This window comes from Streptomyces sp. NPDC004539 (genome assembly GCF_040610055.1).
Lineage (GTDB): Bacteria > Actinomycetota > Actinomycetes > Streptomycetales > Streptomycetaceae > Streptomyces.
The window spans coordinates 339,266-394,524 of record NZ_JBEXLS010000008.1; the positions used below are offsets into that span (position 1 = coordinate 339,266).

Sequence of the window (55,259 nt, forward strand, 5' to 3'; positions counted from 1 at the left end):
GGGTCGTCGGCTCGGCATGTGAGCGTGGGGGAGGGGCCGTTGGTGCAGGACGTGGAGCTTCGGGAGGGGGAAGTGGTCGGCTAGCGGCCCGCTTCGAGGACGGCGGAGACGTCCACGGTGACGTCGGCGCCGAGCACGGCGGTCTCGCCGGGGGCGTGTACGTGATGGCTCGCGTACGTGTCCCCGGCGGGCTCCGTGAAGACGTGCAGCCTCTCGTGCTCCCGGTCGACGACCACGTAGACCGGCACACCGGCGGCGGCATACGCGCCGACCTTGGTGTGGAGGTCGGTCCGCCAGTTGTCGGAGGTGACCTCCAGGACGAGGCGGAAGCACGCGGGGGCGTAGCAGTTGTTCTCGACGAGGTGACTGTCGATGTCGGCGCTCACCAGGGAGAGGTCCGGAACGGCGTAGTCCTCGGGGCCGGTGGGGAGCCAGATCCCGACTCCCAGGAGCACCTTCTCGTCGTGCCCTGCGGCGAAGAACGCGCGCATGAGGTCGGTCAGGACCTCGGAGTGAGGGGCGTCGCCGCGCAGCGGTGAGACGAGCATCCTCGTGAACATCACCGGCACCTGACACCCCGTTCGGGAGCCTTCAACCGAAAGTGATCACTCCTCCTTCCCCTTTCCCTTGCCCCCCGCCCCCGGGTCCGGCATCAGCCGTGTCATCCCCGGCAGGAAGTCCGTGAAGAGTTCGTGGACCTCGCGGACCAGGGGGCGTAGGACGCGGAAGCGGGAGAGGGCTACGCCTCGGGCGGTGAGGCGGGCGCCTCGTTCGGCGAGGCGGTAGCTGCGTTCGCGGTCTTCTGTGCGGTCGAAGATCCAGTAGAGGACGAGGCCCATCTGGGAGAGCCACATCAGTTCCGGGAGGACGTCCTTCAGGTCGTCGGCGACCTTCGTCTTCGTCGCGCCCGACAGGATTTCGCGGTGGACCGAGATCGCCTCCTCGCGCGCGTGCTCCGACTCGGGGGAGAAGGGGCTCAGGGGGCTGTCGGGATCGGCGGCGTTCTTGAAGAACTGGACGGCGAACTCGTGGTACGGCGTCGCGAGGTCGAGCCAGAGGCGCAGCACCCCGGCGAGCCGCGCCTCGAAGTCGGTCTCCCGGGCGAGCAGCGGGCGGACGGCCGCCCGGTGCTCGGCGGCGAGCCGGTCGTAGAACCCCTGGATGAGGTGTTCCTTCCCGGCGAAGTAGTAGTACGCGTTGCCCACGGAGACCCCCGCCTCCTGGGCGATGGCCCGCATCGTCGTCTTGTCGTACCCCCGCTCCTGGAACAGCCGCATCGCGGTCTCCAGGATCAGCGCACGGGTCTGCTCGGACTTGCTCGGGGCTGCGGCGGGGCCGTCGTTGTTCGCGGACACGGTCGCGAGCCTAACCAGTGGCGCAGGAGCCGCCGTCACAGGCGTACGCCCAGCCGTCGTAGGGGTCGTACCTCCACCCGTCCCCCCGCTCGTACGCTCCACCGCCCCACCCGCCACCCCACCGGCTCTCCCGCAGCCGCGCCGCCGCCAGCACCGCCCCGCGCGCGAGCCGTTGCCCCGACGGCGTGCTCAGCCGGTGCGCGAGCGGCCGGTGCTCCCGCAGCGCCCACAGGACGACGATCCAGGCGGCGGTGTCCCGGTAGACCTGCCCGCCGTCCCCGACGACGGTGATCTCGTCGAGGGTCGAGGTGTGGTCGAGGTCCGGGAAGAGCTCCCGGGCCGCGTCGGAGCCGGCCGGCACGAGATCGAGGGGGACGAGCTGCGGCTGGCGTGCGAGCCACCCGCCGAGGGTGCGGCAGAGCCCGCACCCCGCGTCGTACAGGACAGTCAGCCGGCGGACCGGGACGCCCTCGGCGTCCCGGTCGGCGGCCGTCGCGTGCTGATCGGCGGCCGTCGCGTGCTGATCGGTCGCCATGGCGCCCCGGTCCGCTGTCACGGCCTCGCCGCTCACGCCTGGGCCGGCTTCGTCGGCGCGACCCACCCGCGCGGCGCCACCGGCGGCACCTGCCCCCGCTCCAGGACCCCCCGGCGCCGGATGCGGCTCAGGACGTACACGTTGCCCAGGTGCATCGCGCCGAGGACCAGCAGGACGACGCCGAGCTTCGTCGAGAGGGCCTCGAAGATCTCCCGGGTGTTCGCCAGGGCGTCGTCGCCGCTCAGGTAGAGGGCGACGAAGCCGAGGTTGACGAGGTAGAAGCCGACCACCAGGAGGTGGTTCACCGCGTCGGCCAGCTTCTCGTCGCCGTGCAGCACGTCCGCGAGGAACAGCCGGCCGTTGCGGCTGAGGGTGCGGGCGACCCAGACGGTCAGCGCGATGCTGACGGCCAGGTAGACGACGTACGAGATGACGGTGCGATCCATGTCCCCACCACTTTCTTGAACGCGTTCAAAACGCTGTCAGGACTGACTGTAGACCTGTTTTTGAACGTGTTCAAGTCAAGGGATGGGGGCATGGGGAGGGGGCTCACGGGAGGGGCTCGCGGCGGAGCCTCAGGTGCGGGCCAGCTCCGGCCGCTTCGTGTAGTCCGTGAACCCGAGGACGTTCCCCCAGGGGTCCGCGATCTCCACCGTCCAGCCCGTCGACACGGACGCCGGTTCGTCGAGCGGCGCGACCCCCGCCGCCGTCAGCCGCCGCGCGACCGCCCGCGCGTCCGGCACCTCCAGCCACACGCGCGTGCACCCCCACGGCGGTGGACGGTGGCCGAGGGCCTCCTCCTGCCGCAGCAGAATCCCCGGCGTCTCGCGCCCCACCTTCAGCAGCGCGATCCCGCCCTCGTCGAACCGGAACCCCACCGCGAACCCGGCGCGCTCGTAGAACCGCACCGCCTCGGCGAGATCCCCGACCGGCAGCAGCACGTTGTCGAACCCGAGCAGCTCGTACGACTCGTCATCAGACATACCGTCACAATAGGTGCGCGACGCTTCGGAACCGGTGATTGCCGGTCCCCGGCGGCCGGTGTCCGGACCGGGTGCTGCGGCGCGGTGATGTCGGGCAAGATGGCGTGCATCAGATTGTCGGACCTTGGGGGAGCACCACCGTGTCGGAACAGCCGCAGCAGCCCTACCAGCCGCCGGGGTACGGCTACCCGGGCAGCAACCCCTACGGGCAGCCCTCGAAGGAGAACCCCTACGGGGGGCAGCCCCAGCAGGACAACCCCTACGGGCAGCCCCAGCAGGGGTACGGGTATCAGCAGCAGCCCCCGCAAGGGCCCCCGCCGGGTCAGGGTCCGGGGTACCCGCCGCCGCCCCCTCCGGGCTACGGGTATCCCGGAGGCGCCGTCCCGCCCGGCCCCGGCCAGCCCGGCGGCTACGCCCCGCCGCCCGGCACGTACACCGGTGACCCGTACGCCCCCTACGGGTACGACGCCTACGGGCGCCCCTACTCGGACAAGTCGAAGATCGTCGCGGGCATCCTCCAGCTCTTCCTGGGCACCTTCGGCGTCGGCCGCTTCTACGTCGGGCACGTCGGGCTCGGGCTCGCCCAGCTCTTCACCTGCGGCGGCCTCGGCATCTGGGCGCTGATCGACGGCATCATCCTGCTGACCAGCGACAGCACGACGGACGGGCAGGGCCGGGTGCTCCGTGGCTGAGACGGCGCCCGCGCCGCCGTCCACCCCCACCCGGCCGTTCCTGCGGCACCCGGCGACCGCCCCCCTCGCGGTGCTCGTCGCCGGGGCCGCGGGGTCGGTGTACCTCTACGGCACCGACCCCCACCAGCCGGGGCACCTGCTGCCCCAGTGCCCCTTCCGGCTCGTCACCGGCCTCCTGTGCCCCGCCTGCGGCGGCACGCGCATGGTGTACGACCTCATGCACGGCCGCTGGGACGCGGCCTGGCTCGACAACCGCGCCCTCCTGCTCGCGGCACCGTTCGCACTCGCGCTGCTCGGCCGCTGGATGTGGGAGGGGCTGGTCCGCCGACGGCACTGGCGGCCCCGGCTCAGCGGCCGTGCGCAGCTGGCGGTCCTCGGGCTCGCCGTGCTGTGGACCGTCGTCCGCAACCTTCGCTGACGCGACCCTTTTCGGCGTTTCCTGGTTGATCGCGGCTTCCGAACTGGCCTGAAGCATTCGGAAGTTGGCGCAAGATTTGTCACGGAACGGGAACGATAGTTCGACAGAGGTGTCGATCGGTGACGTCGGCTGCCTACGCTCAGCGCTCACACACGGGGGGCGACCGAGTCATGTGCTGACAGGCGCGCGCTCCCCGGTTCTCGCATCCGAGCAGTCCCGTCAGGAGAGCAGTCCCTATGACCGTCCCCGTCCCCAACCCCGAGGCCCCCTACGGCTACGACCCGCAGGGCCGCCCGTACTCCGACAAGTCGAAGATCGTCGCCGGCATCCTCCAGATCTTCCTGGGCGGCCTCGGCATCGGCCGGTTCTACGTCGGCAGCGTCGGCGTGGGCATCGCCCAGCTCCTGACCTGCGGCGGCCTCGGCATCTGGGCGCTGATCGACGGCATCATCTTCCTCGTCAGCAACGACCGCACGGACAAGCAGGGCCGCGTCCTGCGCGGCTGATCCCCCCGCGGGGTCCCGGGTCCGCCCCTGATCTTCTCCCAGGGGCGGACCCGCCACGGACCTACGGGCTCAGCAGCCGGACCGCCGGGGGCCCACCGCGATGTCGGCCATCCGCACGTCGTACGACGACGGGTTCGGGTTCGCCTGATACAGCTGCCACCCGAGCTTCAGCTTGTCGAACGTGGGGAACACGAAGTCGTCCGCCGTCCCCCCATGACTCTTCGTCGACACGGTCAGGTCGGGATTCTCGACCCCGTCGAAGTACACGGTGACCTTGTTGTCGGACGCGTCCAGGTGGAACTCCAGGCACTGCCACACGCCGCCGACGGCCGGCGCCGAGGTGCGCCAGTTCGTCCAGTCGCCGGTCACGCCCTTGTCCGAGCCCACGCCGTAGAAGTTCCCCTTGTCCGTCGGCGCGTACTGCCCGCCCAACGGCCGTACCAGCGTGGGCGAATCACTCCCCGACGCCTCCGCCATCGTCCAGTGCGCCCAGTCCGGCGAGATCGGATAGTCGCCCACCTTCACCCGCGCCCGAGCCCAAAGACTGTTGTTCTTGAGGGACTTGAGCGGCAGCACGACGAACGCCTTGCCGTTGCCCTCGGTATGAAACAGCAGCTCTTTACCGGGACGCCCACTCGTACTGGGCACCACGCTGATCGTGCTACCGGCGGACGTCTCCGTCGTCCACGCGGGGCTTGCCGAGGCAGTGGGGGGAATCGAGAAGAGTACGGCGGTCGCAGCCAGGAGAGCCGTCGCCGACTTGTTCAGGAGTGCCATGGCGACGAGTCTGACTTGAACTCTCAAGCAGATCAACGGAATCTTTGAGCCAGTGGATCAGCCTCCCCTCCCTGAAGGCTCCTTGACACCGCATTCCATACTGAACAGCGCTCAGGGGGCGTATGGGGAAGGCGGGCTTCGTGCGACGGGTGCTGGCGGTGCACTTCGCGCCGTGTGCGCTGTTCGTCGCCGGGGTGTGCGCGCTGCTGCGGGCGGGGAGCTTCGTGGGACGGAGCCAGTGGCATGCCGTCCCCCCACAGGGACTGTCCGATGCACTCCGGCTGACGGTGGCGGTCGCGGTCGGCTCCTCACTGCTCGGGCTGCTGCTCCAGCCGTTCCAGGTCCGCGCGGTGCGTGTCCTGGAGGGTTACTGGGACCGTTGGCCGTTCACGGCCAGGCTGGCGGAGGTACTGGCCCGTGTCCAGCGCAGGCGTTGGCGGGTGTTGCGGAAACGGGCACTTGGAACCGCCGGCGGAGACATGGCCGACGGGGTACGGGCGGACGCCCACCGTCGCCTCGCCGTCCAGCCTCCGGGGGATCGTCTGCTGCCCACCGCACTCGGGAACGCCCTGCGCGCCGGTGAGTTGAGTGCCGGGGAGCGCTACGGCCTAACCACGCTGACCTCATGGCCGAGGATCTACCTCCAGGTGTCCGACCGTATGGCCGAGGCACTCCGCTCCGCGCGTGACGCCCTTGATACCGCCGTCAACCTCTGCTGGTCCTTCCTCGCCCTCACCGTCACGAGCGCCGCCGCCCTGTACGACGAACCGTCCGCCTGGTGGCTGTGCGGCGCTGGTCTGCTGTTGGCCTGGGTGGCGTACAAGGGCGCGGTGACGGTGGCGCAGGCGTACTCGGGCCTGATGCACCTCGTCTACGACCTGCATCGCTTCGACCTGCTGCACGCACTGCACCTGCCACTGCCCCCGGACCGGGAGGGTGAGGAGGAGGCGTTCGGCGAGGTGTCGGACATGTTCGAGGGGGTCAGGCGTGGGTACGGTACCTACGACCACGGACCTACGGATTCATAGGCCCCTGGGAGAGCGGAGCCGCCACCGGGAGGACTGAGGGAGCGGCTGGTCACCCCGAGCGCGAGCGGCGTCTAGGTCAGCCAGATGACTTCGCAGTTGCTCCCGAGGGTCCCTGTTCTGGTCGTCGATACCCTGACACGAGGCGTGGACAGCTGGCGGCAGTTCCCTGACAGGACAGCTGAGCTCGTGCCTGGACCGGACCTCGGCGATGTGCTCGTCGTTCAGGTAGGCGTCGATCGCTGTCGGCCCTGCCTTGAGCGCCTTCTCCCACTCCTTCAGATGGTGTCCGATCCTGGACACGGGTCCCAGGTCCGCATGGCAGTCAGAGTGCCTGCACCGTATCGTCTGGGGCTGGTAACCCGGGAGAACCACCGCGTGCATGGACATCAAGTGCCTCCTTGTCCGGCGTGAGAGCCGGTATGCCTGGCTTGCCTGGCGACCCCGAGCCGGAGCCTGCGCTGCCAGTAGATCTCGTAGAACGTGCAGCCCAGGACGATGACGGCAGCGCCCCAGCGCCAGATTTTCTGACCGCTGTCCTTGCCCGGGGCCAGTGCGGCTGCGACGCCGAACCCGAGCAGCACGGTTCCCACGTTGAACAGAGCCATGGCCTTGTTGTTGTAGAAAACCCAGGTGGCGTAGTCGTCGCCCTGTTGGGCGCGCAACCGCGCGAACAGTTCGGGCCGCTTGGTGAGGTCGTGCCCGTACCAGTCGAGGACGTCTTCCTTGGAGTACAGGAACTTCCGCGCGTGGTAGGCCAGTTGGATGCTGTAGATCAGAGACATGGTCGACAGTACGAGGACGAGGAGCGTCGGCCCCGAGAAGAGGAACATCTCATCCTTGGCCCCCGCCACCACTCCGGCGAGGCCGAGTGAGGCTGCCGCCAGCAGTGGCGCCGCCACGAACTGGGCCTCCTTGGCGCCGTGTCCGTATCCCAGCGGAGTCGGCTGTTCCCAGCCGGGCGTCACTTCGCCCCTCTGTGTCGACACACGGCCCCCGTCTTCTTGTACACCCCTGGAAGTCGATCCGTTCGACAGGAGTGTGACGGCGAGAAGCAGCCGGCGGCAGGAGCGCGAACCCGCCAAAAACCCCTGAGGGCCCTGTTCCCGGTGGTGCGGAACAGGGCCCTCAGAAGTGACGCGGAGTGATCAGAAGCGGCGCGTGATCAGCGCTCGCTTCACCTCCTGGATCGCCTTCGTGACCTCGATGCCACGGGGGCAGGCGTCCGTGCAGTTGAAGGTGGTGCGGCAGCGCCAGACGCCGTCGCGGTCGTTGAGGATTTCGAGGCGTTGTTCGCCGGCTTCGTCACGCGAGTCGAAGATGAAGCGGTGCGCGTTGACGATGGCGGCCGGGCCGAAGTACTGGCCGTCGTTCCAGAAGACCGGGCACGAGGACGTGCAGGCGGCGCAGAGGATGCACTTGGTCGTGTCGTCGAAGCGCTCGCGGTCCTCCGCCGTCTGGAGACGCTCGCGGGTCGGTTCGTTCGTGTCCTTCGTGATGAGGAAGGGCATGACGTCGCGGTACGCCTGGAAGAACGGCTCCATGTCGACGACGAGGTCCTTGAGGACCGTCAGGCCCTTGATGGGCTCGATCGTGATCGGCTTGGCCGGGTTGATGTCCTTGATCAGGGTCTTGCAGGCCAGGCGGTTCTTGCCGTTGATGCGCATGGCGTCCGAGCCGCAGATGCCGTGCGCGCAGGACCGGCGGAACGTCAGCGTGCCGTCGAGGTCCCACTTGATCTTGTGGAGGCCGTCGAGGACGCGCTCCTTGGGGTCGATCTCCAGCAGGAAGTCTTCCCAGACCGCCTCCGCCGAGACCTCCGGGTTGAACCGGCGGACGCGGAACGTGACGGTGATGAGGTGGTCCGAGGCCGCGGCCTCCGCCTCCACCTTGTCCAGAACGGGGGTTGCCATCAGTACTTACGCTCCATCGGCTGGTAGCGGGTCTGCACGACCGGCTTGTAGTCGAGACGAATCGAGTCCGTGCCGTCGTCGCCGACCTCGCGGTACGCCATGGTGTGGCGCATGAAGTTGACGTCGTCGCGGTTGGGGTAGTCCTCGCGGTAGTGACCGCCGCGCGACTCCTTGCGGGCCAGCGCGGAGACGGCCATGACCTCGGCCAGGTCGAGCAGGTTCCCCAGCTCGATGGCCTCCAGGAGGTCCGTGTTGAACCGCCGGCCCTTGTCCTGCACCGACACGTTCTTGTACCGCTCGCGCAGCTCGGCGATCTTCTCGACGGCCGTCTTGATCGTCTGCTCCGTACGGAACACCATGACGTTCGCGTCCATGGTCTCCTGAAGCTCCTTGCGCAGCACCGCCACCCGCTCGGTACCGGTCGACGCGCGCAGGTTCTCCACCTGGTCGACGACCAGCTGCGCCGGGTCCTCCGGGAGCTCGACGAAGTCGGCCGTCTGCGAGTACTCGGCCGCCGCGATGCCGGCGCGCCGCCCGAACACGTTGATGTCCAGCAGCGAGTTGGTGCCGAGGCGGTTCGCGCCGTGCACGGAGACGCAGGCGACCTCGCCGGCGGCGTACAGACCCGGAACGACGGTCGTGTTGTCCGACAGGACCTCACCCTCGACGTTCGTCGGGATGCCGCCCATCGCGTAGTGCGCGGTGGGCTGGATCGGGATCGGGTCCGTGTACGGCTCGATACCGAGGTAGGTGCGCGCGAACTCGGTGATGTCCGGGAGCTTCGCGTCGAGCTGCTCCGGCGGGAGGTGCGTGAGGTCGAGGTAGACGTGGTCGCCCTCGGGACCGCAGCCGCGGCCCTCACGGATCTCCGTGTAGATGGAGCGCGAGACGACGTCACGCGACGCGAGGTCCTTCATGACCGGCGCGTACTTCTCCATGAAGCGCTCGCCGTCCTTGTTGCGCAGGATGCCGCCCTCACCGCGGGCGCCCTCCGTCAGCAGGATGCCCATGCGCCAGATGCCGGTCGGGTGGAACTGGAAGAACTCCATGTCCTCCAGCGGCAGCCCGCGCCGGTAGCAGGCGGCCTGCCCGTCACCGGTGAGGGTGTGCGCGTTGGACGTCACCTTGAAGAACTTTCCGGTGCCGCCGGACGCGTAGATCACGGCCTTCGCCTGGAAGACGTGGATCTCGCCGGTCGCCAGCTCGTACGCCACGACGCCGGCCGACTTCTTGACGCCGTCGACCTCGGTGATCAGCTGGTCGAGGACGTAGAACTCGTTGAAGAACTCCACGCCCTCCTTCACGCAGTTCTGGTACAGCGTCTGGAGGATCATGTGACCGGTGCGGTCGGCCGCGTAGCAGGAGCGGCGCACCGGCGCCTCGCCGTGGTTGCGGCTGTGCCCGCCGAAGCGGCGCTGGTCGATCGTCCCGTCGGGCGTCCGGTTGAACGGCAGGCCCATCTTCTCCAGGTCGAGGACGGCGTCGATGGCCTCCTTCGCCAGGATCTCCGCGGCGTCCTGGTCGACCAGGTAGTCACCGCCCTTGACCGTGTCGAAGGTGTGCCACTCCCAGTTGTCCTCCTCCACGTTCGCCAGCGCGGCGGCCATGCCGCCCTGCGCGGCACCCGTGTGGGAGCGGGTCGGGTACAGCTTCGTCAGGACGGCGGTGCGGCTGCGCTTCGTGGACTCGATGGCCGCGCGCATGCCCGCGCCACCGGCGCCGACGATGACGGTGTCGTACTTGTGGATCTTCATGTTTCTCGCAGCCCCGTGCCTAGCGGATGTTCGGGTCGAAGGTGAAGATCACCAGCGTGCCCAGCAGGATGGTGAACACCGTGGCGGTGTAGAGCAGGCCCTTGAGCCACAGCCGGGTGTTCGCGCGCTCCGCGTAGTCGTTGATGACCGTACGCAGGCCGTTCGCGCCGTGCAGCATCGCGAGCCACAGCATCAGCAGGTCCCAGACCTGCCAGAACGGGGACGCCCAGCGGCCCGCGACGAACGCGAAGCCGATCTTGGAGACGCCGCCGTCCAGCACGAGCTGGATCAGCAGGTGGCCGATGACCAGGACGACCAGGACGACGCCGGACAGCCGCATGAACAGCCACGCGACCAGCTCGAAGTTGCCCCGCGTCGACTTCGGGGTCTTCTTCGTGCGCTTGCGCGGGGCCTCGATGTACGGGGCCGGGTTGTCGACGTCGTACAGCGAGCCGCCCTCGACGGGGCCGATGCCGGACGCGGTGGTTTCGGTGGTGGCCATCGGTGTCAGCTCCCGAAGATTTCGCGGGCCGCGTGGCCGAGGACGGGGTAGATCGCGCCGATCATCAGCACGACCCACAGGCCGACGACGCTCCAGAGCATCTGCTTCTGGTAGCGCGGACCCTTCGACCAGAAGTCGACGGCGATGACGCGCAGGCCGTTGAGCGCGTGGAAGAGGATGGCGGCGACGAGGCCGTACTCCAGGCACGCGACGATGGGGGTCTTGTACGTGGCTACGACCTTGTCGTAGTCCTCGGGGGAGACACGGACGAGAGCGGTGTCCAGCACGTGAACGAACAGGAAGAAGAAGATGAGGACGCCGGTGACTCGGTGAGCCACCCAGGACCACATTCCTTCCCGGCCGCGGTACAGCGTTCCAGCCGGCACGGAAGTCCCTCCGGGAGCGGGGTGTCGGGGCCTGCCGGCTTGTGCTGTCGGTCGGCCCGGCCGGGTACGGTCCACCGGCCCCCAGCATGTTAGCTACGCGGTGGGGGCGGGTTTACGGCGGGCCTACCGGTGTGATCAAAGTGGCACGCGGATGGGTGAAGCCGTGCGGCATCCGGGGTGGTGGGTCCTGTTATGTGCCGGGTGCGGCGCCGTTGTGGCTGGTCGCGCTCACGCGGCGGTAGCCGCACATCGATACAGCCCCGCGCCCCTAAAGGGCGTGCAGCAACCGTTGCTTTGCCAGCTTGCGGAGTTCGTCTGCCGCCAGTACCCGTTCGTCTTCAGGATCGTTCGGCAATCGTGACCGGATGGCTTCCAGGATGGCGTCCAGGGAGTCCTCGCAGACCACGAACGCGTGGCCGAACTTCGACTCGTATGCCGCGTGCGCCGCTCCCAGGGCCATGTGGGCTGCCGCGTAGGTCCCAGGCGGAAGCTGCGGCATCTTCTCCGCCGCGAGCGCCTCCGTCAGGTCCCCCCTCGTCAGGTCGTACGCCGCCTCGTCCGCCGCTGCCAGGAGCGCGTCGATCGTCGGGTACGGGCGGTGGGTCGCCACTCTTGCTGCCCAGGTCTCGCTGTGGAGGCAGGTGAGGAGGGTGGTGTACGCCTCGGCCGGGGGAGCGGTGTTGAACGCTTCGAGGCGGAGATGCGTAGGAGTTGATTGTTCGGGTAGGGCCGGTATGGCCACGCGGTGGGCGGGCAGCGGTGATCCTCGGGTCACGGGGGGCTGGTGTGGCGCCACGTTATCGAGAGTGGTCGTGGTGTGTCCGACAGTTGCCCGAATTTCACTCGATCGGGAGAGTTTCGGAACGTGTGGTGGACGACGGGTGGTAGGCAGTGAGTCGTAGGTTGACGGCGTGAGCAGGCACAGGCGGGGCAGGCGGAAGAGCGGCGGACGGCGACGGGGCGCGATCGTCGCCGGCGCCTTCGTGGCGACGGTGGGGCTCGGCGTGGGGGTCGGGGTGTGGGCGTCGACCTCGGGATCGTCGTCCGGAACGGGTACGGAGGCGGCGGCGTCCACCGGCGCCTCGGCGGGCACCCGTAGTACCCCTAGTACCCCCGCCACGTCCCCCAGCACCCGCCCCGCGTCCTCCTACCCCCTCTCCACCGCCCCCCGCACGATCCCCGCCGTCACCTCCCACACCCCGGCCCGCGGCCCCGGCTGGCGGCCCGCCAAGAACTACCGCGTCGTGATCGACGACTCCCGGCTCGCCGACGAAGGACGGCTGATCGCCGGGGAGTTGGGGATCGCGTACGGCGGTGAGGCGGCCGATGCCCGGGACGGTGACGTCCGGCTGGAGCTGGGGGAGGCGGGGCCCTCGGAGTCGTACAGCATGACGGTGAGCGGGGGGAAGGTCACCGTCAGCGGGGCGTCCGAGGCGGCGGTGTTCTACGGGACGCGGACGCTGAAGCAGGAGGTGCGCGGGAGCGGGGCGGCGCCGGAGGGGGTCGTACGGGACGCGCCCGCCAAGCCCGTACGCGGGTTCATGCTCGACATCGCGCGCAAGAACTTCAGTGCCGCCTGGATCGAGGACCGGGTGCGGGAGCTGGGCGATCTGAAATTCAATCAGCTCGGTCTGCATTTCTCCGACGACCAGGGTTTCCGGATCGCCTCCGATTCACATCCGGAGGTCGTCTCCAAGGTTCATCTCACCAAGGCCGAGGTGCGGTCGATCGTCGCGCTCGCGGCGTCCCGGCACATCGAGATCGTGCCCGAGATCGATTCACCTGGGCATCTCGGCGCCGTCATCGCCGCGCATCCGGAATTGCAGCTTCGGAATGTGAACGGCGTGCCCACGAAAGGCGCCGTCGACATCTCCAAGACCGCCTCCGCGAAACTTGTCGACGATCTCCTGAAGGAGTACACGGCTCTCTTCCCCGGTTCCTCCTGGCATCTCGGCGGCGACGAGTACCAGGCGCTGACCGTCCCCAACCCGGCCGCGCTCTACCCCCAGCTCGCCACCGCCGCACGGAATGCGTACGGCTCCGGCGCGGGCGTCTCCGATCTCGCGACCGGGTGGCTCAACGACCGGGCGAAGGCCGTCGCGGGGCGGACCGTGCGGGCCTGGAACGACGGGTTCTACCGGGGGACGTCCGTGCAGGCGGACAAGGGGATTCAGGTCGCGTACTGGACGGGCAAGGAACTCGGGGCGCGTAAACCGTCCGAATATCTCGCCGCCGGGCGGAAAGTCGTCAATTACAACGACGAGTTCCTCTACTACGTCCTCGGCGAGCCGAACACCTTCGTCTATCCGACGGGACAGCGGATCTACGAGCAGTGGAATCCCCGGGTGCTGCGGGGGACCACCGCCGTCGACTCCTCCTACGACGCGCAGATTCTCGGCGGGGTGTTCGCCGTGTGGTGCGATCTCTCGAACTCGCAGACGCAGGCGCAGGTCGCGGTGGGGATTCGGATGCCGCTGCGGGCGACCGCGCAGAAACTGTGGGACGTGCGGAAGCCGGCCCTTTCCTGGACGCAGTTCCGGGAGCTGGCGGGGAAGGTGAGCTGAGCGGGGCGGCGCCGGGCGGGCGTGCGAGAATAAGCGTTCCGGGTCTGGGGAGGCCCGGAATTCGTTTGTTTCTTTTGGTTCGTTTCGGGGGGATTCATGTCTGTTGCCTGGTTGCGTTCTCCGGTGGCCCTCGGGAGGGCGACCGCGGTGCTGCTCGGGGTGTCCGTGGCCGCGCAACTGTTCGCCCTCGCGGCGGACTTCGTGCTCTACGGGATCTACGACGACGCCGTGGGCGGGGCGTCGGGGGCGGACTTCGACCGGCGCGTCGACGACTCGGACCGGCTGTCGCTCGTCTCGTCGTCCGTCCAGATCGTGTCGCTGCTCGCCACCGCCGTCGTCTACCTCTGCTGGTTCTGGCGGGTCAGGGTGAACGCGGAGGTCTTCGCGCCGGACGGGCACGCGATGAAGCGGGGGTGGGTGATCGGCGGGTGGCTCGTCCCCTTCGCCAACCTGTGGTTCCCGCGCCGGGTGATGGCCGACGTGTGGCGGGCGAGCGTGCCCGCCGGGCGGGGGGTGTCCGCCGCGCCGGTCAACCTGTGGTGGGCGGCCTGCGTGCTCTGGTTCCTCTCGGACCGGGTGGTGTCGGTGCGGGACCGTTCCGTCGAGACGCTCAGCGACCACCGGGGGTTGGCGGGGGCGTTCATGGCCATGGACGCGGTGGGGGCGGTCGCCGGGGTGCTGGCGATCGTCGTGGTGGTGCGGCTCACGCGGATGCAGGACGAGAAGGCGCATGTGGGGGCGGTGCAGGGGGCGTTGATACCGCCGGTCCAGGGCTGACGTACTCCGTGGTCGAACCGGAACGCGTCCTGGCCCCCATCCCGTGTTCCCCGTCCACTCCACGCCAACTCGGCCGTTATTGGCTGGAAATCTCCGTTCCGCTTGCCCTGGCGTGTTGGGCGGGGGCCCTGTGAGACTGGGGTGCTACAGGGAAGTACGGGCTTCGTACGGGGGATCGGGGCCCAGGGGAGGGAGAGTCGATGAACCTGGTCGAACTGTTGGCGGGGGCCGACGAACTGGGGCTGGCCGCGAGCGGGTTGGCTTGTTTGGATCGGTGTGTGTCCCTGCTGGGGGGTGACGACGAGGTCCTGCGCCCCCTGTGGGGCAACCTCGCCCCCGGCGGCGACCCCGACGACTGGGCGGGCCTCCTCCAGCAGATCCGCTCGAAGCTGGACGGCACCCCGGGTGACGACGCCGCCGTCCTCCTCGTCCGCGAGATGCTCGACGGCGCCCCCGCCGAACGCACCGGCGAGGCCGTCCGCGTCTGGGCCGACACCTGCTCCCTCGCCGCCCTCCGCGTCCACCTCCTCCTCGACCCCACCAGCTCCACGTCCACCGTCCCCCGCGACGGCCGCACCGAAGGACTCCCCCCGCTCGCCACCGCCGAACTCCGCCGCCAGGCCACGGTCCTGGAGGTCGTCGCGACGCACGGCGGCGCGGGCCTGCGGCGGGCGGTGGACGTGTCCACCGAGGGGCGGAGGGTGTTGCGGGCGGTGGTTTCTCGGCGGGGGAGGGTGGTGCGGGCGTCTTGAGGCGGGGGGTGCGGCGGGCGTCGAGGTGGCGGGCGGTAGGTGACCTTCCCGTCCGGTTCCCCGCCCTCAGCTGTCCCTCCGCTTACCCATCCACCCCCGACGCCCCGTACCTCGCCGCCGAACGTTCGGGGAGGCGCGGGAGCAGTCCGGGGTGTGGGTCGGGCAGCGGGGGTTCGTCGGGGGTGCGCAGGACGACGGCACGGGGCTGACGAATCTGGGGGCGCGGGAGTACGACCCGTCGATAGGGCGGTTCCTCAGCCCTGATCCGCTGCTGGACACGACGGCTCCGCAGACCCGGAACGTGTACGACTCCCCGGTGACCCTTTCCGACCCTTCGGGCTGTGCCCCGCCGACCTGTGTGGCATCGGGTACCCCATCGGGGGTACGGGTACGGGGCCCGGCAACCCTGTCCGCTACATCACCGACGGCTCGGTCGAACCGATCAGCAAGGTGAGGGCCGGCGACAAGGTTCTCTCGACAGACCCCCAGACGGGCGTGACCTCCCCCGAACCGGTCCAGAAAGTCATCGTCACCCACAACGACCGTGACTTCACGATCCTGACCCTGTCCGTGACACCGGTCCGGGGACCGCCCTCTTCCGGCGACGACTCGGGTAAGTCCCAGACGCTGACGACGACTTGGCATCATCCGTTCTGGGATGCGGGGCGGCAGCGGTGGGTCGACGCCCACGACCTGACCCCGGGTACGAATGACCTGACGGTCGGGAAACTGCATACGTGCTATGTGGGGGCCGGGGCGATTTTGTTCCTCGTAACGCAGGGGCACGACGTTTCACCCAGACCGGCCTTGTGCTGTACGGCCGGTATGCGCGAAGGGCGGGTATCGCGGGATATCTCGATCCGTCGCGATTCGTCATCAAGGTGGTACATCAGGACGTGTGACGGCGTGGAGCGGTGTTCCAGAGGGGAGCTTGGGTGAAGAAGGCGGAGGTGTTCGCGGCGGTCGCTCGCAAGATGAAGGACCTGGGATTCAAGAGGCGCAGGTCGAACTACGAGTACGTACGCGAGCGAACCGCCCTTTGGGTCGGGACCTTCGTAGGTGTCCGATGCGCCGAGATCGAGGACCGAATCCTGGAGTGGTGCGGAGACGTCGTGCCGGGTTGGGACGGCCGGTCCTATGTCGCCACTGTCTCGATGAACGTCGGTTACCTCACGCCTCGAGCGAAAATGCTGGAGCACAGGATCGACCTTTCAGCGGATTCGGTCGCCGAGGCCATTGCGCCCAATATCTCTGACGTGACTGAAATCGGGGAGACCTTGAGGGCGCTTATCGGGAACTTGCGCGCTTGAAAGTGAGAGTGGACGAGGGGGCGTTCCTCTCTCCCCGGTACCTGCGTTACATCTCGGGCTTCGAGAAGGAGTTTCCGCAAGGATAGGTTCGGTGGCGGGGCGGGTCGGCGCAGATGCGACGGCAGCGGTGTGTGGTGGGCCGGTTCCCGCCGTGTGACCCGTTCCACACCCCAACACAGTGATGGATTCCGGCCGTTCGTCGCTGGACACAGTGAGGGCCGCGTTGCGGACCGGTGGCCGGGGCGGTTCCACGGGGGTGGGCCGCGCGGTCGTCGACCTTGGTGGGCGGGCGGATTACGGGGATACAAGTGGGGCAGGGTGGGGAACCCGGGCGCCCTCAGGGGGCGTTCGACGGGGAGCTCGGGGTGGCCGTCGCCCGTGCCCAGGAGGGCGACGAGGTGGCGTTCGGCGTGGTCTATCGGATGGTGCAGCCCGGGTTGCTCGGGTATCTCAAGGGGATCGTGGGCGATGAGGCCGAGGACGTGGCGTCCGAGGCGTGGCTGGAGATCGCCCGGGATCTGGGGCGGTTCCGGGGAGACGGGGCCGGGTTCCGGGGGTGGTCGGCGACCATCGCGCGGCACCGCGCGCTCGATCACCTGCGGAGGGCCAAGGTGCGGCCCCAGCGGGGCGGTTCCCTTGAGGAAGTCGAGCCCGTCGCACCTCATGACACCTACGACCAGGTCGCCGAGGCGCTCTCCACCGAGCGGGCCCTCGCGCTCGTACGGATGCTGCCGCCGGACCAGGCCGAGGCCGTCCTGCTGAGGGTCGTCGTAGGGCTCGACGGACCCGCCGCCGCGCGCGTGCTCGGCAAGCGCCCCGGCGCCGTACGGACCGCCGCGCACCGTGGACTCAGGCGGCTCGCCCGGGAGTTGGGGATCGAATGACCGACCTGCCCCGGCTCCTCGCCGACGCCCTCACCCCACCCGGACCCGACGCCGCGGCGGAGGCCGAGGCGCTCGCCGCGTTCCGGGACGCCCGCGACTCCGGCGCACTCGACGCGCCCACGAGGCGGTGCGACGACTGGCGGCGGGAGGGCGAGGGACTTCGCGACGGGGTGTCGTAGATGGGGTGCCGCAGACGGAGTGCCGCAGCCGCCGTGTCGTGGCGAGGCCCCCGGAAACAGGCGACGACCAGGGCCGCCACCCCCCACAGGAGAGGCCCCGGTCGTCGCTGTACGGGTCGCGCGGCGGCCCGTGTTCTGTACAGCGCCGGAGGGGCCGTTTCTGTCACACCTGTCGTGGACCGGCGTGGACGGGGCGCGGTTTCAGGTCGTAACGTGCCTTTCGCGCCGGACGGCAAGCGCGGACAGCAGGGCGGCTGGACCACCGCTGCGTGCTGTGGGGACCATCGGCGGGACATGCAGTGATCGGCTGAGCTAGGGACCAGGGTGCTGGGGTGCTGGGGGACGACGCGGAGTTGACGGCCGCGGTGCTCGCTGCACAGGACGGGGACGAGAACGCGTTCCGTGCTGTGTACCGCGCCGTGCATCCTCGACTGCTCGGATATGTCCGGACATTGGTGGGGGAGGCGGATGCCGAGGACGTGACGTCCGAGGCGTGGCTCCAGATCGCCCGTGACCTGGAGCGGTTCGGCGGCGACGCCGACCGGTTCCGGGGCTGGGCGGCGCGGATCGCCCGTAACCGTGCTCTCGATCACATCCGGATGCGGGGCCGGCGGCCCGCCATCGGCGGGGACGAGACCGAGCTGACCGGGCGGGCGGCCGAGTCCGACACCGCGGGGGAGGCCATCGAGGCGCTCGCCACCGGCCGTACGCTCTCCCTGATCGCGAAGCTTCCGCAGGACCAGGCCGAGGCGGTCGTGCTGCGGGTCGTCATGGGACTCGACGCGAAGACCGCCGCCGAGACGCTCGGCAAACGGCCCGGTGCCGTACGGACCGCCGCGCACCGCGGTCTGAAGAAGCTCGCCGAGCTGATCGGAGACGACCCCGAGGCTCCAGGGGTGCTCGACGCGCTGCCGCAGCAGTCGGGCACCCTGCCGTCGTCGGGTGTGACGCATGCGTGCGCGCGGACGCAGAAGGACATGTGATGGCCGACGAGCAGTACAGGTGGCTGGACCCCGAGACGGCGGAACGTCTGCTGAGCGGGGAGTCGCCCGACGCCGTCGAGCCCGCGGACCGCGAGCGGGCGGCGCGCCTCGCGCGCGCCCTGGACTCCCTGACGCCCGACCTGCCGGACGACGGCGGCGAGCTGCGCGGCGAGGCCGCCGCGCTGGCCGCGTTCCGCAAGGTGCGGGCCGATCGGGCGGGCGCCGAGGGACCGGTCGGCGGGGCGCCGGTCGGGGACTCCGTCGAGGTCGGCGAAGTCGTACGGCTCGGTGTGCCGGCCGTCGGCCGGGAGGTCTCCCGGCGGCAGCGGGCCGCCCGGTTCGGGCTCGCGGCCGTTCTCGTGCTCGGCGTCGCCGGTGGCGCCGCCGTGGTCGCCGGGCTCGGGTCGGGCGGCGGGAACACGCCCGATCCGGGGGCGACCGTCTCCGCCGCCGCGCCCACGCCGGAGGAGTCCGGGGAGGACGGGACGCCCGAGCCGGGGGTCAGCGCGGAAGGGGTCGTGCCCGACGGGGGCGGCGCCGGAGGTACTACGGGTACGGGTGGGGGGACCGGCTCCGGGGGTGGCTCCCAGGGTGGGGGTGCTTCCGGGGGTACTACGGGTACGGGGGGCAGCCGGCAGGACGAGGCCCTCGGTGCCGTGTGCCGGGATCTCGCCCTCGGGCGGAGTGTCGACGGGCAGCGGCGGAAGTCGCTGGAGGAGGCCGCCGGCGGGGCGGCCCGGGTGCCCGCGTACTGCGTCGGGATGCTCAAGGGGGACCAGGACAAGGGGGGCGCGAACGGGGGCGGGTCGTCCTTCGGCGGGAGCAAAGGGGGCTCCGGCTCGGGCTCCGGTTCCGGCTCGGGGTCGGGGTCGGGTTCGGGCTCCGGAGGCGCTCAGGGCGGCAACGGGGGTGCGGGCCCGGGTGGTGGCGGGTCGAAGTCCGGGGGTGGCTCTCAGGGGGGATGGGGTGGTGGTAGCTCCGGAGTCACGTCCGGAGACAAGTCAGGCGGGGCCTCAGGGGCGACCAAGGGTTCCTGGGGCCACGGCGGCGGGTACGGCGGCGGGCAGTCGAACGGCGGGCAGTCCGGTGGCGGGTACGGCGGTGGCGGGCACGGCGGTGGTGGCGGCGCCGGTGCCGGTGGCGCCGGTGGTGGGGGCGCGCGTCCGCACGGCGGCGCCGAAGCCGTACTCTCCTGACCTGCCCTTTCTCGCCGTCCCGAAGTTTTTTCCCTGAGGGTGTGACGTTTTCCGGGGGCCCGGCGCAGTAACAAGTGAGCCGACTGGTCATCGGCCCTCGCACAGAGCCGGGGTTCCCCCCGTACCTACGGCTCCGTGCACATGGCGCGGGCGGGACACGTTCCCCCGGTCCCGCTCGCGCCCTCTCTCCCTCCCCGGGCCTCCCGGGCCGTGCCACACTCGGACCCATGTTCGGTGTGATCGACCTCCCCACGTACCTCCTCGGCCTGACGCTGATCATCCTGCTGCCCGGCCCCAACTCCCTGTACGTCCTCTCCGTCGCCGCCCGCCGAGGGATACGCGCCGGATACACCGCCGCGGCCGGCGTCTGGTGCGGGGACACCGTGCTGATGACCCTCTCCGCGGCCGGCGTCGCCTCGCTGCTCCAGGGCAACGCGCTGCTGTTCGGGATCGTGAAGTACGTCGGCGCCGGCTACCTCAGCTGGCTCGCGATCGGGATGCTGCGCGCCGCGTGGGGGATGTGGCGGACGCGCCGGGAGGCCGGGGCGGAGACCGCCGACGACGCCGGGAGCGAGGAGCGGCCGTTCCGGCGGGCGTTCGTGGTGAGCCTGCTCAACCCCAAGGCGATCCTGTTCTTCATCGCCTTCTTCGTGCAGTTCGTCGACCCCGGATACGCCTACCCCGCGCTGTCGTTCGTCGTGCTCGGCGCGTTCGCGCAGGTCGCCAGCGTGCTGTACCTGAGCGCGCTGATCTTCGGCGGGACGAAGCTGGCCGCCGCCTTCCGCAGCCGCAAGAGGCTTGCCGCCGGGGCGACTTCGGCGGCCGGGGCGCTCTTCCTCGGGTTCGCCGTGAAGCTGTCGCTGGCGAGCGCGTGAGGAGTCGCTTGAGGAGTCGCGGGAGAGGCCGAGGGGGAGACCGCGCGCGAACTCGGGGGGCTGCTGCGTGAGTTCAGGCGCCGACCTCTGCCGCGTATTCGGCCAGGCCCTCGCGAGAGTCCCCCGCCCAGCCGACGTACCCGTCCGGCCGGACCAGGAACACGCCCTCGGGGAGGGTGAGTTCGCTCCAGTGCGGGCCCTGGATACGGGCGTGCAGGTCGATCCCGTGCAGGGTGTCGGGGACGCGGTCCCCGGCGCGTAGCCCGGACGGCGCCGGGCGGGTCTCCCGGGACAGCGACGACTCCCGGTAGTTCAGGTCGAGTTGACGGGTGGACCGGCCCCGCCGCACCTCCTCGCGCTGGACGGCCGACGCGAGGGCGACCATGCCCGTGGCGATCGCCCGGCGCTCCTCCTCGTACGTGCCGAGGATCGTGGAGGCGGGGTCCTTGAGGGCCGCGCCCAGTTTCCAGCCGAGGTTGTAGGCGTCCTGGACACTGGTGTTGAGCCCCTGCCCGCCGGACGGCGGATGGACGTGCGCGGCGTCCCCGGCGAGGAGGACCCGGCCGGCCCGGAAGCGGTCGGCGAGGGCGGTGCGGGGGCGGAAGACCGAGTGCCAGGTGAGGTCGGTCGCCTGGATGCCGAGGCCGGCGCGGTCCCGCAGGGCGGCGTTGACCGTCGCCAATGAAGGCTCCCCGGAGGGGAGTTGGACGAAGAGCTGGAACTGGTCGGTGCCGGTGAGCGGGCACAGGCCCAGGAAGCCCGCCTCGGCCTGGAACATGTGCCAGTGGTCGCGCGAGAGGCCCGGGACGCGGACGTCCCCGACGAGGAACGGGTCCGCCTCGGGCGCCCCGTCGCCGGTCATGCCGATGCCGAGGGCCCGGCGCAGGGTGGAGCGTCCGCCGTCCGCCGCGACGACGTACCGGGCGCGGATCGTCGTACCGCCGGTGAGGGTGACGGTCACGCCGTCGTCGTCCTGCGTGTGGGTCAACGCCTCGTGGGCGAAGCGGACTTGGCCGCCGAGGGCGCGCAGTCGGGCGTACAGGATCTCCTGGGTGCGCCACTGGGGGATCATCCACGGGACCGTGAAGCGGGAGCCCTCCTCGCCGGCCTTCGCGGGGTCGAACATCTGGTGCTCGCCGAGCCGGACGCCGTTCTTCCACAGGAGGGTGGTGGGGTAGGGGCCGCCCGCCGCGAGGATCTCGTCGAGGACGCCGAGGTCCTGGAGTACCTCAAGGGTGCGGGGCTGGAGGCCCTTGCCGCGGGAGCCGGGGGAGAGGGCGGCGCCTTTTTCCACGATGACGGCGTCGACGCCTCGGCGGGCGAGGTCGATGCCGAGGGTGAGGCCGGTGGGGCCGGCGCCGATGACGAGGACGTCGGTGTGCTGCACGGTCGTCTCCTTAACGCTGTTAAGTGGCTACGTCCATGAGGGTGCCCTTAACGTCGTTAAGGTGTCAAGCTGTTTCCCGTGACCACCGAACGCCGGGCCCCCGAACGCCGCGCCCCCCTCGACCGCACCCGCGTGGCCGAGACCGCCCTCGCACTGCTCAACGACGTCGGTCTCGACGGGCTCACCCTGCGGGCCATCGCCAAGGAGCTGGACGTCAAGGCGCCCGCGCTGTACTGGCACTTCAAGGACAAGCAGGCGCTGCTGGACGAGATGGCGACCGTGATGTTCCGGCGGATGGAGGCGGGGATCGTCCTCGACGCGGGGGACACCTGGCAGGACCGGCTCAGGGGCGCGTGCGTCGCGCTGCGGGCCGCGCTGCTGTCGTACCGGGACGGTGCGAAGGTGTTCAGCGGGTCACGGTTCACCGGGACCGAGCATGCCGTGCGGATGGAGGAGAACCTGCGGTTCTTTCTCGACGCGGGGTTCTCTCTGGCCGACGGGGTGCGGGCGTACACGACCGCGACGAGCTACACCGTCGGGTTCGTGATCGAGGAGCAAGGGGTCGTACCCCTGCCGGGGGAGCGGCGGGAGGGGTACGACGTGGCGGAGCGGGCCCTGAGGATGGCGGAGTTTCCGTTGGCCGCGGCGGCTGGGGCTGAGATTTTCGCCGACTATGAACGGCACTTCAGGGAAGGGCTGGAGATCATCGTCGACGGCGTCGCGGCTAGGTATCAGCGGTAGTTGCTTCGGGTGCGGCGCCGTCGTGGCTGGTCGCGCCCGCGCGGCGGTAGCCGCACATCGATACAGCCCCGCGCCCCTAAAGACTAAAAGAACCAGGACTTACCGCGCCTTGAGAAGTGCCGAACGCAGCCTCGGCGTCAGCGGCTTCTCGATGCATCGGTAGATCAGATACGCCAGCACCAGCATCCCCCCCACCGTCAAAAAGAACGTCGGGATCGCCGGGATGTCCAGCTTGCGGTGCAGGCCCCAGATGATCACCCAGCCGAGGTGTTCGTGCAGGAGGTAGAAGGGGTAGGTCAGGGCGCCCGCGACCGTCAGCCACTTCCAGTTCGCCCAGTTCAGCCAGCCGAGGGCGATCGCGGCGACCGCGACGAAGCCGAAGGCGACGATCGCGACGATGCCGAAGGTGGTGCGGTGGGCGAAGGCGTTGGGGTCGGCGGCGTTCCAGAGGTCCTTGACGGCGTAGTGCTGGCCGATGAGGAACCCGGCGGCGGCGAGACCCCAGGCGTAGATGTCACGCCGGTCGCGGTGGACGAGGTAGAGGCCCATCCCGCCGATGAAGTAGGGGGCGTACTCGGGCATGACGACCAGGTCGAGGAACGGCAGTTTCGACGCCTGCGCGATCGGGATGGCGAAGAGCCAGCCGATGGAGAACATGAGGACGCGGCGGCGGTTGGCGCCGGGGATGACGACGAGCAGGGCGAAGAGGGCGTAGAAGCGGATCTCGACCCAGAGGGTCCAGCACACCCCGAGCACCCGCTCCGCGCCGATCGGCTGTTGCAGCAGCGTGAAGTTGATCAGCGCGTCGCTCGGCGAGACCCCCTTGAAGGGGATGCCGGGCAGCGCCATCACGACGACGAGCAGGGCGACCGCGAACCAGTACGCCGGCATCAGCCGCGACACCCGGGACGCGAAGAACGACTGAAGGGACCGCCCCCAGCCGCTCATGCAGATCACGAACCCGCTGATGACGAAGAAGACCTGGACCCCGAGACAGCCGTATGTCGCGAACTGGTGCAGCGTCGGGAACTCCGTCTTCGGGGAGGCGCCCCAGGAGGTCGACACCTGGGCGCCGCGCCCCGCGTAGTGGTACACCGCGACCATCAGCGCGGCCACCAGCCGCAGCCCGTCCAGGGCCCGCAGCCGGTTCTCCCGGGGAGGCTTGGGCGCGGGTATCCGCTCCGCCGGGGGCTCCGTGGTTCTTACGGCCGTCTCGGTCACGCTGGTATCCCTCGTACGGGAGAGGTGGTCAGGGGGGATCGTAGGGCGCCGGGCGGGCCCGTCCGGGCGGGGAGCGGGCCGGGCGCCCACTCGTCGCCGAATGTTCATCCCGGCGCCCCGCCGGGTTACCTCTTCACCGACTTCCTGAGCGCGCGGGCCCGCCGGACGACCCTGCGGGCCGTGGCGTTGCGGGGCAGGAAGGCGAGGCGGGCCGGGATGCCGCCGGGCAGGCCGAGCGCGGTCAGCCGGCGGCGGCGGAAGAAGCGCTGGGTGCGCGGGGTGAGCCGGGTGCTCAGATACCGCTCCGCCGTGGACCGCAGCTGCGGGTAGATCTGGGACTGCATGACGAAGCCCATGGTCTCGATCAGGTCGTCGACCGGGACGGGCTCGTCCTTGTCCTCCAGGTCCGGCAGGAGGGCGTCCGCGAGGATCACCGGCACCCGGTTGCTGTTCTGGAACGGGACGAGCCGGTCCAGGAGCAGTTCCGTGCCGACCCGGGCCACCGGGATGTCGTAGAACTCCCGCGCCGTGAACAGGGCGGTGGAGAAGCAGCCGGCGACGAGCGCCGGGCGGGCCGTCGCGAACAGCACCTCCGCGAGGACCGGGGTGTCCAGGACCAGGAGATCCGCGCCGAGCCGTTCGGCTTCGGCCTCAAGTGCCTTGCTGTACCCGGCCGGTGAGCTGGGGTGCGGTTTGAAGGCGACCGAGGTGTGCCCCCGGGCGACGGCCCCGCGCAACATCCGCACGTGCAGCTGCTCCTCCTCCTCGACCGTGAGGATGTCGAGGGCGGCGAGGTACTGGCCCAGCAGGAGCGCCGAGTTGTCGGGGAGGGACGGCAACTCCTCGACGGTGTCGGTGATTTCGCCGAGCACCTTGAGGAAGGCGGCCGTCGGGACGGTCTCCGCCGGGACCTCGAACTCGGTGAGCAGCAGCGGGAGTTGGCCGGGGACCAGGTCGAGGTGCAGGACGCGGCGGACCCGGGTGCCGATCAGCGGGTCGATCTTGTTGCGGGACGGGCCGTAGCTCATCAGGCCGTCCGCGTAGACGTCGACCGGGGCGCCGAAGAAGCAGGAGGCGATCGCCTGGGCGGGGTTGACCTGGAGGGACTCCAGGACGATCTCCACCTGGTCGTCGGCCAGGTCCCACAGCAGCCGCAGGTACCGCTCGAAGAGCAGGGTGTCGTCGGGGCGCGGCGCCCAGGTGCTCGGGTGGAACGGGCTGATCGTGTCGTTCCAGGACAGGACGCCGTCGAAGCGGCCCCGCAGCGGCGCGAAGCCCGGCATCTCGTCCAACGAGGCGGCCGTCTCGGGGGCGTTCGCGTTGTTGCAGACCAGCAGCAGCCGACGGTCCGCGGGCGCGAACGCGTCCGAGTCCATCGCCGCGGCGATCGTCGCGACGCCGTACAGCGTGGAGGCGACGAAGATCTGGGTCGTGCGGGGCATCAGACGGCCGCCTTCGCAGTCGTGACCTTGCGGCGCAGCCGCCGCAGCACGGCGGAGCGCTCGATGTCCATGGTGTCGAGCACGTCCTTCAGCAGCTCCTGCGGCATCCGCTGGAGGGCCGCGGCGCTGCGGACCTTCAGCAGCCTGGCGACCGAGGGCTCGAACTTCTCGATCTCCGACAGGTGGTGGGCGATGATCGCGCAGTACGTGCGCAGCGCCTTCGGCAGCAGCTTGTCCGCGTCCGGGTCGCGCGAGGTCTCTTCGAGGACCTGGTCGAAGGCGCGGACGAAGTCGAGCTGGCGGACGTCGCCGATCTGGGTCAGCGAGGTCGCGACCCCCCGGCGGTAGAAGATGCCGTGCAGGTCGGCCACCGCGAACGACTCCGCCTCGCGGTGCAGCTTCCAGATCCAGGGCCGGTCCTCTGCGGTGCGCAGCCCGTCCGTGAAGTGCAGCAGCCCCCGGTCGACGAGCCTGCGGTGGTAGACGCCGGCCCACGCGTACGGGTAGTCCACCGAGGTCGAGCGGTCCGCGGGGAGGATCGAGTCACGGGGGTTCAGGACGACGTTCCGGCGGCCCTCGGGGTGCCGGAAGACGGCACGGGCACGGGCGGTCGTCTGCACGTGATCGACACGTACGAAATCACAGCCGAGTTTCTCGATGGAATCCACCAATGCGGACAGAAAGCCGCGAGCATACCAATCGTCACCATCGAGAAATGTCAGGTACTCACCGCGCGCCACATTCAGTCCGTTATTACGCGCGGTGGCCAGTCCGCCATTCTTCTCGGGGTGGACCACCTGGACCTGCGAGATCTTCGAGAGGGACTCGGCGGCGCGTTCCAGAACGGCCGCGGTGTCGTCCTTCGACTTGTCGTCCACGAGGACGAACTCGAAATCCTCGCGCGCGTTCGCCTGGAGGCTTCTGAGGGTGTCCAGTACGAGGTGCTGCACGTTGTAACAGGGCACGATCACGGAGAGCTTGGGCACTTGCGTGAGCGTAGGAGGTGTCCCGGCGGGGGTAGTGTCCGAAAGCTGTACGGACGGTGAACTCGATGCGACGGAATCGTGCACCCTGTCTGCTTTCCTTGAACCGGCGGGCCGGTTAGCCACTTGGTGGTGTCCTGTTCACTTTTTGTTGAGTCTTGGTTCTCGTGAGGCGGGATTTTGCTTTACTAGCCTCTCCTGTTGTGCCAGCCAGTACTTCGCCACCCCTCAGGATCGCCGTCCTCGCGGACTCCGACACCCGCTGGAAATGGGGCGCCCGCACCGCGCGGCGCATCGTTCCCGACAGCGGCCCGGAACCCATTCTGGACGGTTATCTGCTGCGCGGACGCGCCACCCCCACACCCCGGCAACTCGCCGAGGTGGGGATCGCCGCGGACTCGCTGCGCGAGGTCACGGCCGTCGAGTTCCTGCGCGCGATGGGGGAGGAGCCGTACGACGTCCTCGTCCTGTCGCTCGTCGGCGGCGGCGTGCAGGCCATGCTCCACGGCCTGAAGCGCGTCTGGGAGGACCGGGCGGACCAGGCCGGCAAACTCCGTCCCGTCGTCGTCACCGGCTACGTCGGTGTCGTCTACGAGAAGCTCGCCGACGGCCTCCTCCTGCGCCACGGCGCGGACCTCGTCCTCGCCAACTCCCGCCAGGACGCGGACCGCTTCAAGGCGGTGTACGACGGTGTCGGCGCCGACTCCTCCTCGGTGACCGAAGTCGCCCTGCCCTTCCTGGGAGGCGAGCCCTACACCGGCGAACACCAGCCGTACACCGTGGTGTTCGCGGCGCAGCCCTCCGTGCCGGAGAGCCGCAAGGACCGTACGTACCTGCTGGACCGCATGATTCGGCACGCCCGCCTGCACCCGAACCGCGAGGTGCTGCTGAAGCTGCGCTCCAAGCCGGGTGAACACACCACCCACATCGAGGAGTTGCCCTACCAGAAGCTGGCCCAGAGCAAGGACCTGCCGGCCAACTTCCGCCTGGTGTACGGGAACATGGGCGAAGTCCTCGACCGCACCGACCTGCTGGTCACCATCAGCTCGACGGCCGCGCTCGAATCCCTGCACCGGCGCATCCCGACCGTCGTCCTCACCGACCTCGGCATCCGCGAGTCCCTCGGCAACCACCACTTCGTCGGCTCCGGCTGCCTCGCCTCCTGGGAGCAACTCGACGCCGGGCACCGGCCGGTGGCGGACGAGGAGTGGGTGTCACGGCAGGGCGTGTGTGCCGACGGCGAGTACGAGAACGCCTTCGACGCGGCCCGGGAGCGGATCGCGAAGCTGCTCGACCTGCCCCAACTCCCGCCGCTGCGGCCGTACTACACGCCGGCCACCGCCCCCGGCTACCTCCCCGGCATCCTCGCCCGCCACCACCTCGGCCCCGACGGCACCCCGCTGCCGGGCGCGCCCGCCGCCGACAAGACCCCGGGACCCGTCCGCCAGATCGTCCGCCGCGCCGCCCGAGGCGCCTACCGGCACGGGGTCCAGCGCGTGGCACCGGTCATCCGGCGGATGGGCGAGCTGTGAGCCCCGTGGTGCCCCCAGATTCCGTACAAGGAGTTCACCCCATGTCCAACTCGCAAGCCACACAAGGCGGTTCGTCGCGCCGGGTGCTTGCCGTGATCCCCGCGCGGGGCGGCTCCAAGGGTGTTCCCGCGAAGAACCTCGCGCCGGTCGGGGGCGTGCCGCTGGTGGCGAGAGCCGTACGGGAGTGCCTGTCCGCGCGGCTCGTCACCCACGTCGTCGTCTCCACCGACGACCACGGCATCGCCGCCGCCGCGCGGGAGGCCGGGGCCGAGGTCGTCCTGCGGCCCGCCGTCATCGCCGGGGACACCGCGACCTCGGAGGCGGCCGTCCTGCACGCGATGGACGCCCACGAGGCGGCCCACGGTTCGCCCGTCGACGTCGTCCTGCTCGTCCAGTGCACCAGCCCGTTCCTCGTCCGCGAGGACGTCGAGGGCGTCGCCGCCGCCGTCGTCGAGAAGGGCGCCGACACCGCCGTCACCGTCGCCTCCTTCCACGGGTTCGTGTGGCGGGAGGAGACCGAGGGCGGGCAGGGCGTCAACCACGACAAGGCGTACCGGCCGCGCCGGCAGGACCGGCCGCAGGACTTCCTGGAGACCGGCGCCGCCTACGCGATGGACGCGGCCGGGTTCCGCAGCCACAACCACCGCTTCTTCGGCCGCACCGAACTCGTCCGCACCGACCCCGCACGGGCGTTGGAGATCGACGACCCCCACGACCTCGCCCGCGCACGGGCGTTGGCCCCGCTCTTCGACGCCGAACGCGCGGGCGGGCTGCCGACCGGCGCCGAAGTCGACGCCGTCGTCATCGACTTCGACGGGACGCAGACCGACGACCGGGTCATGATCGACCAGGACGGCCGCGAGTTCGTCTCCGTCCACCGGGGCGACGGGCTCGGCATCGCCGCGCTGCGCCGCAGCGGCAAGAAGCTGCTCATCCTCTCCACCGAGCAGAACCCGGTCGTCGCCGCCCGCGCCCGCAAGCTCAAGATCCCCGTCCTGCACGGCATCGACCGCAAGGACCTCGCGCTCAAGCAGTGGTGCGAGGAACAGGGCATCGCGCCCGAGCGCGTCCTCTACGCCGGCAACGACGTCAACGACCTTCCCTGCTTCGCCCTCGTCGGCTGGCCGGTGGCAGTGGCCAGCGCCCACGACGTCGTCCGGGGCGCCGCCCGTGCGGTCACCACCACAGCCGGTGGTGACGGAGCGATCCGCGAGATCGCCGGCTGGCTCCTCGGACCCTCGCTCGACACCCTCACCCAGTAAGGAAACACCCGCCATGAGCACCAACTCCCGTATCCGCAGCTTCGGTTCGCGCGAGGCCGGCCCCGGCCGCCCCGTCTACATCTGCGGCGAGATCGGCATCAACCACAACGGCGACCTCGACAACGCGTTCAAGCTGATCGACGTGGCCGCCGAAGCCGGCTGCGACGCCGTCAAGTTCCAGAAGCGCACGCCCGAGATCTGCACGCCGCGCGACCAGTGGGACATCGAGCGGGACACCCCCTGGGGCCGCATGACCTACATCGACTACCGCCACCGCGTCGAGTTCGGCGAGGACGAGTACCGCAAGATCGACGCGCACTGCAAGGAGAAGGGGATCGCCTGGTTCGCGTCCCCGTGGGACACCGAGGCCGTCTCCTTCCTGGAGAAGTTCGACGTCCCCGCGCACAAGGTCGCGTCCGCGTCCCTCACGGACGACGAGCTGCTGCGCTCCCTGCGCGCCACCGGCCGCACCGTCATCCTCTCCACCGGCATGTCGACGCCGAAGCAGATCCGGCACGCCGTCGAGGTCCTCGGCTCCGACAACATCCTGCTCTGCCACGCCACTTCGACCTACCCGGCGAAGGCGGACGAGCTGAACCTGCGCGTCATCAACACCCTCCAGGCCGAGTACCCCAACGTCCCGATCGGCTACTCCGGTCACGAGACGGGCCTCCAGACCACGCTGGCCGCCGTCGCCCTCGGCGCGACCTTCGTCGAGCGGCACATCACCCTCGACCGCGCGATGTGGGGCTCCGACCAGGCCGCGTCCGTCGAGCCGCAGGGCCTCGCGCGGCTCGTCCGCGACATCCGGACCATCGAGGCGTCCCTCGGCGACGGCGTCAAGAAGGTCTACGACTCCGAGCTCGGCCCGATGAAGAAGCTCCGCCGCGTCGCCGGTGTCGTCGCCGAGGCCGAGATCGCCGACGCCGCGGGCGAGCCGCTCACCGTCTGACCCTGATGCCCCGCTACGCCTTACGACGGGATGGCCGTACGAGGATGCCCCCTCACGCCGACACACCCACGACCCTCGCCTTCGTCGAGAGCCCGGTCCAACTCCTCAACGTCCTGGAGTGGGCCCACAACCACGGCTTCGGCCGGGGGAGTTCGGGGAGGCCGGGGGGTGTGCTCCGGCCGGGGGCGGGGGGCGGGTGGGATGCTGCGCCGGGTCCGGGAGAGGGGGCCGGCACGGGGCCGGGTCCGGAGGCCGGGGGCGATGTCGTGCCGGGTCGGGAGGCCGGGGTTGACGCCGCGCTGGGTCCGGAGGCTGGGGTCGATGCCGTGCTGGGTCCGGAGGCCGGAGCTGATGTCGCGCCGGGTCGGAAGGCCGGTGTCGACGCCGTGCTGGGGCCGGAGGCCGGGGTTGACGCCGCGCTGGGTCCGGAGGCCGGAGCCGATGTCGCGCCGGGGCCGGATCTGGGCGATGCCCCGAACTCCCGTCCTGGCCCCGGCACTTCCCGGGTGCCGGGGGCGCGGGCCGGGGGGTCGGCGGCGGGCGGTGGCGGGATCGTGCTGGTCGTGCTGGCTCCCAACGACCCCATGACGCGCGGGCAGTTGAGGCGGATGGCCGAACTCGCCCGGGAAGAGGGGCATGTGGTGCGGTGGGAGGAGGCGCGTGGGGGTACGGCGGCGCCGTTCCGGACCGTCGGAGGGCTGTCGCGGATGCTGCGGCGGGCCCGGCGGGTGGTGATGGGCGATCCGTTCTCCCGGTACGTGCAGCTCCTGCTGACCATCACGCGGGCCCCCGAACTCGTCGTCGTCGACGACGGGACCGCGACCATGGAGTTCGTCGGCCAACTCGCCCGCGGTGAACGCCTCGTGCGCTGGCACCGCAAGGGCGGTCGCCCCGGACCGCGTGACCTCATCTTCGCGCCGGTGTCCTCCTCGGCCCGGCGCCGGCTCACCCCGAGCGGGCGCCGCCGGGTCGAGGTGTTCTCGGCGATGCCGATCGAGGACGCGCCGAAGGACGTGCACCTCACGGAGAACACGTTCGCGTGGACCCGGGAGCGGTTTGGTCCGCCGAGCGTCACCAAGGGGGCGGACATGGTCGGAACCTCCCTGGTGGAGACGGGAGTTGTCGACGAGGAGCGGTATCTGGAGGCGGTCCGGCAGCTGGCCAGGACCCATGGCGTGACCCGTTACTTCGCCCACCGCCGCGAGTCCACCGACAAACTCCACCGCCTCCAGACGGAGTCGGGCCTGGAGATCGTCCGCCCCGAACTCCCCCTCGAACTCATCGCCCGCCGCGGCCCCATCGGCGGTACGGTCCTCAGCTTCCCCTCCACCGTCGTCCACACCCTCCCCATCGCCCTCGCCGGCACCGGCGTCCGCGTCACCGTCTGCGACATCGACCCCGACTGGCTGACGACCCACGCCTCCCCCCGCGCCCAGGGCTTCCTCTCGGGCGTGACGGGAACGGCCCGGGACGTGCACCGGCTGGCGTCGGTGAGCGGGGTCGGCTGAGCGAGGCGGGTCCTCCAGGCGGGGGGCGTCGACCTGGAGGCGGAGACAGGGCGAGATCCTTCGGGTTCTCCCCTGTGGGCGGGGCGGGTTGCCCGGCGACGTGGCTGACGGGGTCGTACTCCGGCGGCCGGCGGCCGGCGTCGTCGGGGTGATCCACCGCCCGGCCTTCCCTCGCACGTCACCCCGGAGGGAGCCGCGAGCGGCGGTGGAGGTCGGGTCCCGTCGGGCCGACCCTCCGTGGAACGGGGGGTTGTGCGGTGACCGCCCCGGTGTGGATGCTGCCCCAGGGCCGAATCGTCGGAAGATCGGGGCGGGAGTGCGTATGGAGGGGAACTCGCCGGTGCGGGGGGCGGTGGGGGTGGCGGACGCGGAGGCCGACGACGTCGTGTCCGTGGTGATGGCGGCGTCGCGGCTGGTGATGGGGATGTCGGCGCGGGCGCTCGCGGAGGTCGACGAGTCGCTGTCGCTCGCCCAACTCCGCACGCTCGTCGCGCTGGAGGGCTGCGGGCCCGTCAAACTGGCCGTGCTGGCCGAGGTGTTGGGGGTGAACTCGTCCACCGCGCTGCGGTCCGTCATGCGGCTGGAGCAGGTCGGTCTCGTCGACCGGCGGGCCAGTGAGGTCAGTCGCCGCGAGGTGGTCCTGAGCCTGACCGGTCGCGGCGCGGAACTCGTCCGCCAGGTCCTGGAACACCGCCGCCGCGAGGTCGAGAAACTCGTCGACGGCGTCCCCCCGAGAGTCCGCGCGGGCCTCGTCACGGGCCTGCGCGCCCTGCTGGAGACCGCGGGCGACCGCTCGATCGTCATCCCGGGTACGACGGAGGAGTTCAGGGGCGGGATGGGGTGAGGGGCGGGGAGCGCGGGGGCTGAGGTAGGGCGGGGGTGGTGGGAGGGGCCGGGAGATCCGGGCTCGTCTCCGCAGCCCCGCCGTTACAGCCCCGCCCCCGCCCCTTCCACCCGCTCCGCCTTCCGGGCCAGCAGGAACGCCCGTGCGCGGTTGGCGCCCTCCGGGGGCTGGAGGACGCAGAGGGCCTCGACGGGGAGGCCGTACTCCGTGAGGAGGGTGGCGAAGCGGGTGGGGTCGTGCCAGTGGTAGTCGAGGTTGATGTCGTGGCCGAAGCGTTCCGTGATGCGGAGGCGGGTCGTGGTGTTGTCGATCTGGAAGCAGAGGAGGACATAGCCGCCGGGCACCAGGACGCGGCTGAACTCCTTGCAGAGGGCGGGGAGTTCGGACTCCGGTACGTGGATCACCGAGAACAGCGAGAAGATGCCGCCCAGCGTCTCGTCGGGGAGGTCCAGCGCGGTCATCGTCCCGACGTGGAACCGCAGTTCGGGATGCGCCTGCCGGGCCAGCGCCACCATCCTCGGCGACAGGTCCACCCCGAACACCCGCACGCCCAACTCCTGGAGATGAGCCGTCACATGCCCCGGCCCACTCCCCAGATCCGCCACCGGCTCCGACCCCCTAGCCTTCACCAACTCCGCGAAGGCGCCCACGAGTCCACGATCCACAGGCCGATCCCCGAGCCCACTCGGAAACTGCTCCGAGTACTCCTCGGCGATCTTGTCGTACGAGTCCCGGGTGTTGTGTATGAAGTCCGCGTCGGTCACGGGGGGACCCTATCCGCCGAACGTGACGAGGCTTCGCCGGGCGAGCCTCCCCCGGGTCGGCCACCTGTCACCTCCCTCCGACCTCAAGGCCAAAATCAATGAACCCCGACCTCCGGCGCCGCTACGTCGTCAACACCGCCCTCTTCTGGTTACCCATCGGCCTGGGAGTCGCCCCCGCGGTGCTTCTGTTCGCCGAGCGTGGGCTCGGCACGGCGGCGGTGGCGGTGGTTGTCGCTGTGCACTCGTTCACCGCGGCCGGGCTGGAGCTTCCGACCGGGGGGCTTTCCGATGTGCTTGGCAGGAGGTGGGTGCTCGCGGCGGCGGGTGTGTTGATGTGTGCCGCGTTTCTGCTGGTGGGGTTGGGGGGTACGGCGGTGTTGCTGGGGGTCGGGATGGGGTTGAAGGGTGCGGCGCGGGCGCTCTCCAGTGGGCCTGCCGAGGCTTGGTACGTGGATGCGGTCAGGGCGAAGGAGGGGGAGGGGGCGGAGTTGCGGAGCGGCCTCGCGCGGGGCGCGACCGCGTCGTCCGTGGCGCTGGCCGTGGGGACGGTGGCCGGCGGGGTGCTGCCGTGGGCGTTCGGGAGAGGGGGGTACGGGGAACAACTGGGCGAGGCGACCGGGGGAGCGGTGCTGCCGTTGTCGCTGCCGATGCTGCTCGGGGCCGTTCTGGCGCTCGGGTTCAGCTGTCACTCCCTCCTCGCCCTGCGTGAGCCGCCCCGGCCCAGGGCGACCCTCGGGGGAGTGCTGCGCGGGGTGCCCGTCACCGTCGTGGACGGGGTGCGGCTCGCCGCGCGGGACGGCGTCGTCCGCAGGGTGGTGCTGACCTCGGCCGCGGCGGGCAGCGCGTTCGCGGTGATCGAACTGCTGACGCCGGGGCGGGTGGCCGCGCTGACCGGCGGCGCGGAGTCGGGAGCCGTCGGGTACGGCGGCCTCGCGACCGCCGGCTTTCTCTGCTCGGCCTGCGGAAGCCTGCTCGCGCCCCTCCTGCGGGGCGGCCGGCGGGCCGTCCTGCTGGGGACGGCCGCCGCGACCCTCGCGCTGCTCCTCCTCGGGGCCGGCGCAGCCGCCGTGGCCGTCGCCGGATACGCCGTGTTCTACGTCACTCTCGGTGTCGTCAACCCGAACCTGAACGAGCTGCTGCACCACCGCGTCCCGGACGACCGCCGCGCCACCGCGCTCTCCGTCCAGTCGCTCGCACTCCAACTCACCGCCGCCACAACGGGGTTGATCATCGGCCCGCTGGCCGGTGACGGACTCCTGCCCTGGCTGTTTCCCCTCGGCGCCTTCCTCGCGACAGCCCTGCTCTGGACCAGGCCGCTACGCGAAGTAACCGCCCAGCAACCGGTTTCAGCAGATGGACAGGACCGGCGGGTCACCGATCTCTCGTGATAAGGGTGGTGGTCCGGGAAAACCCGGACGGGTTTGTGGATCGCCGCCTGCGGTACCCCTCGCACGAGCGGGCGAGTTTACCCAGCCGCCCTGCCAGCCATGCGCCGCGCGGCCACTTTTCTTCGCCTGACGGGCTGAAGTTTTGTGGTTCACGGGTCAGTTGACCACCTCGGCGTCCTACCCTTCAGAGGGTGAAGCAACTGATGTCCCGAGAGCCCGAAGCCGGTCCGGCCGGAGAAACGCCGCTCCCCGGCGTCCTTCCGGAGGCGCTGTTCGCCGAACTGGTCGCCTTCCGCCGCGACGTGCACATGCACCCCGAGCTCGGCAACCAGGAGTTCCGCACGACGGCCGCGATCAAGGCCCGCCTGGAGAAGGCCGGCCTCAGGCCGCGCGTCCTCTCCGGCGGCACCGGACTCGTCTGCGACATCGGCATCGACGACGCCCCCGCCCCCGGCGGCAGACCCACCGCGCGGCGGCCCGACGGCGCCAAGCCCAACACCCTGGCCGCAGCCGAGCCCAACACCCTCGCCGCCGCCAAGCCGAGCGCTCTCGCCGCCGCCGAGCCCGGTGCCCTCCCCGCCGCCCCCCTCGCCGACGGCCCCTCCACCCCCGGCATCTTCGCCCTCCGCGCCGACATCGACGCCCTCCCCATCCCCGACACCAAGACGGCCTGCGCCTACCGGTCGACCGTCCCCGACCGCGCCCACGCCTGCGGCCACGACGTGCACACCACCGTCGTCCTCGGCGCCGGCCTCGTCCTCGCGGAGCTGCACCGCCAGGGCCGCCTTCCGCGCCCGGTCCGGCTGATCTTCCAGCCCGCCGAGGAGATCCTCCCCGGCGGCGCGTCGGACGCGATCGAGGACGGCGCCCTGGAGGGCGTCGGCCGGATCATCGCCGTGCACTGCGACCCCCGGGTCGACGCCGGGAAGATCGGGCTCAGGGAAGGCGCCATCACCTCCGCCTGCGACCGGCTGGAGATCTCCCTCGACGGCCCCGGCGGCCACACCGCCCGCCCCCACCTCACGACCGACCTCGTGACCGCCGCCGCGCGCGTCGTCGTCGACGTCCCCGCCCTGGTCGGACGGCGTGTCGACACCCGCGCGGGGCTCGCCGTCACCTGGGGCCGGATCGAGTGCGGGCACGCCCCGAACGTGATCCCGCAGCACGCCGAGCTCTCCGGCACCGTCCGCTGCCTCGACATCGAGGCGTGGCGCCAGGCCCCGGACATCGTCGTCGCCGCCATCGACGAGGTCGCGAACATGCACCACGCCAAGTCGGAGATCAACTACGTCCGCGGCGTCCCCCCGGTCGTCAACGACCCCGAGGTCACCGGCCTGCTCCGGGACGCGATGACGGCCCGGCGCGGCGCGGACTCCGTCGAGGGCACCGAGCAGAGCCTCGGCGGCGAGGACTTCTCCTGGTACCTGGAGCAGGTCCCCGGCGCGATGGCCCGCCTCGGCGTCCGCACCCCGGGCGAGCGGACCGTGCGCGACCTCCACCAGGGGAACTTCGACGCGGACGAGCACGCCATCACCGTCGGCGTCGAGCTGTTCACCGCCGCCGCGCTGCTGGACGCGGCGACGAGAACGGCGTAACCGGTTTCTGAGAAGGGGCGCGTGCCGGGATTCCGGTAAGCGCCCCTTTGTCGTACCCCGTCACCTTGGCGTAACCCCGTGTGCCCGGTCGTAACGCGGACTCGGCACGAATCGATAACGGCACGGAGAAACCCCGTTCCCCTCCTCTTCTACGCGCGTTACGGTGCCCGAAATCGCCACCGAGAACGGCTTGTTGGGGGAGCCTTCGCGGAGGGCTCCACCATGGGGAAAACGGGCCGCGCGCGGTGCCGTGGGGAAGTAAGGGGACTCGTCATGCGTCATCGGATATCCAGAGGGACCCAGGTCGCGGCGGTCGTCGCCGCCCTCGCGTTCGCCGCCACCGCCTGTGGCGAGTCCAGCACCAGCAGCAGCACGAAGACGCCGGAGGCGAGCGGTTCCTCGGCGGGCGGCTACTCCGGCAAGGGCATCGGCCTCGCGTACGACATCGGCGGCAAGGGCGACCAGTCCTTCAACGACGCCGCCTACGCGGGCATGGAGAAGGCCATGGCCGACTTCAAGGTCCCCGGCCGGGACGTCGAGCCGCAGGACGGCGAGTCCGACGCGGACAAGATCCAGCGGCTGACCCAGCTCGCGCAGGCCGGCTACAACCCGGTGATCGGCGTCGGCTTCGTCTACGGGCCGGCCGTCAAGGAGGTCGCCGCGAAGTTCCCGAACACCACCTTCGGGATCATCGACGACGAGACCGTCCAGGCGAAGAACGTCGCCGACATGGTCTTCCACGAGGAGCAGGGCTCCTACCTCGCGGGCGTCGCCGCGGCCAAGGCCACCAAGAAGAAGCACGTCGGCTTCATCGGCGGCGTCAACATCCCGCTGATCCAGAAGTTCGAGGCGGGCTTCGTCCAGGGCGTGCAGTCGGTCGACAAGAGCATCAAGATCGAGTCGCAGTACCTGACCGAGACCCCCGCCGAGGGCGGCTTCTCCAGCCCCGACAAGGGCAAGGCGGGCGCGAGCGGCCAGATCGACGCCGGCGCGGACGTCGTCTACGGCGCGGCCGGCCTCTCCAACCAGGGCATCATCAGCGAGGCCGCCGCCAAGAAGGTCTGGGCGATCGGCGTCGACTCCGACCAGTACAGCCAGTCCGCGCTGGCCGCGTACAAGGACTACATCCTCGGCTCCGCCACGAAGAACGTCGGCGGCGCGGTGTACGACCTGGTGAAGTCCGTCGTGGACGGCAAGCCGCTGAGCGGGACCGTGCGCGGCTCGCTCTCCAACGACGGGGTCGGCTTCTCCGACACGAACCCGAAGTACAAGGCGATGACGGATGTCGTGGCGGCCGTGAACCAGGCCAAGAAGGACATCATCGACGGCAAGGTGACGGTCAAGACCACGAAGTGATCTTTCCCGTTTCACCCGTACGCCCCTCGCTTCGCGCGAGGGGCGTATTGCTGTCCGTAATCTGAGACCAGAATGTGGCCACAGGTCGGTAACGGACCGGACAGAAGGGTTTTTCCTGCCGGTCTACGCGCGTTACGCTGCCGCGGAACCAGCGCCTGGTATAGGGCGCTTGCACAAAGGAGTCTCGCACCATGCGCCGGGTTTCCCGTCTCACGCTCGCGGGTGTCTGTACCGCAGCACTCGCCGTGACCGTTTCCGCCTGCGGAAGCTCGTCCACGTCGTCCTCGTCGTCCTCCTCCGAGAAGAAGAACCTGGGCCTCGCGCTCGCGTACGACGTCGGTGGCAAGGGCGACCAGTCCTTCAACGACGCGGCGACCGCCGGTCTGGAGAAGGCCGACAAGGAGTTCGGCTACAAGTCCAACGCGGTCGAGCCGCAGGACGGCGAGTCCGACGCCGACAAGGTGCAGCGCCTGGAGAGCCTGGCCAAGCAGGGCTACAACCCCGTCATCGGGGTCGGCTACGCGTACGCGCCGGCCGTCAAGGACGTCGCCGCGAAGTACCCGAAGGTCACCTTCGGCATCGTCGACGACAACACGATCAAGGCCGCGAACGTCGCCGACCTCGTCTTCCACGAGGAGCAGGCGTCCTACCTCGCGGGGGTCGCCGCCGCGAAGGCCACGAAGACCAAGACCGTCGGCTTCGTCGGTGGCGTGAACGTGCCGCTGATCCAGAAGTTCGAGGCGGGCTTCCGGCAGGGCGTCACGGACACCGACAAGAGCGTCAAGGTCAAGTCGCAGTACCTGACCGAGACGGCGGCCGAGGGCGGCTTCTCCAGCCCCGACAAGGGCGAGTCCGCCGCGGACGGCCAGATCGACGCGGGCGCGGACGTCATCTACGCCGCCGCCGGTCTCTCCGGGCAGGGTGTCATCAAGGCCGCCGCCGCGAAGAAGATCTGGGCGATCGGGGTCGACTCCGACCAGTACAACCAGACCGCGCTGGCCTCGTACAAGGACTACATCCTGACGTCGGCCATGAAGAACGTCGCGGGCGCCGTGTACGACCTCGCGAAGTCCGTCAAGGACGGCAAGCCGCAGTCCGGCGAGATCCGGGGCTCCCTGTCCAACGGCGGTGTGTCGCTGTCGAACTCGAACCCGAAGTTCGCGGACGACACGGCGATCCAGGACGCGGTGAAGAAGGCGGAAGAGGGCATCAAGGCGGGGACGATCACCGTCAAGACGACTGTCTGACGATCGCGGGTCGTTCGGGGGATCGGCCCCGCGCCCCTGGGTGCGCTGAAGCCGCCGTCCCCCGTAATGACACCGTTACCGCTCTCGAACGGGGTGCGTGGAGGATCGCCTCCCTGCACCCCGTTCGCGCGGCAGAATGCTCGGAACAGATCGTGACCGAAAATGTTCGATCACCTCCGGGCTCTATTTACAGTAGGGGCGCTACGCGCGTAGATGGCCCCTTTCTCAAGGAGAGTGCGCCATCGACGCGTCCAGCAGCCCTCCGCCCACCGCAGAGTCGACGATCGCGGTTGAGCTGGCGGGCATCACCAAACGCTTTCCCGGGGTCGTCGCCAACCACGACATCCACCTGACCGTCCACAAGGGCACCGTGCACGCCCTGGTCGGGGAGAACGGCGCCGGAAAGTCGACGCTGATGAAGATCCTCTACGGCATGCAGAAGCCGGACGAGGGCACGATCACGGTCGACGGCGAGCAGGTCGCCTTCGCCAGCCCCGGCGACGCCATCGCGCGCGGCATCGGCATGGTCCACCAGCACTTCATGCTGGCCGACAACCTGACGGTCCTGGAGAACGTCGTCCTCGGCAGCGAGAAGCTGTACGGGATCGGCGCCGGCGCCCGCAAGAAGATCAAGGAGATCTCGGACCGCTACGGCCTCGGCGTCCGCCCCGACGCCCTCGTCGAGGACCTCGGTGTCGCCGAACGCCAGCGCGTCGAGATCCTCAAGGTCCTCTTCCGCGGCGCCCGCACGCTGATCCTCGACGAGCCGACGGCCGTCCTCGTCCCCCAGGAGGTCGACGCCCTCTTCGGCAACCTCCGTGAGCTGAAGTCCGAGGGCCTCTCGGTCATCTTCATCTCCCACAAGCTCGGCGAGGTCCTCTCCGTCGCGGACGACATCACCGTCATCCGGCGCGGTACGACGGTCGGTACGGCGATCCCCTCGCGGACGACCCCCCGCCAGCTCGCGGAGCTGATGGTCGGCAGCGAACTCCCCACGCCGGAGACCTCGGAGTCGACGGTCACGGACCGCGCGGTCGTGACGGTCGAGGACCTGACGGTGTACGCGGCCGGCGGGGCCTCCATCGGCGCCTCGGCCGGCGTCGAGGGCCAGCCCGCCGGAGAGGTCAAGAAGGTCCTCGACGGCGTCTCCTTCACCATCCACGCCGGCGAGGTCATGGGCATCGCCGGCGTCGAGGGCAACGGCCAGACCGAGCTGATCGACGCGCTGATCGGCACGAAGAACGCCGACTCCGGGACGATCGCCTTCCTCGGCGAGGACATCACCCCCTGGCCGACCCGCAAGCGCCGCGAGTCCGGCGTCGGCTACATCCCCGAGGACCGCCACCGCCAGGGCCTCCTGCTGGAGTCCCCCCTCTGGGAGAACCGCATCCTCGGGCACGTCACCGAGAAGCCCAACGCGAAGGGCTTCTGGCTCGACCCCAAGGGCGCCCAGGCCGACACCCGCCGGATCGTCGAGGAGTACGACGTCCGCACGCCCGGCATCGACGTCACCGCCGCCTCCCTGTCCGGCGGCAACCAGCAGAAGCTGATCGTCGGCCGCGAGATGAGCCACGACCCGAAGTTCCTGATCGCCGCGCACCCGACGCGTGGCGTGGACGTCGGCGCGCAGGCCCAGATCTGGGACCGCATCCGGGAGGCCCGCCGCGAGGGCCTCGCCGTCCTCCTGATCTCCGCCGACCTCGACGAGCTGATCGGCCTGTCCGACACGCTCCGGGTCATCTACGACGGCAAGCTGGTCGCCGACGCGGACCCGGCGACGATCACGCCGGAGGAGCTGGGGTCGGCGATGACGGGCGCGGCGAGCGGACACCTGGAGCACACGGAGGAGGCCGAGGCCGACGCCGATGGGGCCCCCGTCGTCGTACGAGCCGATGATCGGCCCGCCGCCGAAGCCACCACCGAAGCCGAATCCGCCGAAGGCACCGGCGCTGAAGGGGAGACCGACGCCCGATGAAGAAGTTCGACAAGGAGCGCGTGCTCCTCGCGGTGGCCGGCCCGGTCATCGCGCTCGTCGCGGCGATCCTGCTGACCTCGGTCGTGCTGCTCGCCTCCGGCAAGAACCCGATCGAGCCGTACCGGCTGATGCTGGAGCAGATCCCCTACTCCGACATCCAGGTCCTGATCATCAACCAGGCGTCGATGTACTACATCGCGGCGCTGGCGGTGGCCCTCGGCTTCCGGATGAACCTGTTCAACATCGGCGTCGACGGCCAGTACCGCCTCGGCGCCCTGGTCACGGCGATCGTCGGCGCGCACGTCGCGCTCCCGGGGTTCCTCCAGATCCCGCTGCTCCTCCTGGTCGGCGCGCTGACCGGCGCGATGTGGGCCGGGATCGCGGGCGTCCTCAAGGTCACCCGGGGCGTCTCCGAGGTCGTCGCGACGATCATGCTGAACTCGATCGCGACCAGCCTCATCGGCTACCTCACCCTCCGCGACAACTTCGGCGTCCTCGTCGGTGACAACGTCACGACCGGCGTCATGAAGGACTCCGGCTGGATGCCCGGCATCAACCTCGGCGCGGACGTCGGCGAGATCTACGGCCTGGTCTTCCTCGCGATCGCCCTCGGCGTCGCGTACTGGGTCGTCCTCAACCGCACCCGCTTCGGCTTCGACCTGCGCGCCACCGGCGAGTCCGAGACGGCCGCCGCCGCGTCCGGCGTCGACGCCAAGAAGATGGTCGTCACCGCGATGCTGGTCTCCGGTGCCGTCGCCGGCATCTCCGGCCTCCCGCTGCTGCTGGGCGACGCCCACACCTACAGCCTGAGCTTCCCGGCGGGCCTCGGCTTCACCGCCATCGGCATCGCCCTCCTCGGCCGCAACAACCCCGGCGGCATCGCGCTCGCCGCGCTGCTGTGGGCCTTCCTCGACAAGGCGTCCCCCGCGCTCGACTACGCCATGCCGGTGGCGTACGAGAAGGAGATCGCCACGATCATGCAGGGCCTGATCGTCTTCGCCGTCGTCATCTCGTACGAGGCCGTACGGCAGTGGGGTCTGCGCCGTCAGCAGAAGCAGGTCGGCGCGCAGCTCGCCGCCGAAGCCGCTCAGAACGTCAAGAAGGAGGTGGCGGTCTGATGGCCACCGCGACCGTCGCCAAGCCCCAGGCGAAGCAGCCCGGCAAGGGCAGCCGCCGACTCTCCCTGCCGGTACTCCTGCTGATCATCGCGGGCGTGCTGGTCCTGACCTCGATCGTGCGCCTGATCTCCGGCGCCGACGGCATCACCTCCACCGGCCAGATGTCCACGGCCCTGCGGCTCGCCGTGCCGATCGGCCTCGCCGGTCTCGGCGGTCTCTGGGCCGAGCGGGCCGGCGTCGTCAACATCGGCCTCGAAGGCATGATGATCCTCGGCACCTGGTTCGGTGCCTGGGCCGGCTACCAGTGGGGGCCGTGGACGGGTGTCGTCTTCGGCATCCTCGGCGGCGCGCTCGGCGCCGTCCTGCACGCGATCGCCACCGTCACCTTCAACGTCAACCACATCGTCTCCGGTGTGGCGCTGAACATCCTGGCCCTCGGCCTGACCCGCTACCTCTCGAAGTTCACCTTCGAGGACGCGCCGCAGGGCTCCTCCAAGCAGTCCCCGCCGATCGACTCGCTCGGCAACTTCGACATCCCAGGGCTCTCCGGCTGGCTGGAGACCCTGAACGACAAGCACTGGTTCCTGGTCTCCGACATCGCGGGCCTGGTCGGCGGTCTGGTGACGAACCTGTCCCCGCTGACGGTCATCGCGGTCGCGCTCGTCCCGCTGACCTGGTGGGTGCTGTGGCGCACGGCGTTCGGGCTGCGTCTGCGGTCCTGCGGTGAGAACCCGGTGGCGGCGGAGTCCCTCGGCGTCAACGTCTACAAGTACAAGTACCTCGCGGTCATCATCTCGGGTGGTTTCGCGGGCCTCGGAGGGGCGTTCCTCTCCATCGTCGCCTCGAACGTCTACCTCGACGGCCAGACCGCCGGGCGCGGCTACATCGGCCTCGCGGCCATGATCTTCGGCAACTGGATGCCGGGCGGCCTCGCGCTCGGCGCGGGCCTCTTCGGCTACACCGACAGCCTGAACCTGCGCGGCGGCACGACCAACGTGCACGCGCTGCTCCTGCTGCTCGCGATGGTGCTGGTGGCGGCTGCGGCGTACCAGATCTGGAAGAAGAAGTACGTAGCGGCGGCGATCTCCCTGGTCATCTCTGTCGTGATGTTCGTCTGGTACGCGAACACGGACGAGGTTCCGCGCCAACTCGTCACCGCCGCGCCCTACTTGGTCACCCTCCTCGTCCTCTCCTTCTCCGCACAGCGCCTGCGCATGCCGAAGGCGGACGGGCTGCCGTACCGGAAGGGGCAGGGCAAGTGACCTTCGACTGGGCGGAGTTGAGGGCGCTCGCGCACGAGGCGATGACGCACGCGTACGCGCCGTACTCGAACTACCCGGTCGGCGTGGCGGCGTTGGTCGACGACGGCCGCACGGTCTCCGGCTGCAACGTGGAGAACGCGTCGTACGGCATCGGTCTGTGCGCGGAGTGCGGTCTCGTCTCGGAGCTGCACCGCACGGGCGGCGGCCGGCTGACGCACTTCACGTGCGTCGACGGCAACGGCGATGTGCTGGTCCCCTGCGGACGCTGCCGACAACTGCTGTACGAGCACGGCGGCCCCGGCCTCCTGCTGGAAACCCCTGAGGGGATTCTCCCCCTCTCCGAGATGCTCCCCCAGGCTTTCGGGCCGGGGCACCTCACCAAGTAACACCCGTGCGGCCCCCCTTGCTCACAGGGGGGCCGCTGTATGGAAGGAACACCCACCCCATGGCCATGGACGTCATCTCCGTCATCCGCACCAAGCGGGACCGCGCCGAACTCACCGACGAGCAGATCGACTGGGTCATCGACGCGTACACCCGGGGCGAGGTCGCCGACGAGCAGATGTCCTCGCTCGCCATGGCCATCCTCCTCAACGGCATGAACCGCCGCGAGATCGCCCGCTGGACGGCCGCGATGATCGCGTCCGGCGAGCGCATGAACTTCGACTCCCTGTCCCGCCCGACCGCCGACAAGCACTCCACGGGCGGCGTCGGCGACAAGATCACCCTCCCGCTGGCCCCCCTGGTCGCGGCGTGCGGCGCGGCGGTCCCCCAGCTCTCGGGCCGGGGCCTCGGCCACACCGGCGGCACCCTCGACAAGCTGGAGTCGATCCCGGGCTGGCGCGCGCTCCTCTCCAACGAGGAGATGCTCTCCGTCCTGGACGGCACCGGCGCCGTGATCTGCGCGGCGGGCGACGGCCTGGCCCCGGCGGACAAGAAGCTGTACGCCCTGCGGGACGTCACCGGCACGGTCGAGGCGATCCCGCTGATCGCCTCCTCGATCATGTCCAAGAAGATCGCCGAGGGCACGGGTTCGCTGGTCCTGGACGTGAAGGTGGGCACGGGCGCCTTCATGAAGACGCTGGACGACGCCCGCGAACTGGCCTCCACGATGGTGGGCCTGGGCACGGACCACGGCGTCAAGACGGTCGCACTGCTGACGGACATGTCGACCCCCCTCGGCCTCACGGCGGGCAACGCCCTCGAAGTCCGCGAGTCGGTGGAGGTCCTGGCGGGCGGCGGCCCGTCCGACGTCGTCGAGCTGACGATCGCCCTGGCCCGCGAGATGCTCGACGCGGCGGGCGTCCGCGACGCCGACCCGGCGAAGGCGCTGGCCGACGGCTCCGCGATGGACGTCTGGCGCCGCATGATCGCGGCCCAGGGCGGCGACCCGGACGCGGCGCTGCCGGTGGCGCGCGAGCAGCACGTGGTCACGGCCGCCTCCTCGGGCGTCCTGACCCGCCTCGACGCCTACGACATCGGCATCGCGGCGTGGCGCCTCGGCGCCGGGCGCGCCCGCAAGGAGGACCCGGTGCAGGCCGGCGCCGGCGTGGAGATGCACGCGAAGCCGGGCGACACGGTGACGGCGGGCCAGCCGCTGCTGACGCTGCACACGGACACCCCGGACCGCTTCGCGTATGCGCTGGAGGCTGTGGAGGGCTCCTACGACATCGCCGCCTCCGGCACGGACTTCAAGGCGTCGCCGGTGGTGCTGGAGCGCATCGCCTGACCCCTCGCTCCGACCCGCGTGAGCCCCGTCCCGGCAGGTCGCCGGACGGGGCTCCGTCGCTGAGCTAGAAGGCCGCCGTCCGGTCCTCGCTGCGCGGGTCGGTCACCTGGTGCTCGGTGTAGATGCCCGACCGTGCCTCACGGCGCCAGGGACGCCCGTAGGCCACCGCGCCGGCGGCGGCCTCGGAACTGTCGTCGAGGTCCACGACGGCCACCGACGGCGAACCGTCCCTGGGGCACCGGGCGATCCAGTGGCCGTCGGGAGCGGCGATCCCGGACGGCGCGGTGGCGCTGTGCCGGGCCGGTCCCGAGAAGCTGACCCAGTAGCTGTTGGCCGAGGCGTGGCCCTGGGCCTGGGCCTGGGCGGCGAGGTTTCCCGGGGTGCCGCTGGTGGAGAAGAGGACGCAGTCGACGTCCAGCCTCTCGTACTCCGCGAACAGCTCCGGGTAGTGGATCTCCATGCCGAGCAGGCAGCCGAAGCGCGTGCCGTCGACCTCGAAGGTGACCGGTGAGACGCCCGGCGAGTACATGTACGAGACTTTCGTCCTCGACAGCAGGCGCTCGTCGTAGCGCGTGACGACGCTGCCGCGATCGGAGATGACGTAGAGGCTGTTGTGCGGGCGGTTCGGCTCGGTCAGGCGGTGCACGGACGCGATCACCGTCCACAGCCGCAGCTCGCGGGCCAGCGCGGCGATCGCGGCCAGCTCCGACTGGAGCACGGGCCACCGGCACCGCTCCCAGTCCGCCGGACCGACCTCGTCCGGGCCGTCGACGGACATCACGAACTTGCCCGGGAAGCAGAGCGCGCCTTCCGGAAAGTGCACGATCCTCGCTCCCCGCGCACCGGCCTCGCGCATCAGCGCACGGACCTCACGCCCGCTCTCGCGCAGCGCCTCGGCGTCTCGGGGGTCCTCGCGTACGAGCGTCTGCGCGACGGCGAGCCGCACGCTCCTGGGGTTCCTTGCTTCCGGCATGACGTCTCCCGATGGAGTCGGACGGAAGTGCCGGAGGGCGGACGTGTAGGACTCACCGGTCTTCGCGGCGCGGGCACGCACCTGGCGCTTGAAGTTCCTACGGGCTGTCATCGCGGCCTTCCACGCCTTGAGCGACGGCTCCCCAGCAACCTCGCCCGAGGCGATCGGGCTGCGACAACGACCTGAGACGCTGGTCCCTTTGCCTCCGACGGGGACCGCGCTGGGGACGGTCGGGGGAGGTTCGGCGTAGGCCACGCAGTCGGCCATGATGCCGTCGCTCGCGAGCCTCGTCAATGTCCTTCGACACGGCCGACACAGGTCTTGTCCCGCCTCGGAGCGACTCTTGCCGATGACGCCGAAGCCTGGAACGGGAGGAACTGGGCCGGGCCGTGGGACGACCAGATCGCGTTCGTCTTCGACGGTGGTGTGGCCGAGGTCGCCGAGCCGCTGCGTCCTCAGGACGAGGAACTGTCGGAGGCGAGGTTCGTGGATCTCGCGGAGGCCGGGGAGTTGCTGCGGGATCGGATGCGGCGTCGGCTGACATACGAACCCCCGCCGGGTGGGCGGGGGTTGCGCGGGAGTGCGACCGTCAGATGCGCGGCTCGGTGGAGGCCAGCCCGACGAATTCACCCCATGCGTCGCGGGAGACGGAGAGGTGGGGGTGGCTGGTGTCCTTGGAGTCGCGGACGTGGACGGCGGTGGTGCGGGCCGAGACCTCGACGCACTGGCCGCCCTCGGCGCCGCTGTAGCTGCTCTTGCGCCAGGCGACCTCGACGCATTCGCCGCCCTCGGCGCCGCTGTAGCTGCTTTTGAACCAGGCGAGACCGGAAGTGGCGGTCGAGAACTCAGCGTTGTTCATAGCGATCCCAGTGCTCCTTCGATCAACTTCATCGACTCCCGTGGCGGGAGGGCCTGCGATCGGATGATCCCATAACGGGTAGCGAAGAGAGTTGTGCGTTCCGCGTTGGTCTGCAAGGTGCTGCTTCCTTGAGCCTCCGTGTACATGAACCGCTTGCCGTCCTTGCGGATGACGATGGTGAACGGCCCGTCGACACCCGCGTTCTCTTCACGGTCCTGCGGCATGATCTGAAGCTCGACGTTCGGCTTCTGGCCGAGCAGCAGCAGGTGCTCCAACTGCCCGCGCAGGACGTCCTTTCCGCCGTACGGACGCCCCAGGACCGACTCGTCGATCACGAAACTCAGCATCGGCATGGGCTGGCGGTCGAAGACGGCCTGCCGTACCAGACGGGCCGTCACGCGCTGCTCAATGATGTCGGGGTCGAGGAGCGGGCGTCGCATTGCCAGCAGCGCCCGCATGTACTCCTCGGTCTGAAGCAGACCGGTGAAGACGTACATGTCGTAGGTGAGCAACTCGACGGCCTTCTTCTCCAGCGACGCCATCCCCTGGAAGAACGCCGGATACTGAGCCTTCTCCATCTCCTCCTTCCACAGGCTCAACATCCCGTCCGCGTCGAGGAATTCGTCCGCCTTGTCGATCGTCTTGCCACTCGGGATGCGCCGCCCCTGCTCGTACGAGGCGACCGTCGCCGCCGAGTACCCGATCGCCCTGCCCAAGGTCGGGCGGTCGACGCCCCTCCGCTCGCGCACCTTCTTCATGGTCTGTCCGAACGCGACCACGAGCCCCTTGCTGGCTTCGTCGGCGGGCTGGGGCCCGGCGTCCTCGTCGTCGCCGAGGGCCAGCATCGCGCCCTCGTCCTCGTTGTCCTGGGTCACTTCCTTCATAGGATCACCACCTCTCCGGACCAACGCCCCGCAGGGGAACGCGGTCACGCCGCACGCCGCGTACACATGCCGACACCCACGCGTACAAGAAGGCCCGCGCCAGTGCGTCACCGGTCGTGACGCTACGACACGGGGGATGTCGTGGCGGGCGAGATGGCGAAACCCGATGAGTTGGGCCGCCGGCCGGGGTCTACCCCACGTGGAACCCGAAGAACTCCCCGTAGTCAGGCTGGCGGGCCCCTTCACACCTGGTGAGGTGAAGGGGCTGATGGAGGCGGCCGGTGTGGATGTGGTGGTGGTCGATGTGAGCGGACTGGGGCCGCCGAACCTCGCGCATGTCGACGCCGTCGCCAGGCTTCAGCTCGCCGCCAAGCGGGCCGGGGGGCGGATACGGCTCCGCGACCCCGACCCGGCGCTCACCGCGCTGCTACGGCTGGTCGGTCTCGTCCTTGAGGTGGAGGGGGAAGCCGAAGAGGGGGAACCAGCGGGGGGTGTCGAGGTAGAAGTGGAAGCCGGTTAGGCGGCCGTCGGAGATCTCCAGGATCTGGATGGACCAGGGCGACCAGCCGCCCTTCTCCGGGTCCGGCTTGTAGTGGGCGAAGCCGGGGAGGCCGTTGACCTGGACGGGGAAGAGGCGGGAGTTCTCGCAGCCCGAGCCGATGGTGGTCATGAAACCGGTGATGTCCGCGTGACCGGTGAGCCACAGGTCGAACGGCGGCATCGTCATGATCGCGTCTTCGTGGAGGAGCGCGGTGAGGGCGGTCATGTCGTACCCCTCGAAGGCGGCGACGTACCGCTCCAGGAGCTTCTTCTGCTCGTCGTCGAGGGAGTTGAAGACGTCGGCGGCGGCGCCCTTGTCCGCGGGCTGCTCGGCGAGGGTGGCGCGGGCGCGCTGGAGGGCGCTGTTCACCGACGCGACCGACGTGTCGAGCAGTTCGGCGACCTCGCTGGCCTTCCACGCGAGGACCTCGCGCAGGATGAGGACGGCCCGCTGCTTCGGCGGCAACTGCTGGAGCGCCGCCATGAACGCCAGCCGGATGGACTCCTTGGCCACGGCCGCCTCCGCCGGGTCCTCGACGGTGGGCAGGGCGCGGGCGTCCGGGATCGGTTCGAGCCAGGTGTTCTCGGGGCGGGGGGAGAGCGCGGCCTGCGCGAGGGGCGTCGCCTCGCTGAGGTCGATCGGGCGGGCGCGTTTGTTGCCCGCGTTCAGCATGTCCAGGCAGACGTTCGTCGCGATCCGGTACAGCCAGGAGCGCAGGCTGGAGCGGCCCTCGAACTTCTCGTAACTCCGCCAGGCCCGCACCAGCGTGTCCTGGACGGCGTCCTCCGCCTCGAACGTCGAACCCAGCATGCGGTAGCAGTACCCGGTCAGCTCGACCCGGTGCTTCTCCAGCCTCATGTCGAGGTCCGCCACCGCCGTCGTACCGTCACTCATCCCTGTCCACCCACCCCTGTGGCTTCCGTGTCACGCACCGTCGCGTCCCACCACCTCGGAAGCTACCGCACCCCACTGACAATCACCCCTGGACTTGACAAATCCGCAGGTCAGTGGGGGAAGGATGCGGCCATGACAACACCGGCCCCGGGAGCCTCAAGGCGGCCCCAGGAGCCTCACGCCGGCCCCAGGGGAGCCTCACGCCGACCCCCTCAGGAGCCTCACGCCGCCGCCGGCACCTCACGCCGAGCCGCCCGCGTCCCCGCCACCGTGATCGCCACGACCCCGCCCACCGCGAACAGCCCCACCGCGACGGTCCCGGCCCACCCCCCGGCGTGGAAGGCGATCGCCCCGACGGTCGAACCGGCGCTGGAGCCGATGTAGTACGCCGACTGGTAGAGCGCCGAAGCCTGCGCCCGCCCGCTCGTCGCCGTCTTGCTCACCGCCGACGACGCCACCGCGTGCCCCGCGAAGAACCCGGCGGTGATGAGGACCAGCCCGAGCAGGACGAGGGGGAGGGACCCGGCGAGGGACAGCACCAGCCCCGTAGCCGTCGTACCCCCGGAGAGGTACAGCGCGCCCCGGCGCCCGACCCGTCCGACCAGCCGTCCGGCGGTCGACGCCGACACCGTACCCACGAGGTACACCAGGAAGATCGACCCCACGATCCCCTGCGGCAGCGAGAACGGCCCCTCGGTGAGCCGGTACCCGATGACCGTGTACACGCCCCCGAAGACGGTCATGAAGAGCGCGCCGATCGCGTACAGCCTCCGCAGGAGGGGGTTGCCCAGGTGACCCCGTACGGTGCCGAGCAGCACCCGGGGCCGCAGCGACCCCGGCGTGAAGTGGCGCGGAGCGGGCAGCAGCGCGCGGAACGCGACCGCGCACACCACCGCGAGCCCCCCGATCACCCCTACGGCGACCCGCCAGCCCCACTCCTGCGCGACCCACCCGGTGATGACGCGCCCGCTCATCCCGCCGACGCTGTTCCCGGCGACGAACAGCCCGATGGCCGTGACGAGCGCCTTGGGCCGGACCTCCTCCGCGAGATACGCGGTCGCCGACGCGGGCAGCCCCGCGAGGGCGGCACCCTGTACACCCCGTAGTACCACCAGGGCACCCAGCGACGGCGCGAACGGGACCAGCAGGCCGACGGTCACCGCGACGGCCAGCGACGCCGTCATGACCGTACGCCGCCCGTACCGCTCCGAGAGCGCGCTCATCGGGAGGACGAAGAGGGCGAGGCCGCCGGTCGCCGCCGCCACCGTCCAGCTCGCCTCGCTCGCCGCTACCCCGAACTCGCCGGAGATCAGGGGCAGTAGAGCCTGCGTGGAGTACAGCAGCGCGAAGGTCGCGACGCCCGCGAGGAACAGGGCGAAGCTCATCCGGCGGTAGCCCGGGCCGCCGGGGGTCATCCGGGAGTCGGGGGCGGAGGCGGGGACGGCTGCGCGGGCACCCGTGGTGGCGGGCGCCTCGGTACTGGCGGAAGGCATGCCCCGACGGTAGGCCCGCCGCATTCATGCGTCCAATGCACGGACTCGTCATAATCGTTCCCATGGAGCATCAGTCGAGGTCACAGGGTCAGTTGTCACCGTCCGGTGACACAGAAGACATGACGGCGCTGCTCGCGCCGAGGCTCGCGTACTTCGCCGGGGTGGCCCGTACGGAGCATGTGACGAGGGCGGCGCAGGAGATGCGGGTGCCGCAGTCGACGCTGTCGCGGGCGATGGTCCGGCTCGAACAGGACCTGGGCGTCGACCTGTTCGCCCGCCGGGGGCGTACCGTCTCGCTGACGCCGGCCGGGCGGACGTTCCTGACGTCCGTGGAGCGGGCGCTCGCGGAGGTCCGGCGGGCCGCCGAAGAGGTCCGCGCGGACGCCGACGCCGCCACCGGGAAGGTCGCGTTCGGGTTCCTCCACACGATGGGCGCGGAGACCGTCCCGGCCCTCCTCCACGCCTTCCGCGCGGACCATCCCCGGGTGCGGTTCAGCCTCGTCCAGAACTACGGGGAGGCGATGATCGAGCGTCTGCGGGCAGGGGAGTTGGACCTCTGCCTGACCTCCCCGGTGCCGGACGCGCCCGACCTGGTCGCGCTCCGTCTCGACGAGCAGAAACTCCGGCTGGTCGTACCCGCCGACCACCGGCTCGCGGGGCGCCGGCGGGTCCGGCTCTCCGAGGCGGCGGAGGAGACGTTCGTGACGCTGGAACCCGGGTACGGGCTGCGGCGGATCACCGACGACCTGTGCCAACAGGCCGGGTTCCGGCCGCGGATCGCCTTCGAGGGGGAGGAGGCGGAGACCCTCCGGGGGCTCGTCGCGGCGGGCCTCGGAGTGGCGCTGCTGCCGCCCCCGGCGGTGCCGAGGCCGGGGGTAGCGGAGCTGACGGTGACGTCACCGAGGGCGGCGCGGGAGATCGGGGTGGCGTGGCTGGACGGGCACCCGGACACCCCGCCGGTGGCGGCGTTCAAGAAGTTCCTGCTGTCGCGAAGGGGCAGTCTCCTCGCCTGAGTTGACGCGAGCGGCTCGCCTGGGTCGAGTGTGCGGCCCGCCTGGGTCGAGCGTGCGGCCCGCCCGAGTCGAGCGTGCGGCTCGCTTGAGTCACTTGCGGAGCGACGCCCCGAACCCCACCGCCAGCGGCATCCGCAGCCCCAGCGGCGGCGGCGCGGCCAACGCGTCCTCCAGAGGTCTCGCGAACCCTCTCCCGAACAGCGTCCCCATCACGAAGTCCTGCGCCAGCGCCTGCACTTCGTCCCGGTACTGATGCAGCCCGTGCCCGTCGGAGTGCACCTCGAACCGGCACACCTCCCGGTTCGCCTTCTTCGCCCGCGTCGCGAGCCGGAACGACAACTCCGGGTCCGTACGGTCGTCATGGGTGCCGTGGACGATCAACACCCGTTTCCCCACCAGCTGTTTGACCGGCTCGGGCGTCGCCGCCACGTCCTCCTCCGGCAGCCAGGGAGCCAGCGCCAGAACGGAGTTGACGGCGTCGTGCCCCGCCGCGCGCAGGGCGGCCCGCCCGCCCATCCCGACCCCGGCGAGACAGACGGGGACGTCGCCGTAGCGTCGTACGATCTCCTCCGTGCCCCATTGGGCGTCCCCCGCGAGATGCGCCTCCGTGCCGTTCCAGCCGCGATAGCGGTAGTGGACGGCGTGGACGACGAGTCCCTCGGCCCGGCCCGCGCGGGCGAGCCGGCGCCCGAGGGAGCGTACGGAGGACGTCGCCCACATGGGGGACGGTCTGCGCTCGGAGTGTTCCTCGCCGGCGGGGAGGAGCAGTACCGCTCCGCTGACGGCGGCGGGTTCGGGTCCGATCGCCTTGCCGAGGTGGGGGGTTCGGAGCGGCGTCACATGCTGTGCCATGGCAGAACAGTGTCAGAAGCGCCGGTGTACTCCACCCGTCCGTGCGGTCACCGTTACGTATCGACGGTGTGCTCCGCCGAGCCCTCTACGCGCGTAGGAGTTACCGTGTGCGGATGACGAGCCAGAGCATCCCAGGGGGCGTCACCCCGACCGCGGACCAGATCCGCCGGGCGCCCAAGGTTCTGCTGCACGACCACCTCGACGGCGGGCTGCGCCCCGGCACGATCGTCGACCTAGCCCGCGAGTACGGGTACTCAGGGCTACCTGAGACCGACCCCGACAAACTCGGGATCTGGTTCCGGGAAGCCGCCGACTCCGGTTCCCTGGAGCGGTACCTGGAGACCTTCTCGCACACCGTCGCCGTCATGCAGACGCGCGACGCGCTGATCAGGGTCGCCGCCGAGTGCGCCGAGGACCTCGCCGAGGACGGCGTCGTCTACGCGGAGGTGCGGTACGCCCCCGAACAGCACCTCGACGGCGGCCTGAGCCTCGAAGAGGTCGTGGAAGCGGTTACCGAAGGTTTCCGCGAGGGCGAGCGCCGGGCCCGCGAGAACGGTCGGCGCATCCGTGTCGGCGCCCTCCTCACCGCGATGCGGCACGCCGCCCGCGCGCTGGAGATCGCCGAACTCGCCAACCGCCACCGCGACTCCGGCGTCGTCGGCTTCGACATCGCCGGCGCCGAGGCGGGGCATCCGCCGACCCGCCACCTCGACGCGTTCGAGTACCTGAAACGGGAGAACAACCACTTCACGATCCACGCCGGCGAAGCGTTCGGGCTGCCGTCGATCTGGCAGGCGCTCCAGTGGTGCGGGGCCGACCGGCTCGGGCACGGGGTGCGGATCATCGACGACATCGAGGTCGCGGACGACGGGAGCGTGACGCTCGGGCGGCTCGCCGCGTACGTCCGCGACAAGCGGGTTCCGTTGGAGCTGTGCCCCAGCTCCAACCTCCAGACCGGGGCCGCCGCGTCCTACGCCGAGCACCCGATCGGGCTGCTGCGGCGGCTGCACTTCCGCGCGACGGTAAATACTGACAATCGCTTGATGTCCGGGACGAGTATGAGCCGGGAATTCGAGCAACTGGTCGACGCGTTCGGTTATACGCTCGACGACATGCAGTGGTTCTCTGTCAATGCTATGAAATCCGCGTTCATTCCTTTCGATGAACGACTCGCGATGATCAATGACGTCGTGAAGCCCGGATATGCCGAGCTCAAATCCGAATGGCTGTTCCAGTAGACCGCTTCGACCAGCGGTTATTCGACCGGGCTAGGCAGGTAGCAGAGGCTTCTGGGTCGCGGGGTGCGGACGGGTGTTCACCATCCGTCCGCATTTCGATGTTTGCGGTGGGTGCCCTCGCGTGTTTACGGTCGGGGACCGCTCGTTCCCCGTACATTCCCCGTTGTCTCATTCGAGGACGCAATTACCATGAAGCAGTCTGCTGCCAAGACCCTCGGTGTCGCCGCCCTCGGTGCCGCCATCGCCGCCGTCGGCGCGGGTGCCGCCAGCGCCGCCCCGGCCCTGCCGGACGCCACCCAGTCCCTCGACGGTGTCACCAAGGCGCTCCCGGCGGAGAAGATCACCCAGGCGCTGCCGGGTGCCGGTGAGGCCGTCAAGCAGGCCCAGCCCGCCGTCGCGACGAGCCTCGCCGCCGCCACCCCGATCGCCCAGCACGCCCTCGCCGACGGCCCCACCAAGCCCGTCGCCGGCCTCCTCGGCGGCCTCCCCGTCGGCGCCCTCCCCACCCACGGCCTCCCGATCAACGGCATCCCGCTGGGCTGACACGGTTGCTTCGACGCCGGGGCGCCTTCCGAGTACTACGGGTACTCAGGGGGCGCCCCGGCGTCGTGGGTACTACGGGGGTCTCGGGGCGGGTCCCGTAACTCCTGGGTACTACGGGTATGCCCTTCACGGCGCCGGGATGACCTCGATCCGCTTGCCGTTCAGCAGGTACAGCGGCAGGAGGCGTTCGTTCTCCGGGACCGGGAACTCCTGGGCGGCGGCGAGGCTCGCGAGGGCCAGGAGGCCGAGGGAGACCTGGGCGCGGGGCGCGGGGGAGTCGCCCCAGTACGCGGCATGCCGCTCCAGCGCGTCCTTCAGCGTCGCCGTGAACGCCTCGTCGTCGTTCGCGAGCATCCGGTGGAAGAGCGCGGCCGGCTGGTAGTCGACCCCGTCGGAGAACCCGGTCGGCGCGTAGGCCACCGCCTCGGGGTGCGCGGCCTCCATCGTCGCGATGAGCTTGGCGACGATGTCGTCCATCGGCCCCCGCGAGAGGTACGTCCGCAGCGTGTCGATCCAGCACAGCACGTACTCGTCGACCGAGGCGTCCTCGCGCAGCCGCTCCATCGGCACCTCCACGAGGCGCGCCACCCGCTCCCACTCCCGGCACACCACCGCGAGGTACAGCGCGTCGAGCCAGGCCCGCGCGTCCGCCGGCGGCTCGGCCGCGAACGCCGGCAGCCGCACCTGCTGCTCCTCACCGAACCAGAACTCCCGGGGCTGGGCCCCCGTGAACAGCGCGGTCCCGAGCTGCACGGCGATCGACCAGGGGTCCCAGGTGTCGACCAGGTCGGCCCTGGGGTCGGCGACACAGCGGGCGTGCGCCAGCGTGACGGCCGCGGCGAAGGCGTCGGCGAGCAGCGACGAGTCGTCACCGAGCCGTCCCAGCAACCCCGCCAGCTCACGCGTCAGTCCGTCGAGATCCGGCGCCTGCGCGGTCAGCGCGGTGCGCAGCCGGCCCGCCCCGTCCAGCCGGACCAGGCCCTTCATCGCCGCGAGCAGCTCGGGCGGCGGCTGGAGCGAGAAGCTGCGGCTCTCCTCGTCGATGACCGTCAGGGACGTCAGCTTGCCCCGGTACCACCAGTACACACGCGGCGACAGCCGCCCCTCACCCTGCTGATGCGCCCCCAGCGCGTACTGCGCGAGCGCGTTGAGCGCGTCCACGACCGTGCCGTCCGCGATCGGGTGGAAGACGAGGTTGTCGCGCGTCGGTACGGCGAACAGCGCGCCGTGCTCCGGGAGCGGCTCGCCGGTGACCCGGCGGGCGACCTCGCCCAGGTACAGCGCCTTGCTCGCGGTG

Annotated in this window: 59 protein-coding genes (2 of these 59 running past the window's edge); 35 read left to right on the forward strand and 24 right to left on the reverse strand. The window is 70.4% G+C overall.

Annotated elements, in window-relative coordinates; genetic code table 11:
• Positions 1–84 carry the 3' end of an MMPL family transporter gene (locus tag ABZX85_RS19635; protein ID WP_355869980.1) on the forward strand. It extends 2,319 nt beyond the left edge of the window, so the window shows 84 of its 2,403 coding nt (coding positions 2,320–2,403); its start codon lies beyond the left edge, outside the window; its stop codon occupies positions 82–84.
• Here the strand turns inward: ABZX85_RS19635 and ABZX85_RS19640 are convergent.
• The 5 genes from ABZX85_RS19640 to ABZX85_RS19660 all read right to left on the reverse strand — a co-directional run bounded on the left by ABZX85_RS19640 (position 81) and on the right by ABZX85_RS19660 (position 2,873).
• On the reverse strand, positions 81–560 hold the full coding sequence (locus tag ABZX85_RS19640) for a Uma2 family endonuclease (protein WP_355869755.1): 480 nt from the start codon (positions 558–560) through the stop codon (positions 81–83). The genes ABZX85_RS19635 and ABZX85_RS19640 overlap by 4 nt on opposite strands.
• 45 nt (positions 561–605) lie before the next feature.
• Positions 606–1,355, reverse strand: coding sequence for a TetR family transcriptional regulator (locus tag ABZX85_RS19645; RefSeq protein WP_355869758.1), 750 nt, complete (start codon positions 1,353–1,355; stop codon positions 606–608).
• Positions 1,356–1,365: 10 nt separating this feature from the next.
• Positions 1,366–1,890, reverse strand: coding sequence for a DCC1-like thiol-disulfide oxidoreductase family protein (locus ABZX85_RS19650; protein ID WP_355869759.1), 525 nt, complete (start codon positions 1,888–1,890; stop codon positions 1,366–1,368).
• Between the two features lie 32 nt (positions 1,891–1,922).
• Positions 1,923–2,336 carry a hypothetical protein gene (locus ABZX85_RS19655; protein WP_355869762.1) on the reverse strand — a complete coding sequence of 138 codons (414 nt, stop codon included), beginning with the start codon at positions 2,334–2,336 and terminating at the stop codon, positions 1,923–1,925.
• A 129-nt stretch (positions 2,337–2,465) separates the two neighbouring features.
• Positions 2,466–2,873 carry a VOC family protein gene (locus ABZX85_RS19660; RefSeq protein WP_355869764.1) on the reverse strand — a complete coding sequence of 136 codons (408 nt, stop codon included), beginning with the start codon at positions 2,871–2,873 and terminating at the stop codon, positions 2,466–2,468.
• 140 nt (positions 2,874–3,013) lie between these two features.
• Here ABZX85_RS19660 and ABZX85_RS19665 point away from each other — a divergent pair, with 140 nt between their 5' ends.
• The 3 genes from ABZX85_RS19665 to ABZX85_RS19675 all read left to right on the forward strand — a co-directional run bounded on the left by ABZX85_RS19665 (position 3,014) and on the right by ABZX85_RS19675 (position 4,489).
• A complete protein-coding gene (locus ABZX85_RS19665) occupies positions 3,014–3,565 on the forward strand; it encodes a TM2 domain-containing protein (protein ID WP_355869767.1) in 552 nt (183 codons plus the stop codon).
• Complete coding sequence (locus ABZX85_RS19670) at positions 3,558–3,983, forward strand: DUF2752 domain-containing protein (RefSeq protein ID WP_355869770.1); 426 nt, start codon at positions 3,558–3,560, stop codon at positions 3,981–3,983. Before ABZX85_RS19665 ends, ABZX85_RS19670 begins: the two co-directional genes overlap by 8 nt.
• A gap of 236 nt (positions 3,984–4,219) precedes the next feature.
• Entirely contained in the window at positions 4,220–4,489 is a 270-nt protein-coding gene (locus tag ABZX85_RS19675; RefSeq protein ID WP_355869773.1) for a TM2 domain-containing protein, read from the forward strand.
• 69 nt (positions 4,490–4,558) lie between these two features.
• Here ABZX85_RS19675 and ABZX85_RS19680 read toward each other — a convergent pair whose 3' ends face one another.
• Entirely contained in the window at positions 4,559–5,266 is a 708-nt protein-coding gene (locus ABZX85_RS19680; protein ID WP_355869776.1) for a hypothetical protein, read from the reverse strand.
• Between the two features lie 140 nt (positions 5,267–5,406).
• On the opposite strand from ABZX85_RS19680, the gene ABZX85_RS19685 reads away from it, so the two are divergent.
• The gene (locus ABZX85_RS19685) at positions 5,407–6,294 is read left to right on the forward strand and encodes a hypothetical protein (RefSeq protein WP_355869779.1); all 888 of its coding nucleotides are present in this window, start codon (positions 5,407–5,409) and stop codon (positions 6,292–6,294) included.
• 386 nt (positions 6,295–6,680) lie between these two features.
• Here ABZX85_RS19685 and ABZX85_RS19690 read toward each other — a convergent pair whose 3' ends face one another.
• From ABZX85_RS19690 to ABZX85_RS19715, 6 genes are all read right to left on the reverse strand, one after another.
• A complete protein-coding gene (locus ABZX85_RS19690) occupies positions 6,681–7,280 on the reverse strand; it encodes a hypothetical protein (RefSeq protein ID WP_355869782.1) in 600 nt (199 codons plus the stop codon).
• Between the two features lie 159 nt (positions 7,281–7,439).
• Positions 7,440–8,204, reverse strand: a complete 765-nt coding sequence (locus ABZX85_RS19695) for a succinate dehydrogenase iron-sulfur subunit (RefSeq protein ID WP_055721464.1) — start codon at positions 8,202–8,204, stop codon at positions 7,440–7,442.
• Entirely contained in the window at positions 8,204–9,958 is a 1,755-nt protein-coding gene (gene sdhA, locus ABZX85_RS19700) for a succinate dehydrogenase flavoprotein subunit (protein WP_355869785.1), read from the reverse strand. Before sdhA ends, ABZX85_RS19695 begins: the two co-directional genes overlap by 1 nt.
• 19 nt (positions 9,959–9,977) lie before the next feature.
• Complete coding sequence (locus tag ABZX85_RS19705) at positions 9,978–10,460, reverse strand: succinate dehydrogenase hydrophobic membrane anchor subunit (protein WP_355869788.1); 483 nt, start codon at positions 10,458–10,460, stop codon at positions 9,978–9,980.
• A gap of 5 nt (positions 10,461–10,465) precedes the next feature.
• Positions 10,466–10,846, reverse strand: coding sequence for a succinate dehydrogenase, cytochrome b556 subunit (sdhC, locus tag ABZX85_RS19710; RefSeq protein WP_355869790.1), 381 nt, complete (start codon positions 10,844–10,846; stop codon positions 10,466–10,468).
• A 268-nt stretch (positions 10,847–11,114) separates the two neighbouring features.
• Positions 11,115–11,621, reverse strand: a complete 507-nt coding sequence (locus ABZX85_RS19715) for a 2-oxo-4-hydroxy-4-carboxy-5-ureidoimidazoline decarboxylase (protein WP_355869793.1) — start codon at positions 11,619–11,621, stop codon at positions 11,115–11,117.
• Positions 11,622–11,757: 136 nt separating this feature from the next.
• On the opposite strand from ABZX85_RS19715, the gene ABZX85_RS19720 reads away from it, so the two are divergent.
• The 11 genes from ABZX85_RS19720 to leuE all read left to right on the forward strand — a co-directional run bounded on the left by ABZX85_RS19720 (position 11,758) and on the right by leuE (position 20,366).
• Positions 11,758–13,410 carry a glycoside hydrolase family 20 protein gene (locus ABZX85_RS19720; protein ID WP_355869796.1) on the forward strand — a complete coding sequence of 551 codons (1,653 nt, stop codon included), beginning with the start codon at positions 11,758–11,760 and terminating at the stop codon, positions 13,408–13,410.
• A 96-nt stretch (positions 13,411–13,506) separates the two neighbouring features.
• Positions 13,507–14,187: a DUF4328 domain-containing protein gene (locus ABZX85_RS19725; protein ID WP_355869799.1), complete on the forward strand. Its 681-nt coding sequence runs from the start codon at positions 13,507–13,509 to the stop codon at positions 14,185–14,187.
• A gap of 200 nt (positions 14,188–14,387) precedes the next feature.
• On the forward strand, positions 14,388–14,939 hold the full coding sequence (locus tag ABZX85_RS19730) for a hypothetical protein (RefSeq protein WP_355869802.1): 552 nt from the start codon (positions 14,388–14,390) through the stop codon (positions 14,937–14,939).
• A 151-nt stretch (positions 14,940–15,090) separates the two neighbouring features.
• A complete protein-coding gene (locus ABZX85_RS19735) occupies positions 15,091–15,393 on the forward strand; it encodes an RHS repeat-associated core domain-containing protein (protein WP_355869805.1) in 303 nt (100 codons plus the stop codon).
• 41 nt (positions 15,394–15,434) lie between these two features.
• Positions 15,435–15,878: a hypothetical protein gene (locus ABZX85_RS19740; RefSeq protein WP_355869983.1), complete on the forward strand. Its 444-nt coding sequence runs from the start codon at positions 15,435–15,437 to the stop codon at positions 15,876–15,878.
• Positions 15,875–16,249 carry a hypothetical protein gene (locus tag ABZX85_RS19745; protein WP_355869808.1) on the forward strand — a complete coding sequence of 125 codons (375 nt, stop codon included), beginning with the start codon at positions 15,875–15,877 and terminating at the stop codon, positions 16,247–16,249. Before ABZX85_RS19740 ends, ABZX85_RS19745 begins: the two co-directional genes overlap by 4 nt.
• 308 nt (positions 16,250–16,557) lie before the next feature.
• Positions 16,558–17,133 carry an RNA polymerase sigma factor gene (locus tag ABZX85_RS19750; RefSeq protein WP_355869811.1) on the forward strand — a complete coding sequence of 192 codons (576 nt, stop codon included), beginning with the start codon at positions 16,558–16,560 and terminating at the stop codon, positions 17,131–17,133.
• Positions 17,130–17,312 carry a hypothetical protein gene (locus ABZX85_RS19755; RefSeq protein WP_355869814.1) on the forward strand — a complete coding sequence of 61 codons (183 nt, stop codon included), beginning with the start codon at positions 17,130–17,132 and terminating at the stop codon, positions 17,310–17,312. Before ABZX85_RS19750 ends, ABZX85_RS19755 begins: the two co-directional genes overlap by 4 nt.
• 332 nt (positions 17,313–17,644) lie before the next feature.
• Positions 17,645–18,295: an RNA polymerase sigma factor gene (locus ABZX85_RS19760; protein WP_355869816.1), complete on the forward strand. Its 651-nt coding sequence runs from the start codon at positions 17,645–17,647 to the stop codon at positions 18,293–18,295.
• Entirely contained in the window at positions 18,295–19,491 is a 1,197-nt protein-coding gene (locus ABZX85_RS19765; RefSeq protein WP_355869819.1) for a hypothetical protein, read from the forward strand. Before ABZX85_RS19760 ends, ABZX85_RS19765 begins: the two co-directional genes overlap by 1 nt.
• 227 nt (positions 19,492–19,718) lie before the next feature.
• Positions 19,719–20,366 (forward strand): leucine efflux protein LeuE, encoded by a 648-nt coding sequence (gene leuE, locus ABZX85_RS19770; protein ID WP_355869822.1) that lies wholly within the window; start codon positions 19,719–19,721, stop codon positions 20,364–20,366.
• A 73-nt stretch (positions 20,367–20,439) separates the two neighbouring features.
• Here the strand turns inward: leuE and ABZX85_RS19775 are convergent, their stop codons facing one another.
• Positions 20,440–21,753, reverse strand: coding sequence for an FAD-dependent monooxygenase (locus ABZX85_RS19775; RefSeq protein WP_355869824.1), 1,314 nt, complete (start codon positions 21,751–21,753; stop codon positions 20,440–20,442).
• A gap of 78 nt (positions 21,754–21,831) precedes the next feature.
• Between ABZX85_RS19775 and ABZX85_RS19780 the strand changes: the two genes are divergently transcribed.
• Positions 21,832–22,494 (forward strand): TetR/AcrR family transcriptional regulator C-terminal domain-containing protein, encoded by a 663-nt coding sequence (locus ABZX85_RS19780; RefSeq protein ID WP_355869826.1) that lies wholly within the window; start codon positions 21,832–21,834, stop codon positions 22,492–22,494.
• Between the two features lie 99 nt (positions 22,495–22,593).
• On the opposite strand, the gene ABZX85_RS19785 is transcribed toward ABZX85_RS19780, so the two are convergent.
• From ABZX85_RS19785 to ABZX85_RS19795, 3 genes are all read right to left on the reverse strand, one after another.
• Positions 22,594–23,715 (reverse strand): acyltransferase, encoded by a 1,122-nt coding sequence (locus ABZX85_RS19785; protein WP_355869828.1) that lies wholly within the window; start codon positions 23,713–23,715, stop codon positions 22,594–22,596.
• A gap of 125 nt (positions 23,716–23,840) precedes the next feature.
• Complete coding sequence (locus ABZX85_RS19790) at positions 23,841–25,157, reverse strand: alpha-2,8-polysialyltransferase family protein (RefSeq protein WP_355869831.1); 1,317 nt, start codon at positions 25,155–25,157, stop codon at positions 23,841–23,843.
• The gene (locus tag ABZX85_RS19795; protein WP_355869834.1) at positions 25,157–26,143 is read right to left on the reverse strand and encodes a glycosyltransferase family 2 protein; all 987 of its coding nucleotides are present in this window, start codon (positions 26,141–26,143) and stop codon (positions 25,157–25,159) included. The genes ABZX85_RS19790 and ABZX85_RS19795 overlap by 1 nt, the downstream gene beginning before the upstream one ends.
• A gap of 200 nt (positions 26,144–26,343) precedes the next feature.
• Between ABZX85_RS19795 and ABZX85_RS19800 the strand changes: the two genes are divergently transcribed.
• The 5 genes from ABZX85_RS19800 (at position 26,344) to ABZX85_RS19820 (ending at position 32,238) form a co-directional block, all read left to right on the forward strand.
• Positions 26,344–27,672, forward strand: coding sequence for a DUF6716 putative glycosyltransferase (locus ABZX85_RS19800; protein WP_355869837.1), 1,329 nt, complete (start codon positions 26,344–26,346; stop codon positions 27,670–27,672).
• A 41-nt stretch (positions 27,673–27,713) separates the two neighbouring features.
• Positions 27,714–28,934, forward strand: coding sequence for an acylneuraminate cytidylyltransferase (locus ABZX85_RS19805; RefSeq protein WP_355869840.1), 1,221 nt, complete (start codon positions 27,714–27,716; stop codon positions 28,932–28,934).
• A gap of 13 nt (positions 28,935–28,947) precedes the next feature.
• Entirely contained in the window at positions 28,948–29,886 is a 939-nt protein-coding gene (locus tag ABZX85_RS19810) for an N-acetylneuraminate synthase family protein (RefSeq protein WP_355869843.1), read from the forward strand.
• A 419-nt stretch (positions 29,887–30,305) separates the two neighbouring features.
• Positions 30,306–31,394, forward strand: a complete 1,089-nt coding sequence (locus ABZX85_RS19815; RefSeq protein ID WP_355869986.1) for a hypothetical protein — start codon at positions 30,306–30,308, stop codon at positions 31,392–31,394.
• Positions 31,395–31,716: 322 nt separating this feature from the next.
• Positions 31,717–32,238: a MarR family transcriptional regulator gene (locus ABZX85_RS19820; RefSeq protein WP_355869846.1), complete on the forward strand. Its 522-nt coding sequence runs from the start codon at positions 31,717–31,719 to the stop codon at positions 32,236–32,238.
• Between the two features lie 83 nt (positions 32,239–32,321).
• Here ABZX85_RS19820 and ABZX85_RS19825 read toward each other — a convergent pair whose 3' ends face one another.
• Positions 32,322–33,002: a class I SAM-dependent methyltransferase gene (locus ABZX85_RS19825; protein WP_355869849.1), complete on the reverse strand. Its 681-nt coding sequence runs from the start codon at positions 33,000–33,002 to the stop codon at positions 32,322–32,324.
• Positions 33,003–33,100: 98 nt separating this feature from the next.
• Here ABZX85_RS19825 and ABZX85_RS19830 point away from each other — a divergent pair, with 98 nt between their 5' ends.
• The 9 genes from ABZX85_RS19830 (at position 33,101) to ABZX85_RS19870 (ending at position 44,672) form a co-directional block, all read left to right on the forward strand.
• Positions 33,101–34,390 carry an MFS transporter gene (locus ABZX85_RS19830; RefSeq protein WP_355869851.1) on the forward strand — a complete coding sequence of 430 codons (1,290 nt, stop codon included), beginning with the start codon at positions 33,101–33,103 and terminating at the stop codon, positions 34,388–34,390.
• A gap of 203 nt (positions 34,391–34,593) precedes the next feature.
• Entirely contained in the window at positions 34,594–35,985 is a 1,392-nt protein-coding gene (locus ABZX85_RS19835; protein ID WP_355869989.1) for an amidohydrolase, read from the forward strand.
• Between the two features lie 273 nt (positions 35,986–36,258).
• On the forward strand, positions 36,259–37,341 hold the full coding sequence (locus tag ABZX85_RS19840) for a BMP family ABC transporter substrate-binding protein (RefSeq protein WP_355869854.1): 1,083 nt from the start codon (positions 36,259–36,261) through the stop codon (positions 37,339–37,341).
• A gap of 191 nt (positions 37,342–37,532) precedes the next feature.
• Positions 37,533–38,588, forward strand: a complete 1,056-nt coding sequence (locus tag ABZX85_RS19845) for a BMP family ABC transporter substrate-binding protein (RefSeq protein ID WP_355869857.1) — start codon at positions 37,533–37,535, stop codon at positions 38,586–38,588.
• A 283-nt stretch (positions 38,589–38,871) separates the two neighbouring features.
• A complete protein-coding gene (locus ABZX85_RS19850; protein WP_355869992.1) occupies positions 38,872–40,563 on the forward strand; it encodes an ABC transporter ATP-binding protein in 1,692 nt (563 codons plus the stop codon).
• Positions 40,560–41,681 (forward strand): ABC transporter permease, encoded by a 1,122-nt coding sequence (locus ABZX85_RS19855; protein ID WP_355869860.1) that lies wholly within the window; start codon positions 40,560–40,562, stop codon positions 41,679–41,681. The genes ABZX85_RS19850 and ABZX85_RS19855 overlap by 4 nt, the downstream gene beginning before the upstream one ends.
• Positions 41,681–42,943 carry an ABC transporter permease gene (locus ABZX85_RS19860; RefSeq protein WP_355869863.1) on the forward strand — a complete coding sequence of 421 codons (1,263 nt, stop codon included), beginning with the start codon at positions 41,681–41,683 and terminating at the stop codon, positions 42,941–42,943. The genes ABZX85_RS19855 and ABZX85_RS19860 overlap by 1 nt, the downstream gene beginning before the upstream one ends.
• Positions 42,940–43,329: a cytidine deaminase gene (locus ABZX85_RS19865; RefSeq protein ID WP_355869866.1), complete on the forward strand. Its 390-nt coding sequence runs from the start codon at positions 42,940–42,942 to the stop codon at positions 43,327–43,329. The genes ABZX85_RS19860 and ABZX85_RS19865 overlap by 4 nt, the downstream gene beginning before the upstream one ends.
• Positions 43,330–43,388: 59 nt before the next feature.
• Entirely contained in the window at positions 43,389–44,672 is a 1,284-nt protein-coding gene (locus ABZX85_RS19870) for a thymidine phosphorylase (protein WP_355869869.1), read from the forward strand.
• 64 nt (positions 44,673–44,736) lie between these two features.
• Here ABZX85_RS19870 and ABZX85_RS19875 read toward each other — a convergent pair whose 3' ends face one another.
• The 3 genes from ABZX85_RS19875 to ABZX85_RS19885 form a co-directional block, all read right to left on the reverse strand.
• A complete protein-coding gene (locus ABZX85_RS19875; protein WP_355869872.1) occupies positions 44,737–45,645 on the reverse strand; it encodes a carbon-nitrogen hydrolase family protein in 909 nt (302 codons plus the stop codon).
• A gap of 589 nt (positions 45,646–46,234) precedes the next feature.
• Complete coding sequence (locus tag ABZX85_RS19880; RefSeq protein WP_355869875.1) at positions 46,235–46,504, reverse strand: DUF397 domain-containing protein; 270 nt, start codon at positions 46,502–46,504, stop codon at positions 46,235–46,237.
• The gene (locus ABZX85_RS19885; RefSeq protein WP_355869995.1) at positions 46,501–47,349 is read right to left on the reverse strand and encodes a helix-turn-helix transcriptional regulator; all 849 of its coding nucleotides are present in this window, start codon (positions 47,347–47,349) and stop codon (positions 46,501–46,503) included. Before ABZX85_RS19885 ends, ABZX85_RS19880 begins: the two co-directional genes overlap by 4 nt.
• A 307-nt stretch (positions 47,350–47,656) precedes the next feature.
• Here ABZX85_RS19885 and ABZX85_RS19890 point away from each other — a divergent pair, with 307 nt between their 5' ends.
• Complete coding sequence (locus tag ABZX85_RS19890; RefSeq protein WP_355869997.1) at positions 47,657–47,908, forward strand: STAS domain-containing protein; 252 nt, start codon at positions 47,657–47,659, stop codon at positions 47,906–47,908.
• Here the strand turns inward: ABZX85_RS19890 and ABZX85_RS19895 are convergent.
• Positions 47,816–48,823 (reverse strand): sigma-70 family RNA polymerase sigma factor, encoded by a 1,008-nt coding sequence (locus ABZX85_RS19895; protein ID WP_355869878.1) that lies wholly within the window; start codon positions 48,821–48,823, stop codon positions 47,816–47,818. The genes ABZX85_RS19890 and ABZX85_RS19895 overlap by 93 nt on opposite strands.
• Before the next feature lie 221 nt (positions 48,824–49,044).
• The gene (locus tag ABZX85_RS19900) at positions 49,045–50,316 is read right to left on the reverse strand and encodes an MFS transporter (RefSeq protein WP_355869881.1); all 1,272 of its coding nucleotides are present in this window, start codon (positions 50,314–50,316) and stop codon (positions 49,045–49,047) included.
• 62 nt (positions 50,317–50,378) lie between these two features.
• Between ABZX85_RS19900 and ABZX85_RS19905 the strand changes: the two genes are divergently transcribed.
• Positions 50,379–51,329, forward strand: coding sequence for a LysR substrate-binding domain-containing protein (locus ABZX85_RS19905; protein WP_355869884.1), 951 nt, complete (start codon positions 50,379–50,381; stop codon positions 51,327–51,329).
• Between the two features lie 90 nt (positions 51,330–51,419).
• Here the strand turns inward: ABZX85_RS19905 and ABZX85_RS19910 are convergent, their stop codons facing one another.
• The gene (locus ABZX85_RS19910; protein WP_355869887.1) at positions 51,420–52,181 is read right to left on the reverse strand and encodes a prolyl oligopeptidase family serine peptidase; all 762 of its coding nucleotides are present in this window, start codon (positions 52,179–52,181) and stop codon (positions 51,420–51,422) included.
• A gap of 113 nt (positions 52,182–52,294) precedes the next feature.
• Here ABZX85_RS19910 and ABZX85_RS19915 point away from each other — a divergent pair, with 113 nt between their 5' ends.
• Both ABZX85_RS19915 and ABZX85_RS19920 read left to right on the forward strand, forming a co-directional pair.
• Positions 52,295–53,419 (forward strand): adenosine deaminase, encoded by a 1,125-nt coding sequence (locus tag ABZX85_RS19915; RefSeq protein ID WP_355869890.1) that lies wholly within the window; start codon positions 52,295–52,297, stop codon positions 53,417–53,419.
• Between the two features lie 189 nt (positions 53,420–53,608).
• Positions 53,609–53,962: an ATP-binding protein gene (locus ABZX85_RS19920; protein WP_355869893.1), complete on the forward strand. Its 354-nt coding sequence runs from the start codon at positions 53,609–53,611 to the stop codon at positions 53,960–53,962.
• Between the two features lie 126 nt (positions 53,963–54,088).
• Here ABZX85_RS19920 and ABZX85_RS19925 read toward each other — a convergent pair whose 3' ends face one another.
• Positions 54,089–55,259: the 3' portion of an immunity 49 family protein gene (locus ABZX85_RS19925; protein ID WP_355869896.1), read on the reverse strand. 527 nt of this gene lie beyond the right edge of the window; only the last 1,171 of its 1,698 coding nucleotides appear in the window; its start codon lies beyond the right edge, outside the window; its stop codon occupies positions 54,089–54,091.

Bases quoted from the DNA above. Each gene is read 5' to 3' on its own strand.
- ABZX85_RS19660 (WP_355869764.1), bottom strand. From the start codon at position 2,873: ATGTCTGATGACGAGTCGTACGAGCTGCTCGGGTTCGACAACGTGCTG.
- ABZX85_RS19910 (WP_355869887.1), bottom strand. From the start codon at position 52,181: ATGGCACAGCATGTGACGCCGCTCCGAACCCCCCACCTCGGCAAGGCG.
- ABZX85_RS19725 (WP_355869799.1), top strand. From the start codon at position 13,507: ATGTCTGTTGCCTGGTTGCGTTCTCCGGTGGCCCTCGGGAGGGCGACC.
- ABZX85_RS19845 (WP_355869857.1), top strand. From the start codon at position 37,533: ATGCGCCGGGTTTCCCGTCTCACGCTCGCGGGTGTCTGTACCGCAGCA.
- ABZX85_RS19915 (WP_355869890.1), top strand. From the start codon at position 52,295: ATGACGAGCCAGAGCATCCCAGGGGGCGTCACCCCGACCGCGGACCAG.
- ABZX85_RS19890 (WP_355869997.1), top strand. From the start codon at position 47,657: ATGGAGGCGGCCGGTGTGGATGTGGTGGTGGTCGATGTGAGCGGACTG.
- ABZX85_RS19830 (WP_355869851.1), top strand. From the start codon at position 33,101: ATGAACCCCGACCTCCGGCGCCGCTACGTCGTCAACACCGCCCTCTTC.
- ABZX85_RS19705 (WP_355869788.1), bottom strand. From the start codon at position 10,460: ATGGCCACCACCGAAACCACCGCGTCCGGCATCGGCCCCGTCGAGGGC.
- ABZX85_RS19905 (WP_355869884.1), top strand. From the start codon at position 50,379: ATGGAGCATCAGTCGAGGTCACAGGGTCAGTTGTCACCGTCCGGTGAC.
- ABZX85_RS19835 (WP_355869989.1), top strand. From the start codon at position 34,594: ATGTCCCGAGAGCCCGAAGCCGGTCCGGCCGGAGAAACGCCGCTCCCC.
- ABZX85_RS19920 (WP_355869893.1), top strand. From the start codon at position 53,609: ATGAAGCAGTCTGCTGCCAAGACCCTCGGTGTCGCCGCCCTCGGTGCC.
- ABZX85_RS19640 (WP_355869755.1), bottom strand. From the start codon at position 560: ATGTTCACGAGGATGCTCGTCTCACCGCTGCGCGGCGACGCCCCTCAC.
- ABZX85_RS19680 (WP_355869776.1), bottom strand. From the start codon at position 5,266: ATGGCACTCCTGAACAAGTCGGCGACGGCTCTCCTGGCTGCGACCGCC.
- ABZX85_RS19755 (WP_355869814.1), top strand. From the start codon at position 17,130: ATGACCGACCTGCCCCGGCTCCTCGCCGACGCCCTCACCCCACCCGGA.
- ABZX85_RS19895 (WP_355869878.1), bottom strand. From the start codon at position 48,823: ATGAGTGACGGTACGACGGCGGTGGCGGACCTCGACATGAGGCTGGAG.
- ABZX85_RS19820 (WP_355869846.1), top strand. From the start codon at position 31,717: ATGGAGGGGAACTCGCCGGTGCGGGGGGCGGTGGGGGTGGCGGACGCG.
- ABZX85_RS19880 (WP_355869875.1), bottom strand. From the start codon at position 46,504: ATGAACAACGCTGAGTTCTCGACCGCCACTTCCGGTCTCGCCTGGTTC.
- ABZX85_RS19870 (WP_355869869.1), top strand. From the start codon at position 43,389: ATGGCCATGGACGTCATCTCCGTCATCCGCACCAAGCGGGACCGCGCC.
- ABZX85_RS19650 (WP_355869759.1), bottom strand. From the start codon at position 1,890: ATGGCGACCGATCAGCACGCGACGGCCGCCGATCAGCACGCGACGGCC.
- ABZX85_RS19655 (WP_355869762.1), bottom strand. From the start codon at position 2,336: ATGGATCGCACCGTCATCTCGTACGTCGTCTACCTGGCCGTCAGCATC.
- ABZX85_RS19790 (WP_355869831.1), bottom strand. From the start codon at position 25,157: ATGCCCCGCACGACCCAGATCTTCGTCGCCTCCACGCTGTACGGCGTC.
- ABZX85_RS19805 (WP_355869840.1), top strand. From the start codon at position 27,714: ATGTCCAACTCGCAAGCCACACAAGGCGGTTCGTCGCGCCGGGTGCTT.
- ABZX85_RS19900 (WP_355869881.1), bottom strand. From the start codon at position 50,316: ATGCCTTCCGCCAGTACCGAGGCGCCCGCCACCACGGGTGCCCGCGCA.
- ABZX85_RS19675 (WP_355869773.1), top strand. From the start codon at position 4,220: ATGACCGTCCCCGTCCCCAACCCCGAGGCCCCCTACGGCTACGACCCG.
- ABZX85_RS19695 (WP_055721464.1), bottom strand. From the start codon at position 8,204: ATGGCAACCCCCGTTCTGGACAAGGTGGAGGCGGAGGCCGCGGCCTCG.
- leuE (WP_355869822.1), top strand. From the start codon at position 19,719: ATGTTCGGTGTGATCGACCTCCCCACGTACCTCCTCGGCCTGACGCTG.
- ABZX85_RS19810 (WP_355869843.1), top strand. From the start codon at position 28,948: ATGAGCACCAACTCCCGTATCCGCAGCTTCGGTTCGCGCGAGGCCGGC.
- ABZX85_RS19875 (WP_355869872.1), bottom strand. From the start codon at position 45,645: ATGCCGGAAGCAAGGAACCCCAGGAGCGTGCGGCTCGCCGTCGCGCAG.
- ABZX85_RS19855 (WP_355869860.1), top strand. From the start codon at position 40,560: ATGAAGAAGTTCGACAAGGAGCGCGTGCTCCTCGCGGTGGCCGGCCCG.
- ABZX85_RS19730 (WP_355869802.1), top strand. From the start codon at position 14,388: ATGAACCTGGTCGAACTGTTGGCGGGGGCCGACGAACTGGGGCTGGCC.
- ABZX85_RS19765 (WP_355869819.1), top strand. From the start codon at position 18,295: ATGGCCGACGAGCAGTACAGGTGGCTGGACCCCGAGACGGCGGAACGT.
- ABZX85_RS19885 (WP_355869995.1), bottom strand. From the start codon at position 47,349: ATGCTGGCCCTCGGCGACGACGAGGACGCCGGGCCCCAGCCCGCCGAC.
- ABZX85_RS19860 (WP_355869863.1), top strand. From the start codon at position 41,681: ATGGCCACCGCGACCGTCGCCAAGCCCCAGGCGAAGCAGCCCGGCAAG.
- sdhA (WP_355869785.1), bottom strand. From the start codon at position 9,958: ATGAAGATCCACAAGTACGACACCGTCATCGTCGGCGCCGGTGGCGCG.
- ABZX85_RS19840 (WP_355869854.1), top strand. From the start codon at position 36,259: ATGCGTCATCGGATATCCAGAGGGACCCAGGTCGCGGCGGTCGTCGCC.